Origin of the sequence: Methylobacterium sp. 2A (genome assembly GCF_009806555.1) — a bacterium.
In the GTDB taxonomy this organism is placed as follows: domain Bacteria; phylum Pseudomonadota; class Alphaproteobacteria; order Rhizobiales; family Beijerinckiaceae; genus Methylobacterium.
In genome coordinates this window covers 1-55,335 of record NZ_VUOK01000045.1, presented here as the reverse complement: position 1 = coordinate 55,335, position 55,335 = coordinate 1, and the positions used below count along the sequence as shown (strand labels likewise).

Sequence of the window (55,335 nt, the reverse complement as noted above, 5' to 3'; positions counted from 1 at the left end):
CGCGCTCACCACGACCGAGACGCGCGGGCGCTGCCCGCCATGACGCGGGGCGAGCGTCGCCTCAAGGAAGCGCACCAGCTCGCACAGCATGACCTGGGTGGGCAGTCCGCGGTCGTCGTCGTTGCCGAGCTTGCCGAGCATCCTCTTCGACGTGACCCAATCCAGCGGGCGGACGGCCAACTCCGACTGCACCCGGACGAACAGCAGGGCACCGCTGGCCGACCGCATCTCCTCCATGAGCTCGGCCGACACCTCGCCCTGTGCGGCAGCACTGAGCCAGAGCTCCCCCGAGATGTCCGGGATGACGATGTTCGTCTCCTCTCCGCCCTTCACGGTCGCGACGGCGACCTCGAAGTCGCGCCGGTCGTCCGCGTGTTCCGAGCGCGGCGCGAAGCTGCCGGAGTTCAGGTGGTCGGTGACGTCAAGGACGAAGCGGATGTCCTCGGGCTGTCGGGCGGCGTGGAGGCGTCCGCCTCCGGCGTCCAGGGCCGGCCAGACGCGCCCGACGTAGTTGGTCTTCCCGGAGTCGGGCCCCCCGAGCAGGACGATCGAGTTGCTCATCGCCGCCCCCTGTACCCGATGTAGGAGCGCACGCCCACGACCGGCTCGGAGGTCGGCCAGACGTCGACAGGCGGCAGGTCGCTGGCCGTGGTGGCCGCAATCAGCCGATCCAGCCCGAAGCCCGGCCTCGCCCTTTCGTCGTCTTCGGAGAACGGAGCGACCGGCACGATCGTCGCCGTCATGTGGCGCTTCGCGAGCTCCGCCTCCAGTCGGGTGATCACCGAGGGGGATGGTTCGCCGGCGTCGCGATGCGTGACGACGAGCACCAGTCTCGGTATCGGTCCGTCGAACAGCGCACCGAGCCGACCCGCGAGTTGGCCGACCCGCGAGATGATCCCCTGTCGACGCTCCTTGTTCTCCAGGGCGCGTCCGTCCAGCACTACCCAGATCGCCTCCGCTGCCTTCATGAACTCGAAGCGGTCGGTGCGGGAGGTGGCGACGAGGTCCGTCGTCCATTCGCCCGGGAGGTCCGGCAACGCGAGATCGACACGCCGGCCGTCGGAATCGCGGACCAGTCGCAGGTGGAGGAAACCGGGCCGCCTATCGTCCGCCATCTCGGTATGGACGGTCATCTGCTCGGGCGGGTTGCCCTCGTCCCAGTCGCGCGCTCCCCGTGCGATCTCTTCAAAGGCCATGAGGCTCTTGCTGTCGGTAAAACTCCAACCGGCGAGCTGGGCGTTCGCGACGAGGAGGTACAGGCTTACCAGGCACGCGGTCTTGCCCGATTCCGGGTCGCCCAGAATCCCGACCACCGTCACATAGCGCGAGCCCATGATCGCGGACACCGCGTCCGGCCCGAGCGTCCGGCTCGACGGGAACGACGCCGTCCCCTCCGGCCGTTCGAGCACGGGAGCCCCGATGTTCGACAGGCTTTCCGATGCGGACGGGTCGGTGGCTACGCCCGCTTCGACGGCTCCAGGTGCTGGACGTCGGCCGAGGCGATGCTCACAGGTCGCCGGATCCTTCTCCAGCGCGCAGGCACCGGTCTCCCCGACCGTGCAGCCCTCGAAAGTGCACGCATCGCTCACAGCTTAACGAGCCCACGGCACATGTGACAAAGGCCGGCCTCAAGCAGGGCCTGCGCCGCCCACTCAGACGCCTTCCGCTTCCGCTCCGCCCCCGCTACCTCGGTTTGCCCGGTGGCGAGGGCGTTGAGCAGCGGGAACACTGAAGGATGGTGAGCGGCAGGGCCGGCGTCAAACGACGCGACGAGCTTGGTCCGGTCATCGCCAATGATCTTCGTCAAGTCCTTGAGGTCGAGCTCCGGGTCCTTGTCGACGGAGCGGAGCACCAGCTCGTAGTGCAGGTCAGCCGGCAGCCGGCGGAGATGCACCGCTGCCTCGATCGCCAGCGCGACGAGGCGCAAGGGTTCGTCCATCGCGCTCGCCGCGCGATTGAGGAGCCGGCTTCGGTTCAATTGCACCCACCAGAGGAAGTCGATCTCCTCTCGGTCGAGCGCGGCGTTGCGCCGGAGAGCCTCGATCGTCGCGGCGGCCGCCTTCTTGAAGTTCGTGGTGGGCTTGGCGCCTTCCGCGATTGTCACGTTGAGTTCGCCTAAGTCAGGGACGTTAATGCGTTCCCGAGCTTTCTCGGCGGACGCCTGGCTGCGTTCCCGCGCCTCAGTGAGTACCTCGCGGCGCAGCTTCTCACGCTTCTCTTCCGCGAGCTGCGGCTGGAACGAAAGGGCCGCCCAAAGGGCGTTCGAGAAGACGTCAGCGGTGGTCCAGCCGTGAATGCCCGGGGTGCCGCGAAGGATCGAAAGGACCGCCATGCCCGCGCAGATGCCTACGTCGAGCGGCTTCTCCTCGTACAGGTACGCGGAAGCGTGCTTTTGTAGCGTCCCCTGCACCTCTGTGCCGAGATCCTGGTGTGGCCTGCCGTCCCCACCCAGCGCGTCCGCAACCATCCCGGCCTTGGCCAGGATTGCGCCCGAGTCGTTGACCTTGATCCAGGCAGCGGACAGCTCGCCGATGGTTGCCCGACGTGCGTCGACGTCCTCGTTCGACGGCGTGAGCGTCGAGATCCTCATGTGCACCGGAAGGTTGTCCATCACGCGTCCTTCTTCTCTCGTTCACCTATGAGCCTGTCGATCATCGCGACCGTTTCGGGAAGCTTGCCCTGGCGGACGAGCCAGTCGAACAGCCTGCGTTCCAGGCCCTGGGTCATCCGCTCGTCCGATTCCCTCGGCAGGGCTTCGAGGTCGACGAGTATGCGTAGCCGCTCGCTCTCGTAGAGATCGCGGAAGAACCGCAACAGGGCGAGTTCGTAGCCTTCGGCGTCCGGCGGCATCGGCACTGTCTCCCCCGAGCCGGTCTCCGCCTGTTTGGTGGGTACCAGCTCGACAACCGGCTCGCCCTCGACGCCGTCGCCGTCGGGTTGCGCGGGAGCCGCCGGGACCGGGCCTTGCTTCCTGAAGTTCGGAGAGCCTAGCGTGAAGCGCGGGTCGCTGCCCCCGAGCCGCTTGTTGTCGGCCTCGAAACACGTCCGTTCGGGGCTCCAGGCACGGGGATGCATCGTGACGACTAGGCTGTCCGTGCCCTCGTCCCAATCGAACTCGATGACGTTGTAGGTGTGAGTGTAGGTCTCGTCCGACCGGAAGGGGACCGCGGCACCGGACGCGAGCATCATGACGTCGCAGCCGTCCTCAACGCTGTCGATGCCCACCTTCGGGTCGTGTTCGTGACCGGTGATGAAGACGCGCGCGCGGCTGCGCACGTAGCGCCGGAAGTCCTCGGCGTCCTTGTACCAATGCAGCGGATGGTGCGCGAGGACCACATTCTCCTCGCCGTCGTTCCGCGGGATCGAGAACTGGCGTTGGCCGATAACCAGCTCCGGGGGGTCGTCGCGCTCCTTGCCATGGCAGAGAAGCGACGAGTTCAGCCGCACGATCCTGATCCAGCGGTCCGGCCCCACCTCGAAGCGAAGGTCCGTCGCGTACTTCGCCTCCTCGTCGAGTCCGCAATCGTATCCGATGCTAAACCGGCTGTAGTTCTCGAAGCGGGCGAAAAGCGTTGCGCGGTCGTTCGCGTTAGACATGACCTCCTCGTATTCCGCCGCGCCTCCCGCTCTGATGAAGTCCAGGAGCTGACGCCCGCCTCTGGAGAGCTTGTCGCGGTCGACGTCGTGGTTCCCCGGGATCATCCGGACTCGATGGCTCGGGCAACCAATCGCTCCGGCAAGGCTATCGAGCCACTTGCCTGCCTGGGCATATTCCTCTGCCTTGCCGGCGTATGCGATGTCGCCCGTGACGAGGATGCCGTGTGCGGACCGTGACGGCAGGGCCGTCACGACCGCCGCCGCGTCGGCGACGAGCTCCCTCTTCACGTCGTCGTGGATGTGGACGATGTGGTCGCGCTCCTGTCCAAAGTGGATGTCGGAGACGTGGACGAAGACTACCGGCATCAATCCCTCGATCCGCACTCGGCCTGGTTGCAACGGCCTTAGCGCACCGAGTGAGTAATTTCACTCGCGAGCGGGTATAACTAGACCGTCATAGCGTGAGCGAAGACCGCGTCGAGCGCCGATGTCGGCTCGCCGGCACGCTCTTCTGACCTCGTGCCTGTACCGCTTGCCTGCTCACGCCCGCTGTCGGGTAGGCACCTGGCGTCCGCTCCTGGCGCAAAGGAGAAGATCTACTTTGTCTAAACCTGCCAACTGAGGGCTGGTTAAGCGGTTTACTCCTACGTCTCGGCTTTGAAGCGCTGTGCCATGCGCTTGCGCACCGGCTAGGAACTCGACGATCAGACGAAGGTCTCGCGCCTCATTTTGGCCATCGCGTTCCTGACGATTCGCCGCGAAGCTGAGTAATCTAGCGTCCGGACCCATAACGGTGGCGCGGACGGCTCGGGTGTGATTCACGGCTCCGGCGGGAGGGGCCGATGGACCATTTCTGGCTGACGGACGAGCAGTTCGCGAAGATCGCACCGCTTCTTCCAAACGACACACGGGGCAAGGAGCGCGTGGACGACAGGCGCGTGATCAGCGGCATCGTCCACGTGCTGAAATCTGGAGGGCGCTGGACGGACGCGCCACGCGATCTCTACGGGCCGAAGAAGACCCTCTACAATCGCTTCGTGCGCTGGGCGGCCAAGGGGGTCTGGGTCGAGCTGTTCGAGACGCTGGCCCGAGCTGGCGGGCCGCCCTCTCAGGTGCTGATCGACTCCACCGCCGTGAAGGCCCACCGCTGCGCCGCAGGGGGCAAGGGGGGGAGCAGAGCCAAGCCATCGGTCGCTCGCGGGGCGGGCGCACGACCAAGATCCACGCCCTCACCGACCGCTTCTGCCGTCCGCTCGCGTTCCTGCTGACCGGTGGACAGGCCGCCGACTGCAAGGCAGGCGCGCTGCTGCTCGAACGCTTGCCCGCCTGCCGCATCGTGCTGGCGGACAAGGGCTACGACAGCGACGCCATTCGGCGGCAGATCGAGGCGGCTGGGGCCGCACCCAACATCCCGCCCAAGATCAACCGCCGCTGGAAGCCGTGCTTCTCCCCCGTGCTCTATCGCGGGCGCAACGCCATCGAGCGCATGTTCGGCCGCCTCAAGGACTTCCGCCGCATCGCCACCCGCTACGACCGTTTGGCGACCAACTATCTCGCCGCCGTCTGCCTCGCCGCCACCGTCAGCTACTGGTTATGAGTCCGGACGGTAGGACGTTGATCGATAACCGGTGCGGCGGTCACGGCGTTCTAGCGATCATGGATTATTATGACGCGTCCTCGATGCCGGTCGTGAAGCCCGCCTGACCCCGTGTAACGCAAATCCTGAAATATGCCGGATGCTATAACCGGGTGCTAAAGCGCGTCCAGATAGCAGTAATCCGGGAAGTATAGCCTAGGGTATGCGCAGGGCGCACAGGTGGCGCACACCGTACGCACACGGGCGCACGTCAGCCCGCGGGGCACATGCCGGGCCGGGGAACGCGCCGGAACAGGACGCCGAAGCGCGCCATGTCGCCGTTCGAAAGGACCTCCAGGTCGAGCGGGTACGCCCCCCCGTGGTCGGTCACGGAGTTCGTGAAGCAGGTCGCCCTGAGCTTGCCCTGGACGAGCCGCGCGTCGTGGCAATCCATGCCGTCGATGCCGATGTCGCGCGGGCCAGGGCCGACGAAGATCGGCCCGTAGCCCTCCCCTCCGACCGGGCAGAACATTCCGGGTGCGGGGAGCGGGCCAGAGGAGGCGATGGCGGCGGCGAGGGCGAGGATACGCATGATAGTCACTCCACTTGAGGGGCTAGGCACCAGGCGGTGCCGTCCGGTTCGAGCCAGACGGCGGCCGCGCTGCTGATGGGGGTGCCATCTGCGAGCCGGAATCCCGGCTGGCTGAGGCGGTAGCAGAAGCGGACGGCGCCGCCCGGCCGGGGAACGCCGACGAGGGGGAGGCCCCGAGCCACCGCGTGGACGTCCCGGGCGCCGGTCCGCAGGCAGCGCAGGCGGGCCGCCTCGGAGGCCCGGAGCGTCACGCCGACCAGGGCGACGGACTGGGCGTGCCCGACGACTCGGCCGGCGACGCGGATGCTCCAGAGCCGACGGGTCAGGTTGCGGTAGGCCTCAACGCCGCTTGCGATCGGCGTGGGCATCGCACAGCGTCCGGATCCACCCACCGGTCCGGATGGACCCAGGCGCGCCGCAGACCTCGCAGACCGCCCCGGACACCCATTCCGCGGTCGCGATCGTCTCCAGCATGCTCTGGGGCGTGCTACCCCGGACGTACCAGCGCAGGGTCCCGAACTTCTCCTTGACCTGGCATGTCCGGTGGCCTTCCGGAACGCCGCCCTCCAAGATCGACTCTGCCGCGGCGGCGAGCAGCCAGTGCCATCCCGAGCCCGTTTCCAGGGTCTCGGTGAACACCGCGGGGTAGTCCGCGTGCAGCTGAAGGTAGCTCTCGGCCGGGACCTCGCGCGGCTGCTGGCTGCCCTGCCAGCGCAGGGCCATCATGCGGCTGACGAGCTCGGCGACATGGGCCCTGTCCGGGGCCCCTGCGTGGCCAGTGCGGGGCCGCGACAGCCGGGGGATGTCCCACCGGACGCGGGGGCCGGCCCCGGTCGTGTCGATCGCGGCGACGGTGATTCCGGCGGCGCCTTCGCCCAGGGCCTGCGTAAGGTATCCCATCGCCTCGGCGTGGATCGCGGTGTTCATGACGGTCTCCATCGCTGAGGGGGTCACTGCCGGGGGCCGGCTTCGCGGGCATCGAGGACGGCCTCGACGAGGCGGCGCAGGGCGCGCAGGCTGCCGCCATTGGCCCAGTTCGCTTCGAGGGCCTCCCATTCCCACCACTCGAACGGCGGCACCCATTGCTCGTCGAGGCCGCGGTCGAGGCGGACATCCGTGAGGATCGAGGCCGCCAGCGGGCGCAGGTGCTCAGGCTCCGGGTCTGGCATCCGCAGGATGAGGCAGCGATCGAGAAGCGGGCGCGGGACAGTATCTAACGTATTCGCCGTGAGGATCCATTGGATGTGTGAGATATTCACGTCAGCCTGTAGGTAGATGTCCTTGTATCGGGCGGCGGTCTCTACGCCGATTTGATTGATCAGGGCATCGGCCGCGTTGCCGTTCTGTCGAGACGTAGCCATCTTGTCGACTTCGTCCATTACAATGAGAGGGTTCGCGATCCCGGTCCGGATCAGCTCGCGCACGGGGGCGCTGAACCCTCCGCTCGACCAGCCCCGCGCCACCCCCGAGACGGTCATGGCGTCCATGGATCCGCCCATCGAGTAGAGCGACGGATCGAGGCGCAGGACCTGGCCGTAGCGGCGGGCGAGGCGCGTCTTCCCGGACCCGGGCTCCCCGACGAGGAGCACGGGCGGATTCTTGACGGCATCCTGGCCAGCCAGGGGCCGGAGCAGCCGGTCGATGATTGCGTGCCCGTGGGGACAGTCCGCCACGAGCTCGGCCCTGGCAGCCGCCAGGTCCTCCGGCGGCATGGCCAAGATGAGCTCCCGGTTAATGATCGACACGGCTTGCTTGATGGGATCGTTCTCGTTCTTGCCGACCTTCTGGACATGGCTGACATCGCCGACCAGGATCACCTTCCGAGGGTTGCGCGCGTCCCCATCGCCCGCGTACGTCTGCCCATCCTCGGGCGCCTTGGGCTCGGGCTCGGCGTTCCGGGCGACCTCGGCGCGGTCCTCCTGGACCAGCTGCGCGAGCACCGACAGGTCGTCGACCGGAGCTTCCGGCGGGGCCGGGGGCTCGTCGAGCACGTCCTGGACGAGGCCGAGGACGTGGACGAATCCACGGACGAGAGGGCCGCTCGACTCGATCTGCACGTGGCGGGATTCGGGAAGGTAGACGCCCGTGTCCACGTCGTCCTCGTCGAACCGGTCGAGCGCCGCGGCGGTGGCCAGGTAGTCGATCGCGGACCGGGCGAGCCCCCATGTGATGACGTCGACGTAGCCGCTGATGGGTCTGTGGCCGAAATGCTCGACGCACAGCATCGCGCAGCGGCGGTTCGCCTCCGCGCTGCCGATCGCCGCGAGCCAGATCGCGCACCGGTCGTGCAGGTCCTCCAGCAGGCGCATCGTCTCCGACAGCACTCTGGGGCCGCTCTTGTCGCTGTCCCACATGGACATCACGGCGCCGATCTCGTCCTGGAGCCACCGGATCGCCCCGGTCGTAGGCTTGCCCAGCACGCCCTGGATCCCCAGCGCGACCTTCGGCGGCATCTTGTGGGGGCTGTCGTCCTCGTTGAGCGGCCCGAGGACGGCTCGGGCGTCGGCGTAGACGTCGCCGCCGACCATTTCGGCCCCGGACAGGACCTCCAGCGTCGAGGGGATCGTTCCCTCGGACGGCCAGCGCCCCTTCTCGAACAGCTCGCGGTGCTTGCGCACGGCTTCTCGCGCGCGGGGATGGGACTCGGACATGGGGGATGCTCACTGAAACGGGGACGCGCGGTCGCCGAGCGGAAAGCTCAGGCGGCGGAGGGGGCGCGTTTCGGTTTCAGGAGCGTGCTCATGGGGAGGATTCTGCCCGAGGAGGAATCCGCCCGCAACGGGCGGCTGTAGTCTTGGTTGAGAAATCCCTGGGCGATGGGTGGCTGTTACTTTTGGGTGATCAGACCCGGGGTTCGTCACCCAAAAGTAACAGGCGTCCCAATACAAAGGAGGACCCGGTTTCCCGAGGCTTCCCTTGGTATAGCCGCCTGTTCGGCGGGACTGGTGTAGGCCTTGCCGCCGCATACGCGGTGGAGGGCGTGTAATCCTCGCGACGATGCGAGGCCGGACGTTTCCCGCATGGGCCGGGATAATCCGGGTGTCATCCCCTCCGGAGAGAGGAACGGGTCTCAGGGTCGCCCCGAGCAAGAGGGGGGCAGCCAGGTTAATCCTCGACGGGCGAGGGGTTGTGCACGACCCGAACATGGACCGCCCTGGCGGGCTTGGCGAGCAGGCCAGCGTCCGGGCGTGTCGGAACAGCATGTTCTGTGGCCGTTCTGCCTCTGTGCGAATCCGCGGGGAGTGGGAACCTGTGTGCGGCCCGCGGCGACGAGCCGGGATCACTCAGGTCCCGGACGGTCAGAGGGGCACGTCACTCCTTCTCTAGCCGTGTGGGAGGGGCATCAGCACCGGGGGATGCCGGTGAGGGTTTTGACGGTCCCCGCAGTGTCGTCCGGCAGCGACCGCCGCATTGAAGGCCATGACCGGGGCGCTCCGGTCATGGCCGACCATTCGAGGCAAGCCCCATGAAAATCGAGCAGGTCGCTGAGCTAGCGCACAAGGTCGCCGCTCTGTCCCAGGCCGAGCGGGATTTCTTCGACGGGATGCTTGCCGACGAGCTGGCGGCCGCTGCCGACGCGGAGCGGGTCGCCAAGCTGCGGGGGATGCCCGACGTCGACGCCGTCCAGTCCGCCATCGCCTGGGCGTCGGAGACCGTCGATCTCGACGCCATCCCGGGGCGGATGCTCCAGGGGCTGAAGGACGCCGGATTCGAGAGGCGCGAGCGATGACCATCGAGCCCACTGAGTTCGACCTGGTCGCCCTGGCGCGCCGGGGCCTGCAGGCGCTGCTCGACCAAGCGTTCTCGGAGATCCAGTACGCCCGCAAGTACGCGACTGTCGACGTCGCCACGCGGGCGCCAACGCCCGAGTCGGCCGAGGCGATGAAGGCGGCCTTCGAGGCGCACCGGGTCGCCAAGGAGCGGCTGGATCGCTTCGAGCTGCTGCACCCGGATCCGAAGTGGCTGTGGGAGGCCGCGATCGTCTACCGCGACGACCGTCCCGACGTTGTGCTGACCCGGCCCGGCGGGGTCACGCAGGACGAGGCGATCGCCGTCTATCAGGCGAACGCCGGCGTGATCGATCGGTCCGAGGGCGTGGTCGGCACGTTCCGGGTCCGGGCGCCCAAGACATGAGCCGCCCAGCCGCCACGGCGCCGGCCGCGATCCGCGAGGCTGTCTCCCGCTACCTGCCGGGCGAGCCCGTCGAGCCGGCGTTCGCCCGCATGTTGGCCGCCTACGCGCGCTGCGAGCGGGGCTGCCTCGATCGGATCGAGGGCAACCCCGAGTGCCGGGATCTCTGCAGGCGGGCGGCCCGGGCGATGAGGAGGCAGGGATGACGATCCTCGAAGCGATGAAGGCCATGCGGAATGGCGCGACCACGCGGTGCCCGGAGTGCTGCACGGGGACGCTCTACCAGATCGTCGCCGGCAGCCTCATCGAGATCGTGCCGGGGTCGGACGCCTGGCACCGCGCCGGAGACATCATCGACGACCCGACGCTCGGGCAGGCCTGGGTCGAGAGCGACAGCTGGGAGATCGTGCAGTGACCCGCCCCGCCCCCTCGGCCGCCCTACTCGCGCGGCTCGCCAAGCGCTTCACTGGATCCCCCGGGCACGCCGCCTGGGTCGCTCGGCAGGCTGGCCCGGATCGCGGCCTCGACGGCGGCCGCGGCGACGTCGGCCCCCCGGCCGTGATGGACGAGCTCGCGGACCAGAGCGCGCCCGGTCAGCGGGTCGGCTACGATGACCGTGGACCGCTCCGTCCCGACGAGCACGCTCACGCTGAGCTCGACGCGGGTGCCGCTGCCGGGGCCGTCCTCGAAGGGGTAGCAGTCCTCGATGCCGATCAGGACGCCCGGCTTTCGGGGCTCCAGGCCGGCGAGGACGCGGATCGACTCGGGGGGGTACTCGTCGTCGGGCATGCCGGTCTCCGTGGCGAGGGCCTCCGCCCTGGCGCGGGCCCACAGATTCGGGTCGGTGAGGTGGTGCCCCCGCTCGCGCAGGAGGCGGATCAGCGTGTGCTCGCGGTTAGGCATTCAGGGCTCTTCCCCGCGGGCGGCCCGGGCCAGGGCATCTCCGCCGAGGAGGTAGCCAGCGAGCCAGCGATATACGTCCGCCTCCGTCTCAGCCTCGGAGCAGAGCGCTATCGCGAAATCGCCGCCCTGGCCGGTCCGTCTGAGGATCCGCACGGCGAGCGCGGCGGCCGCGTCGAGGCGGTCCGCCTGTTGCTCGAACTCCGCCTCGGCGGCGAGGGCGGCCCCGGCGTATCGCAGCGCCGCGACGCAGCGGTCCCGGCTGACCTCCGGGTACTCGTCGAGGAATCCGTCCAGGGAGACGTGCCACTTACTCCCCAGCAGGCCGAACAGCAGCTGCGCCTCCTCGCGCGTCAGCAGTCCAGCCTCAGCGACGAGGACGGCCCCCCGCTCCAGGGCGGCGATGCAGTCGTCCCGGTCCAGCGTGGGGAAGCTCTCGTCCACGATGGTGTCCAGGTCGTCCGCGACCAGGTTCACGAACAGGGTCTCGACGTTGACGCGGGTGCCCCGGAAGCAGGCGGCGCCTCCCATAACGCCGGGGCGGCGCACGATGACCGCATCGCGCGGGGAGGCGCGCTCGACAGTCGAGGACCGCCCCCGGAGCGCGTCCAGGCGCTTGGCGGCGGATCGCAAATCGTCTGTCCAATCGTCTGGCATGCCCCGGATTCTGAGTCCGTTCCGCCGCCCAGACAAGCACGCATGAATACGGGGGTCCCGGCCGTGTGGTCGGCCTACAACTGAGGGAGTGGACCATGCCGCACTGGAACCGCCGCGAGCGTCCGGACTACCGGCACCTGAAGGACGCCACGCCCGAGTCCGCCCTGGTGACCGCCATCCGGTCCCCGACGTACGGGGAGGCCCGCGACTACCGGCTGCTCGCCGGGTTCCAGGCCCGCCTGACGGCCATGTGGGGCGACCGGGAGGTCCTGGCGATCGACGAGCTCGTGCCCGCCCACGAAGAGGTGCGGGCCCGGGATGCGGGGTTCTTCGGCCACGGCCGCGACTGGCGGGGGGCGTTCCTCCACGATGCCATCGGAAACCTGGTGGGGTGGGGCCTGCGCCTGGCGATCCTGGTCGAGGAGGGCACGCCCGAGGCCCAGGCCTTCAGGATGGCCCGCCGGGATCCCCTTTTCGAGCGCATGGGCAACGGCCAGTACCGCCGGCTCGACGCCGAGGGCATCCGCGAGAAGAGCGCCCGGGGCGCCGGGCGGCGCGAGGCAGCCCGGATCCGGCACGCCGAGCGGGTCGCGCACCTCATCGCCTCCCACGTCGGCCGCCTATGCGAGAAGGGGGCCGCGATCCCGGACGTCTGGTTCACCCGGTTCCCCGACGAGTTCGGTCGCCTCAAGGGCTTGGCCGAGCTCGTCTCCGACTCCCGGGGCACGTTCGTCGAGGCCCACCGCGGGATGCACCTCGCTGACCAGAAGGCCTGGCTGAAGGCGGTCGAGGACTACAACCAGCGGCACCCGATGAAAGCGCCCCCGCGGGATCCGGCCCCGGTGCCGGCCGAGGATCTCGACGCGCTCGACGGGCTCTGAAACGTTTTTAAGGCAAAGTCCGGAATTGCCTTAAAAAGGTTCCTAGGCAACATGCGCCGAAAGAGCCCCTACCTCACTTCGGCCGCTTGCAATCCCTGAGAACGAGAGGAACGGTATTAACAGAGTTCGCAGCGGAGATTTGGAAGGAGAACTGCTGAACGTCGCCTACCCAGTTCATCAGGGCGATCATCTCTGGCGTCGCGCCTACCTTCCCTTTTGCCCTACGGTCTATCGCCGGGTTGGCTATGTCATCGAGCTTCAGGCCTTCGCCGGCGAAGGACTGCTTGGTCAGGTCCGGGATCGAGAAGATCAAAAATCCAAGCTTCGGGTTCTTGAAGTAGCTGACTAGACCGTTGAGGGTCCGCCCTGCGCCGTCGATGAACCTCGCGGGAAAATTGCTGGCCTGCCGCAAAGACTGCGGAATGACATCGTCCACGTCCATTATGGTAAGGAACTTCGATCCTTCGTCGCACATGAGCGAACCGGCATAGCGCCGCTCTCGCTTGTTGAATTCGAACCGGATGACGGTCCGGCCGTCCACGTCTTCGACGTTAAACGTGGTCTCGCCGCTCTGCCCGCTGATGACCCGCATGCGTTTGGCCAGGGCGACCGGCAGCCGGTAGACCCCGTTCTCGAAGGGGGCTGACGCGGCCGCCCGCAGTACGGCTTGGTCGATCCCCATTCGCTGGATGTACGCGGAGATGATGCTGCTGATGACCTGAGCGTCGTCACCCGAGATGGCCTTCCCGTCCACCCCGAAGCGGTGGAGGCCGAAAAAGTCGCGATCGCCGTAATCGCGCGTGACCCCTCCCAGGAACGCGTATGCGCAGGCAGAGGCGCAGGTCGCGCTATCATACGAGAAGATGTTCGTGATGCCCTCCAGCGGAATGGATCGCCCGACCATCGTGTTCATGCCAGCCTTGCGGATCATCTCACCGAGCCGCAGGCCCGCCATAAGGTTCCCCCCTAGCGAATGGAGGTGGAGATCCTTGGAGTAGCTGGCTTCGTCGCTCTTGAGGAACCGCTCAAACTCGGCCGGCGTGTCCTCTGTGATCGTCCCTGTCGCTTGGACATGGATCATCATCATGCTGACCTGCACGGCCTCGAACCGCATCGGCTTCGTCTCATCCAGTGGCAGCTTGGTGCGCTCGGACAGCTTGGTGCAGGTCTCGTTCAAGCCCTTGAGCTGACCCGCCGGGCATCCTTCCTCGGCGAGCGCCGATCCCGGTGCCAGCACCAACAGGATGAGGAGGAGGTAGCGGGTTAGAGCCGACATGGGACTGTCCACGGTGAGTTCCATTTGGGATCGACCCCACCGCCCTGTCCGAATCGCCGCGCCGGTGGGACACTCGCCCCGAGCGCCGGCAGCTGACTCGGTGATAGCGCCGCGCTGAAAACGCGGAGAGGGACGTTCAACTCGTTCCCGGGGCACCACCACCGCCCGAAACGTATCGCATGTGAGGCGCTAAGCGCCTTACGGTCTAACCTGCGATACGTTTGCGTCCAGGCTTTCAACCGGCGCCGGCAAGGACAGGGTGCCCGATCCTGTGGATTCGCGCGGCGGCCGTGGTACGCGGTGCCCAGGAATCTGTGGTACTTTTGCGGTACTTCGTGGATCGTAGATGCCGCCGGGCCGTTGTAATCGCTGCGCTTTTCGCGGCGATGCATAGGTGGCGGAGACGGAGGGATTCGAACCCTCGATACCCATTTCTGGGTATGCTCATTTAGCAAACGAGTGCCTTCAGCCGCTCGGCCACGTCTCCGGCGTTCTGGCTCTAGAAGGTCGGCCCGGGCGGGTCAACCCGGTCCTGACGAACCGCCGCCAAGCGGCGGCGCTCGACGTGCTTGGCGATGCGCAGATGCCGCGAGATCGCGTAGTTCATCGCCGTCAGGAAACCGTAAGTGCCCCGCACGAAATGGCGGCGGCCGAGATAGGCCTTCAGGAAATTGCCCGGCAGCTCGACGAAGACCCGCCAGTCCGGAATCACCACCCCGCGCGCCTCCAGGTCGTCCGCCTGCTGGTCCGAGTAGCGGTTGAGCTTGTCGAGTTGATCGCCGAGCGAGCGCACCGAGAAATGGTGGATCACGCCCTTGAGCCGCCCCGCCGTCACCCCCGGTTCCAGCGCCACGCGGTCGTGGACCGGCGAGGCGGCGTAGCGGCCCCGGTCCTTCCGGTAGAGCCGCACCGGCGTCAGCGTGTAGGCCAGCGGGTGCGGACGCGCCTCGCCGGGAAAGATCTCGGCGATGCCGATCCGCCAGGCCGGACGCCGCGGCTCGCCCTGTGCGAACAGGGCGCGGATCTCCCGGGCGAGCGTGTCCGGCACCACCTCGTCGGCGTCGAGGTTCAGGAGCCAGACATGGCGGCACTGCTCTTCGGCAAAGCGCTTCTGCGGCCCGTAGCCCGGCCAGGGATTGTGGATCACCCGTGCGCCGAGCGCTTCGGCCAGCGCCTGCGTGCCGTCGGTCGAGCCCGAATCGACCACCACGAGGTCGTCGGTCAGGGCGCGCACCGCCCGGATCGTCGCGCCGATCCGGTCCGCCTCGTTGTGGGCGATGACGAAGATCGACAGGGGGAGGGGGCCGGCGCCGCCTGTCGGTGTGACGCTCACGCCAGCCAATCCGGCACCCGGTCGAGGGCGACGAGCGCCTCGACCTCGACGCGCGGACGCACGATCGCGGCCCGATCGCCCCGCACCAGAACCTCCGGCACCAGCGGCCGGGTGTTGTAGGTGCAGGCCTGGACCGCCCCGTAGGCGCCCGCGCTCATCACGGCGATCAGGTCGCCGGCCTTCACCTCCGGCATCTCCCGGTTGAGGGCGAGATAGTCGCCGCTCTCGCAGACCGGGCCGACCACGTCGACGACGTGCCACGGCGTGTCGGGCCCCGGCTCCGCGACCGGGCGCAGGCCGTGATAGGCCTCGTACAGGGTCGGGCGGATCAGGTCGTTCATCGCCCCGTCGACGATCACGAAGGTGCGGCCTTCGCTGTGCTTCACGTACAGAACCCGGGTCACCAGGATTCCCGCATTGCCGGCGATCATCCGGCCGATCTCGAAGACCGGCCGCAGGCCGAGCGGCGCGAAATGCGGCCGCAGGGTCGCGGCGAGCGCCGCCGGATCGGGGGGCGGGGCGTTGTCGTCGCGGTAGGGGATGCCGAGGCCGCCGCCGAAATCGATGTGGCGCAGCGGATGGCCCGCCGCCATCAGGTCCCGGGCGAGACCGGCGAGCAGCCGCGCCGCGTCCGCGAAGGGCGCGAGATCGGTGATCTGGCTGCCGATATGCATGTCGACGCCGTGCACCGCGAGGCCCGGCAGCGCGGCCGCCGCTCGGTAGACCGCCGGCGCCCGGGTGATCGGGATGCCGAACTTGTTCTCGTACTTGCCGGTGGAGATCTTGGCGTGGGTGCCGGCATCGACGTCCGGATTCACCCGGATCGAGACCGGCGCCGTGACGCCGAGGGCCGTGGCGGTCGCGGAGAGCGCCGCGAGTTCCGGCTCGCTCTCCACGTTGAAGCAGAAGATGCCGGCCTTGAGCGCGGCCTCCATCTCGGCCCGGGTCTTGCCGACGCCGGAGAAGACGATCTTGCCGGGATCGACCCCGGCCGCCAGCGCCCGGTGCAACTCGCCCCCCGAGACGATATCCATCCCGGCGCCCCGGGCCGCGAGGGTGCGCAGCACCGCCTGGTTCGAGTTCGCCTTCATGGCGAAGCAGACCAGCGCGTCGTCCCCCGCGAAGGCCTCGGCGAAGACGCGGTAATGTCGCTCCAGCGTGGCGGTGCTGTAGCAGTAGAACGGCGTGCCGACTTCCGCGGCGAGGTCCGTCAGGTCGACGTCCTCGGCGTGCAGCCGGCCGTCGCGGTAGTGGAAATGGTGCATCTCGGCCGTGTCTCGTCTGGCGCCGGGGCGGAGGTGTTTCCCGTGAAACATCCGGACTCGGACAGCGGTACGAAGCCCCGGCCCCCGCCCTCTACAGCAGCGGATCCAGAATGAAAGGGTCCTTCGGAACGCGGTAACCCCGCCGCGCGCCGCGGCTCGTCTGCACCGGCGCTTCGGTGCCGCCCGGCGGCACCGCCGCCGTCGACAGCTCGTCCCCGGCGCGGACCGACGCGGGATCCGGCTCCGGCGCGCCGCCGCCGAGGCCCACCGAGACCGGCAGGGTCCGGCGGCCGTTCACCGTGTCCGAACCGGCCTGCGCGGCGTTGGCCGGCGCGGGCGCGGAGGTCTGCGGCGGTTCCAGGGCGCCGCGCCGTCCGCAGCCGGCGAGCGCGAGGGCGGCGAGGCCGGATGCGGCGAAGAGTTTCAGGGCGGGGTTCGACAACATCGCACGAGGGTCCGGCGGGCTCGGCACCGGCGCGTGGGGCGCCGGCGGGAGCCCGACCTTAGCGGTTGGCGGCCGCCGGCGCGAGCGCGCGGCCGCAACAGCCTCGGGGCGCGCGCCGGCCTCAGCCGCGGCGTTCCCGGCCGCCCTGGGCGCCCTGCCGGTCCTTGGTCGGGGCGTCCTGCTGCTGCTCGGCCTCGTAGGCGTCGATCGCACGGCGGCAGTTCTCGCTGAGCTTCTTCCAGTTCCTCTGGAAGCAGGCATCAGTGGCCGGATCGTCGGGCGCCAGACTACCGCAATAGGTCAGGTAATCGCCGGTGCAGTACTTCTTCAGGGTCTCGTTGCCGCGCTTCGACTGCTGCGCCGCTGCCGGCAGCGTCAGGGCAGTGGCCGCCGCGACGGCGAGGATGATTGGCTTCAGGCGCATGGGTATCCGTACCATCTGTCGGAAATGGAGACGTGCAGAAGGCGTCCGCGCTGCGATGGGGCCTTTGCATGGTCGAAACAAGGCGCGCGACGCAGGTTTCCGCCCCGCGGGCCCGGTGGGACAGCCCGAGACCGGGTCAGACGCGCTCCGGCTGGGCGGCCGGATAGGCGGCCCGGGGCAGGCGGCCCTGGCTCGTCACGGCGTCGGCCACCTCCGCGATTCGCCGGCGCAGATCCGCGTTCTCCCGCTCGATGCCGGCCTGACGATCCGATTGGCGATCCGCGAGCGTCAGGGCCAGGGCCTCCTCGGCCGCCTTCAGGCTCGCGCGCAGGTCGTCGCGCTCGGCCGCCACGGCATCCGGCTCGGCCGCGTGTCGCGCCGTCTGCCGCAGGCCCAGCAGCGTGTCGAGGAGGTCGGCATGGGCCTCCTCGAGCGCGTGAAGCGTGGCGAGGCTCGCGGTGCCGTCGTCGCGGGCGAGAACGAGCTCGGTCTCGAGTTCCCGGGTCTTGGCCTGGACCTGAGCGATCTCGGCGTCCCGGGCCGCGACGTCGCGGGCGAGGGCTGCCACCCGCATCGTGCCGGCGCCGAGCGCGGCCATCTCGGCCTGGCGCTTGGCCTCCGCGGTCTCGGCCTTGCGCTCCAGGCGGCGCTGCTGGACCGCGAATTGCGCGCGCAGGAAATCGCGCTCGGCGGCGATCTCGGCCGGCGACAGGGGCAGGCGCGCCTCGGCCCGCCGCCGGGCCAGCCGGGCGGCGCGGGCGTTGAGGGCCGGCAGCAGCAGCAGGCCGCACAGGCTCGCCGCCAGGAAGCCCAGCGCGAAGATCATCACCGCTTCGATCACGAGGGAACAACCCGCGCATCCGGCCGGACGACCCGGCCCGTCTCCACTCTAGCCCAGGTTGATCCGAAGGGTGAAATCCGATCGTCGCGCCGATGCATCAGAACGGGTTCCAGGTCGGCTCACGGGTGAATTTCAGATACCCGACATTGATGCCGAGCCGCGCGCCGACGCCGCTGCGGATCGGCACCACGATGATCCGGTCGTTGACCACCGCGGTCATGCCGAAGCCGCCCACGAGATAGGCCGAGCCGTCGACGCCGGCGAAGCGGCGATACAGGTCGCGCACGTTCGGCAGGTTGTAGACGAGCATCATGGTGCGCGCCCCGTCGCCGCCCACGTCGAAGCCGAGCGACGGCCCCTGCCAGTAGATGCGCCGCTGGCCGGCATTGCGGGTGTAGAGGGTCCCCTCGCCGTAGCGGACGCCCGCCACCACGGCGCCGCCGCCCTCCTGGCCGAGGATGTAGCCGTTCGGCTCGCCCCAGCGCCGGCCCGCCTCCTCGACGGTCAGCGCGAGGCCGCGGGAGACCGAGCCGAAGAACCGGTGGCCCGATTCCACGATCTCGCCGGGGCGGAAGGTCTCGGGCGTGTCGCCATCCTCGCCCCGCGCCAGGGCTTTGCCCGGGATGCCGAAGGGGGCGCCGAGCGCCAGGGCGAGGCCCGCGCGCAGCAGGCGGCGCCGGTCGGGGCCGCGATCGTCTCGTGCCGTCATCGTTGTCTCCTCGCCCGGTTCGATTAACGGTTCGTGCGATGGATCTGTGTCGCTCTCGTCCCGCCCGGCCGGCACCGGCGGCGGCCCGGGGGATCATCCCGCCTGATCCGCGATCCCGCGGGTGTCCGGTCGGATGAGTCGGATCAGCTTCCGGGGGAATTCGCAAGATGTGGTTAACGCGTCCTGACCCCGCACCCCGCGCGCCGCGCCGGCTGGGGCGGGCGCGCGCGATCGCCGTCTGCGCCGCCCTGGTGCTGGCCGGGCCGGCGGCGGGCGAGTCGCTGGGGGCGCCGATCGCATTGCTGACGCTCAACGGCTTCGATCCGGTCAGCTACTTCCTGGAGGGCGGCCCGGTCGCCGGGACGGGCCGGTTTGAGCTGACCTGGGGTGGACGGGTCTGGCGCTTCGCCAGCAATGCCAACCGCGAAGTCTTCCGGGACGACCCCACCGTCTACGCGCCCCGGCTCGGGGGCTACGACGCCGCCGGAATCCTCGACGGCCGGCTGGTGGATGCCGATCCCCTGGTCTTCGCGGTGATCGGCAACCGCCTCTACCTGTTCCGGGACGCGGGGCGCCGTGCCCGGTTCCTGGCCGATCCCGGCCTCGCCGGCCGGGCGGAGGCCGCCTGGCCGGGCCTGCGCGACCAGCCCGACGCGGCGCCTACGACGCCGCGCTGAGCGTCGGCCGGCCGGCGCTCGTGCCGCAGGCGGCGGGCAGGGCGAGGCGCGGGGCCAGGGATGGATCGCCGAGCGCCGCGAACGGCCCGTTGCGATAGTCTGATCCGTGCTGTCCGTAGCGGATCGGGCCGCCCCCCGGCACCACCACGCAGCCCCCGGCGGCCGCCACGATGTGGTCGCCTGCCGCCGTGTCCCATTCCATGGTCGGGCCGCAGCGGATGTAGAGATCGGCCTCGCCGGCCGCGATCAGCCCGAACTTGAGGGCGGAGCCGAAATGGCGCGTCTCCGTCACCGGGAGGGCGGCGAGGCAGGTCTCGGTCTCGGCATCGCCGTGCCGGCGGCTGCCGAGCGCCACGAGGCCGGCCGCCGGCGCGGCCCGCGCGTGGACCGGACGCCCGGCGCCGGGGCGGCCCGCGGTCACCGAAGCTTCGACGGCCTTCGTGCCCGCCCACCAGACCCGGTCGAGACCCGGTGCCGCCAGGGCCGCCGCCACCGGGCGCTCGCCCGCCACCAGGGCGATGTTGACCGAATAATCCGGCGTGCCGGCCAGGAAGTCGCGGGTCCCGTCCAGGGGATCGACCAGGAAGAAGGTCCCGGCCGGCACCGCCAGGGCGCCCCGCGCCGCGGACGCGCGCTCCTCGGCCACGACCGCGATGCCGGGGAATTGCGCGGCCAGGGCGGCGACGATGAAATCCTCGGCCTCGACATCGGCAGCGCTCGACGGGGTGCCGTCCGGCTTCAGGGCGTGGGGGCAGGGACCCCGGTGATAGCGGCGCAGGATCTCGCCCGCCGCGCAGGCGATCTCGGCGAGCGCCGCGGCAATCCGCTCGCGCTCAGGCGTCGAGATCGTCGCCGTGCCCGTCATGGTCCCTCCCAAGACCTCATTGAATGCCCGAGCGGACGCGCGATGTCGACGGTTCACCGTACGAATCGGCCATCGATCCGCAATCTGGCGTTCAATCCCCGGCGCGTCTGCGGTCTCGGTGCTGCTGCCGACACCCGCGCTGCGGCGGCTGGCTCTTCCGCGCGGAACGCAGCTCAAGGGCTGGCCGCCCGCCGCGAGGACCGCCGGATCCGCGCCAGCAGGGCCTGGCTCCGGCGCCGGTGGCGGTGCAGCTCCGCCGCGAGGCTGCGCGCGTCCGGCAGGCCCACCGCCTTGGCGATCTGCCGGGCCGCCGTCCCGGACGGCTCCGCGGCGGGATCGGCCATCACCAGCCGTTGCCACTGATAGACCGCGTCGAGGAACCCGTAGGTCTCGGCGAGGGCCTCTGCTGTCTCGGGTGGCAGCAGGCCGCGCGCCGCCGCCCCGCGGAACACGGCCTCCGCGCTGAGCCCGATGCAGTCCGGCCAGTCATGCGCGTGGCTCAGCACGATGGCCTGGGCCAGGAAGTCGAGGTCGAACAGGGCGCCGGGGGCGAGCTTCAGGTCGTAGGGGCCGGCATCGCCGCGTTCCTGCGCGACCAGGGTGCGCATCGCCCCCGCCTCGGCGCAGACTTGGGCGGGTTCGCGCGGTTGGGACAGAATCGCGGCGATCTCGGCCATGACGGCCGCACCGAGGGTGGCGTCGCCCGCCACGATCCGGGCCCGGGCCAGCGCCATATGCTCCCACAGCTCCGCCGCCTCGCGGTGATAGGTGGTGAAGCCGGTCAACTGCACGGCGGGCGGGCTGTGGCTGCCGTAGGGCCGCAGGCGCAGATCGACCGCGTAGAGCCGGCCACGCCGCGTCGCCGTGGTGAGCGCCGCGGTGAGGCGCTGCGCGAGGCGGTTGTACGCCACCACCGCGTCGAGGTGGCGCGGGCCGTCGCTGGTGCGGTCCTCGGGATCGAAATCGTACAGGAACACGAGATCGAGATCGGATTCGGCGCTGAGCTGGCGCGATCCGAGCCGGCCGAGCGCCAGGACGCAGCACCGCCCCTTCGGCACGGCGCCGTGATCCTGCGCGAAGCGGCGCGCCTCCGCCTCCAGGCTGAGCGCCACCGTCGCATCGGCGATGGACGCGTAGGCCTCCCCGGCCTGCCGGGGCGTCAGGATGCCCGAGAGCAGGCGCGCGCCGGTCACGAAATTCATCTGCCGGGTGGCGTCCCGGCAGCGATCCAGGAACTCCTCGTGGCTCGCCGGCTGGCCGACCAAAGCCCGGTACTGGGCGCGCACCGCGTCCGGATCCGGATCCGGCGTGACGAAATCCGGGTCGAGCACGGTGTCGAGGACGTGCGGGCTCAGGCCCACCGTATCGGCGAGGCGCGGCGCCGTGCCGAGGATGTCGGCGAACAGCACGCGCAGGCGCTCGTGCGCGCGCAGGATGGCCAGGAGTTCCGCCACCGCCGGCATCCGCGCGAAGGCCCGGTCGAGGGCGAGCAAGGCCGCGTCCGGATCGGCGGTGCCGCCGAGGGCCCGCAGAAGCGCCGGCAGCATCTCGGCGAGGATCTCCCGGGCTCGGGCCGTGCGCAGGGCCGGGCGGCGGCCGCGATGCCAGCCCTGCACGGTCTCCCAGGCGCGCTCCGGCTCGCGGAAGCCGAAGGCCGCGAGCCGCGCCAGGGTCTCGGGCTCGGGCGCCTCGCCTTCGCCGAACACGAGGCCGGCCTCGGCGGCGGGATCCTCCGCCTCGAACAGCAGGGCGTAATGGGCCTGGACCCGGCCGGCCTGATGCAGGAACGCCGCCTCGAAGGCCGCGAGATCCGGGAAGCCCGCGAACAGGGCGAGCCCGGTCAGCGCCTCGGTGCCGGTCGGCAGGCGCTGGGTCTGCTCGTCGCGGACCATCTGGATCCGGTGCTCCAGGGTGCGCAGGAAGCCGTAGGCCTCGGTCAGCTCGTCCCGGGCCTGTGCGTCGATCCAGCCCGCCGCCGCGAGGCCGTCGAGCATCGCCACGGTGGAGCGGCCCCTTAAGGAGGGCTTGCGGCCGCCGAAGACGAGCTGCTGCGTCTGGACGAAGAACTCGATCTCCCGGATGCCGCCGCGGCCGATCTTGATGTCGTGGCCGGCGACCGCGATGGTCTCGTGGCCGCGGACCATGTGGATCTGCCGCTTGAGGGCGTGGATCTCGGCAATGGCCGGGAAATCGAAGTGCCGCCGCCAGATGAACGGCGCGAGTTCGGCCAGGAACGCCTCGCCCGCCGGGATGTCGCCCGCGACCGGCCGGGCCTTGATGAAGGCGGCGCGCTCCCAGTTCTGGCCCAGCGTCTGGTAATAGTCGAAGGCGAAGCCCGTCGAGAGGGCGACCGCGGTCGAGCCCGGATCCGGCCGCAACCGGTAGTCGATGCGGTGGACGTAGCCCTCCGCGCTCCGGTCGGACAGGAGCTTCACCAGCCCCTGTGCCAGCTTGACGAAGAACGGTTTTGGATCGCCGCCGGTCGCGGAGGCCGCGGCTTCGTTCTCGTAGAAGATCACGAGATCGATGTCGCTGGAATAGTTCAGCTCGCCGCCGCCGAGCTTGCCCAGTCCCAGGACGATCAGCCCCGATCCGGCCTGCGGCGCGTCCGGATCCGGCGGCCGGAAGCGCCCGGCCGCCATCCCCTGCCGCAGCAGCGCCTCGGTCGCCGCGCTCACCGAGGCGTCGGCGAAATCGGTCAGCGCCCGGGTGACGGCCGCGACGTCCCAGCAGCCGCCGAGATCGGCGAGGGCCACGAGGAGCGCGTGCGCCTCCCGGTTGGCGCGCAGCCGCCGTCCGATTTCCGCGAGGTCGGGATTCGTCCCGCCGGCCGCGCCGGCCGCGCCGGCCGCACGCTGGCGGGCGATGATGGCCCGGCTTGCCGCCTCCGGCGGCTGTTCCAGCAGGGCGACGAGGCGCTCCGGCGCCCGCCGGCAGGCCTGCCAGAGGAAGGGGGAATGGTCGGCGAGACCCAGGAGCAGGTCACGGCAGGCGGGCGTCAGGAAGCCCGGCGGAAGGGCGGCCGCGATCTCGGCGAGCCGGGCCTCCGCGGTGTTCTGGTCCGCGACGCGGAGGCGGGGGTGGAGCGTGTCGCGCAGGGTGGCGGGCTGCATGGCGGGCTGCATGGCGCGGGTCAGGGCGTTCCGGATCCGCCGCGGCCGAACCCGCGGACCACGGGGCTAACCCGGAGGCCGACATCGCGTTTCATGCCGTGTCCCGTTCCGCGCCTCATGCCGCATCCTCCCGGGTGCGGCCTCGAATCGCGGGGCCGAGTCGAGGCCGCGATCACCGTTCCGTCAATCCCGGTAACGCTTTTCAAAGGCCGGCGTGGCGTCTATCCGTGCGGACCGGCCGTCGCCCCCGGTCCGGCCCGCCGCGCGCGCGGATTCCTTAGTGGGCGACGTGTACGCCGGATGCGGCGGCCGACGAACGGCCGCCAGTCGGGGCCCCGGCCCGCAGACGCCCGAACCAGATCCGCCCGGAGCGCACCATGTCGTCCCCGAACTCGCCGACCCTGACCCTCGACGGCCTCGACCTCGCGGCCCTGCTCTGTTCCCGCGTCTGCCACGATGTGATCAGCCCCGTCGGCGCGATCGTGAACGGCCTCGAAGTCCTGGAGGACGACCAGGACGAATCGATGCGCACCTTCGCGCTGGAGCTGATCGGCAAGAGCGCCCGGCAGGCCTCGGCGCGGCTGAAATTCGCCCGCATCGCCTTCGGGGCCGCGGGATCGGCCGGCGCCTCGATCGACCTCGCCGATGCCGAGGGCGTGGCCAAGGGGATGTTCTCCGACGACAAGACCAAGCTGACCTGGAGCGCCCCGCAGGCGCTGTTTCCCAAGAACAAGGTCAAGCTGCTCCTCAACCTCGTGATGATCGCCACGACCGCGATCCCCCGGGGCGGCGCGATCGACGTCGTCGTCTCCGGCGACGGCGAGGCGCCGCGCTTCGTGCTGAAGTCCAAGGGCTCGCATGCCCGCATCCCCCCGCACGTGGAGGAGCTGATGGCCGGCAGCCCCGAGAGCGGCACGGTCGACGCCCACGGCATCCTGCCGTTCTACGCCGGCCTCGTCGCGCGGGCGGCCGCCATGGATGTTCGATTCGCCATCCAGGAAGATGAGGTGACGATCACGGCCGCGCCGACAGTGATCGAAGCATCCGATGAGGCCTCCGGTGAGGGTTCCGATACCGCGTTGGCATGAAATTATGAAAAACTCTCGCGCGGGGCAGGAACTGAAACGCTTCCCTAACCGCGCCGGAGTAAGTACGGTGCGCGAGACCTTCTTCCGGTAACGAGTAGCGCCTATGGACGACCTGCTTCGCGAGTTCCTGACTGAGAGCGGCGAGCATCTCGACACGGTCGATGCAGAGCTCGTCCGGTTCGAGCAGGATCCGAATAACGAGACGATCCTACGGAACATCTTCCGGCTGGTCCACACGATCAAAGGAACGTGTGGATTTCTCGGACTTCCGCGTCTCGAAGCCTTGGCGCATGCGGCCGAGACATTGATGGGCCGGTTCCGGGACGGATTGCCCGCGACCTCCGCCTCGGTGACGCTGATCCTGCTGACCCTGGATCGGCTGAAGGAGATCCTGGCCGATCTGGAGGCCACCGGCACCGAGCCGGCGGGGTCGGACGACGACCTCATCTCCGCCCTGGAGCGCATGGCCGAGGGCGCGCCCGAGGCGTCGGAGCCGGCGGCTCCCCCGCCGCCGCCCGAGCCGGTGCTGCCCGAGCCGGTGGCCCGCGAATTGAAGCCCGGCGAGGTCTCGCTCGACGAGCTGGAGGCCGCGTTCCTGGCGGCGCCAGGGCCGGACGAATCGGATTTCGCGGCGCCTCTGCCCGCCGCACCCGAGCCTGCGCCTGTCTCCGCGCCCAAGGTGAGCGAGATCAAGGCGAGTGCGCCCAAGGCCGAGCCGGCGCCGGTCGAGGCGACCGAGGCCGAGCCCGTGCGCGCCGAGAAGGCCGAGGCCGGCCCTGAGGGCGAGACGGCGGCCGCCTCCAAGAACCAGACGATCCGGGTGAGCGTCGACACGCTCGAGCACCTGATGACGATGGTCTCGGAGCTGGTGCTGACGCGCAACCAGCTCCTCGAGATCGCCCGCCGGCACGAGGATTCGAGCTACAAGGTCCCGCTGCAGCGCCTGTCCCATGTCACGGCCGAGCTGCAGGACGGCGTGATGAAGACGCGCATGCAGCCGATCGGCAATGCGTGGCAGAAGCTGCCGCGGGTCGTGCGCGACCTCTCGGCGGAACTCGGCAAGCAGATCGACCTCGTGATGGTCGGCGCCGAGACCGAGCTCGACCGGCAGGTCCTCGAGGTCATCAAGGACCCGCTGACCCACATGGTCCGCAACTCGGCCGATCACGGCCTCGAATCGACCGCCGAGCGGGTGGCGGCGGGCAAGCCCGCCCGCGGCACGATCCGGCTCGCCGCCTATCACGAGGGCGGCACGATCACGATCGAGATCGCCGACGACGGCAAGGGTCTCAACCTCGCGGCGATCCGCAAGAAGGCGGTGGAGCGGGGCCTCGCCTCCCAGGCCGATGTCGACCGGATGACCGACGCGCAGGTCGCCAAGTTCATCTTCGATGCGGGCTTCTCCACGGCGGCGGCGGTGACCTCGGTCTCGGGCCGCGGCGTCGGCATGGACGTGGTCAAGACCAATATCGAGACCATCGGCGGCCTGATCGACATCGCCACCACGGCGGGCCGCGGCACCACCTTCACCATCAAGATCCCGCTGACGCTCGCCATCGTGGCGGCTTTGATCGTGCGGGCCGGCGAGCATCGCTTCGCCCTGCCGCAGGTGGCCGTGCTGGAGCTGGTGCGGGTCGATGCGGGCGCGCAGCGGGTCGAGCGGATCAACGGCGCGCCGGTGCTGCGCCTGCGCGAGCGCCTGCTGCCGATCGTGTCGCTGACCGGGCTGCTCGGGCAGGCCGAGGCCGGCACCGAGACGGAGCAGGCCGGCTTCGTGGTGGTCGCCCAGGTCGGGCGGGAGCGCTTCGGCATCCTCGTCGACGAGGTCTTCCACACGGAGGAGATCGTCGTGAAGCCGATGTCGGTGAAGCTGCGGCACATCCCGATGTTTGCCGGCAATACGATTCTCGGAGACGGCGCCGTGGTGCTGATCGTCGATCCGAACGGCGTCGCCCGCCAGGTGGCGCAGGGCGTCCAGGGCAGCGGCGGCCACGCCGATGCCGACGACGATGCGGCGAACGAGGTGGCCGATTCCAAGACGACGCTCCTGGTGTTCAAGGGCGGCCAGGGCAGCTTCAAGGCGGTGCCGCTGTCGCTGGTCACGCGCCTCGAAGAGATCGAGTGCGCCAAGGTCGAGTGGCTGGGCGGCCGGGCGCTGATCCAGTACCGCGGGCGCCTGATGCCCCTGGTGCCGGCCGATCCGGCGATTACCATCAAGTCGGAGGGGACCCAGGCCCTGGTGGTGTTCTCGGACGGCGACCGCGCCATGGGGCTGGTGGTCGACGAGATCGTCGACATCGTCGAGGAGCGCCTCGACATCGAGATCGCGGCCGACCGCTCGGACCTGATCGGCTCGGCGGTGCTGCGGGGCCGGGCGACCGACATCATCAACATCGCCCATTTCCTGCCGCTGGCCTACGACGACTGGGCGCGCGGCCTGAAGCGGCCCGAGCAGCTCTCCACGATCCTGCTGGTCGACGATTCGGCCTTCTTCCGTGACATGCTGACCCCGGTGCTGAAGGCGGCGGGCTACAACGTGGTCACGGCGGCGAGTGCGGAGGCGGCGCTCAACACCCTGCAATCCGATCCGGAGATCGAGGTGGTGGTCACCGATCTCGAAATGCCGGGCCGCAGCGGCTTCGACCTCGTGGCGGCGATGCGCCGGGCCGAGCCGCGGCTCGCCGCACTCCCGGTGATCGGCCTCACCGGGGCGATCGGCGCCGATGCGGTGGAGCGGGCCCGCTCCCTGGCGATCGCCGATCTCGTGGCGAAGTTCGATCGGGCCGGCCTGATCGCCGCGCTGGCCGAGCTCGGCGCCGAGACGGTCTCGAAGGCGGCCTGATCCCCGCGCCACGCGCCCCCGTCGACCGAAACGATCGAGACGATCATCCGGAGAGTTCCGATGCAGGCAGCCAATGCCAACGCCACCGGCGCCCAAGCGAAGGGCGCCACCACCAACGGCGTCGAGACCGGCGCCACCGACGACTTCGTGACGGTCTTCGTCGGCGAGACCCTGTTCGGGCTGGCGATCGAGCGGGTCCACGACGTGTTCGTGCCGTCGGGTGTCACGCCGGTGCCGCTCGCGCCGGCCGAGATCGTCGGCCTGCTGAACCTGCGCGGCCGCGTGGTCACCGCCATGAGCCTGCGTCGCCGCTTGGGCCTGCCCGACGCGCCGGACGAGGCGGACGGCTCGAAGGCCAATCCGAAGATGGCGATCGGCCTCGAACAGGCGGGCGAGACCTTCGCCCTCGTGGTCGACGGCGTCGGCGAGGTGCTGAAGCTCGGCGCCGACAGCCGGGAGGCGGTGCCGATCAACCTCGATCCGCGCTTCCGCAACCTCGCCACCTGCGTCCACCGGCTCGACGGGCGCCTCCTGGTGATCCTCGACGTGGACGCGCTCCTCGGCTTCACGCCCGCCGGCGCCAAGGCGGCTTGAGGAGAAGGCCATGAAGGCGCCGCACGAGACCAACTGCCTGGTCGTGGACGATTCCGCGGTGATCCGGAAGGTCGCCCGCCGGATCATCGAGGATCTCGGCATGAACGTCAGCGAGGCCGAGGACGGCAACGCCGCCCTCGAAGCCTGCGCGGCGAACATGCCGGACGCGATCCTGCTCGACTGGAACATGCCGAATATGGACGGCTACGCCTTCCTCCAGGCCCTGCGCCGGAGCGAGGGCGGCGAGGTGCCGAAGGTCCTGTTCTGCACCACCGAGAACGATATCGGCGCGATCGCCCGCGCCCTGCGGGCGGGGGCGGACGAGTACATCATGAAGCCGTTCGACCGCGACATCCTGACGGCCAAGCTCGAGCAGGTCGGGCTCGTCGCCGACGCGGCCTGACTTTTTCGCGCCGCGCGCACCCCTTTCCTGCTTCTGCGACCCCGTACCCGAGGCACGCATCATGGCCCTGAGCCCCGCGGTCGCACCGCCACGCAGCCCGTCTACCCAGAGTACCTCCGGGGCCGCCGCCGCGATCCGGGTTCTGGTGGCCGATGATTCCGCCGTGGTTCGCGGCCTCGTGGCCCGCTGGATCGGCGAGGCCGGGTTCACGCTCGTCGGCACGGCGTCCAACGGGCGCATCGCCGTCGAGATGATCGCCAAGCACGACCCGGACGTGGTCCTGCTCGATATCGAGATGCCGGAACTCGACGGCACCACCGCGCTACCGCGCATGCTCGCCATGAGCCCGAGCGTGCAGGTCGTCATGATGTCGACGCTGACCACCCGCAACGCCGACATCTCGCTGAAATGCCTCGCCCTCGGGGCGGTGGATTACATCGCCAAGCCCGAGAGCAGCCGCGGCGTCACCACCTCGGAAATGTTCCGGGCGGAATTGATCGAGCGTGTGCGCGTGTTCGGCGCGGCCCGGGCGCGGACCCGGCGCCCGGCCTCCGCCCCCGTGCCGACGGCCCAGCCGGTGCCCGCCGTGGCCGCACCGGCGGCCCCGCGCCCGGCGACGCCCTTCACCCTGCGGCCGAAGGTCCGGAGCCGCACCACGCCCCGCGCCCTGCTGATCGGCTCCTCCACGGGCGGCCCGCGGGCAGTGGGCGAGATGCTGGAGGGGATCGGCGCGGCGGCGCTCCGCCGGCTCCCGGTGCTGATCGTCCAGCACATGCCGCCGATCTTCACCGCGGTGTTCGCCGAGCACCTCACCACCCGGACCGGGATCAAGGCCGCCGAGGGCAAGCCCGACGAGCGGATCGAGGCCGGCCGCATCTACGTGGCCCCGGGCGGCCGCCACATGGGCCTCGCCGCGGGCCCGAACGGGCCCATCATCAAGCTCACCGACGGGCCGCCGGTGAATTTCTGCCGGCCCGCGGTCGACGTGCTGTTCAAGGATGCGGCGGTCGTGTTCGGGGCCGCCACCGCCACCGTGATCCTCACCGGCATGGGCTCGGACGGCACCAACGGCGCCCGGGCGCTCACGGACGCGGGCGGTCCGGTGCTCGCCCAGGACGAGGCCACCAGCACGGTCTGGGGGATGCCGGGCAGCGTCGCCCGGGCCGGCTTGGCCGAGGCGGTGCTGCCCCTGTCCGAACTCGCGACGGCGCTGCGCGCCATGATCACGGGTCAGCCGGCATGACCGAGCTCGAATTCGAATTCCTGCGCGGCTTCCTCAAGCAGCGCTCCGGCCTCGCGCTGACCGCCGAGAAGCGCTACCTCGTGGAGAGCCGGCTGACCCCGATCTGCCGCCGCTACGGGCTCGGGAGCCTCGCCGAGCTGATCGGCGCGCTCAAGCTCGGCCGGAACGGCGCGATGGAGCGGGACGTGGTCGAGGCGATGACCACGAACGAGACCTTCTTCTTCCGCGACCGGATCCCGTTCGACCTGTTCCGCGACACGCTGCTGCCGGAGGCGCTGATGCGCAACGCCAGCCGGCGCCGGCTTCGGATCTGGTGCGCGGCCTCCTCCACGGGTCAGGAGCCGTACTCGCTCGCCATGCTGCTGCAGGAAGCGGCGCCCCGGATGCCCGGCTGGCAGGTCGAGATCGTGGCGACCGACATCTCGACCGAGGTGATCGAGAAGGCCAAGGCCGGGCTCTACAGCCATTTCGAGGTCCAGCGCGGCCTGCCGGTGCAGTGGCTGATCAAGTACTTCACCCAGGTCGGCGAGCAGTGGCAGATCGCCCAGAGCCTGCGCAACATGGTGGATTACCGCCAGCTCAACCTGCTGCACAGCTTCACGGCGCTCGGCCAGTTCGACATCATCTACTGCCGCAACGTGCTGATCTATTTCGATGCGCCGACGAAGTCGGACGTGCTGGCCCGGCTCGCCGCCCAGCTCGCGCCGGAGGGTGCGCTGCTCCTGGGCGCGGCCGAGACGGTGATCGGGCTGACCGATCGGCTCATGCCCCATCCGAAGCATCGCGGCCTCTACACGCATGCCGGGCCGGCGGCGCGTCCGGGCGAGCCGGCGATGCCGCTGCGGGTCGCGGCCAGCGTCTGATCCCCTCCCGGGCGAGCCGTCGATCGGAGGCGCCGTCGCGCGGCCTCCGGTTTGGCCCCGCGACGCTCCGACGGCAGGTGCGCGAAGACGCGCGGAGGCGCCCGCTCTCCCGCCGTCCGGAATTCGGTTCGGCGCCTCGCATTGCGACGGCCCGGGAAACGCGGCCTTAAGAACCGCGTGGGTAATTTGCACACGGACCCGCCGCCGGGCGTTTCCGGCAGTCCCGTGCCCCGAGCGTTTCCATGAGTAGCATCAGTTCCACCACGGCGTCGCAGCTCTACGCGCCGCGATGGTCGACCCAGGACAGTCCGCAGACGCGGATGGCCGACACGATCAGCAGCGAGCTGTCGGCCGGCACCCTCAGCAGCACCGACGCCACCGCCCTGACGAGCGCCCTGTCGTCGATCGATTCGAGCCTGTCGGCGGACCGCACGGGCGCGAGCGGCGGCACCCAGGCCAAGCTCGACCCGTCCTCCATGAAGGACCGGGTCGACAGCCTGATCGCCGATCAGGTGAGCAGCGGCAGCCTGACCAGCGACCAGGCCACCGAACTGAAGACCCTGTTCGCCAGCCACGGCCAGAGCACCCAGGCCGCCGACGCGGAGGACGGCGTCTCCGGCGCCGGCGGCCCGCCCCCGGGCCCCCCGCCCGGCCCGCCGCCGTCTGATGCCGCCTCCGACAGCAGCACGTCCGGTTCGTCGAGCAGCGCCGATACGGCGTCGGCGAGCGACCTGCTGGCCAGCTTCCTCCAGCAGCTCCAGAGCAGCCAGTCCTCAAGCGCCGGCTACGGGGCGAGCGGCACCAGCACCGGCACCAACATCTCGGCGCTGCTGGTCGACTTCCGGAGCTGACACGATCGCGTCCGGGCGATGCGCCCATCGTCCGGCGCATCGCCCGCCTGCGCCCGGCGGGGTCGACCCGGGCCCCTCGCCGCGGCATCGTCCGCCTGCATTCGCTGGGCCGGAAACGGCCGGGAGACTCGGCATGGCGGCAGAGACGGCGGGACACGGGCCCGGTTTACCCAAGGTGGCGTTCATCGGGACGGGCGGGACGATCGCATCCCTCGGCTGCGACACCCTCGACATCCTCGACTACGGCGCCACCGACCGGCGCCTCGACGCCACCGGCCTCCTGGAGGCGGTCCCGGAACTGGCGGGCGTGGCCGCAATGGTGCCGGTCCCGTTCCGGGCGGTGCCGAGCCCGGCGATCGGCTTTGCCGAGTGGCGCGACCTCGTCGGCCTGTGTGCGCGACTCGCGGTGGAGCATCCGGACCTCGCCGGCATCGTCATCGGACACGGCACCGCCACCCTGGAGGAGACCGCCTACGCGCTGAACCTCACCCTGACGGTGGATCTGCCGGTGGTGCTGGTCGGCTCGCAGCGACCCCTGAGCGCGCTGTCCACCGACGCCAAGCTCAACCTCGTGGCGGCGGTGCGCACCGCGGCGGCGCCCGAATCCCGCGGGCGCGGCGTCCTCGTGGTGCTCAACGACGAGATCCAGGCGGCCCGCGAGGTGACCAAGACCTCGGTGGCCCGGCTCCAGACGTTCCGGACACCGGATTTCGGGGTGCTCGGCCATGTCGACGGCGCTCATGTCCGGTACTACCGCCGCTCCGAGCGGGCTCACGCGCCGGGCACACCCTTCGACATCCAGGACCTGTCCGCGCTGCCGCGGGTCGACATCGCCTACGGCTACGCCGATGCCGACGGCACCGCCGTGCGGGCGTTCCAGGCCGCGGGGGCGCGGGGCCTGGTCTCGGCGGGGCTCGCCCCCGGCATGGTCCCGCCCGGCGAGGCCGAGGCCCTGGAGGCGGCGGCCGCCGCCGGGATCGTGGTGGTGATGTCGACCCGGGCCGGGAGCGGCGTGGTCCCGCTCACCACCCGCCTGCGCGACCGCGGCATCCTCAGCGCCGACAACCTGACCCCGCAGAAGGCCCGGATCCTCCTCGCCCTGGCGCTGACCGTCACGGCGGAGCCGGAGGCGGTGGCGCGCCTGTTCGCGACCTATTGAGGCTGTGCCGCGTCCGATGCCGCTGATCGACCCCGCCCGCTCGCTGCTCCTCGTCATCGACGTTCAGGTCCGGCTGATGCCGGCCATCGCCGGGGGCGCCGACGTGATCGCCAACACGGGCCGCCTCACCACGGCCGCGCGGCTCCTCGACGTACCGGTGCTGGTCACCGAGCAGAATGCCGGCGGCCTCGGGCCGACCGTGCCGGAGCTTGCCCCCGAGCCCGGGGCGGCCTTTCCGAAGATGAGTTTCGGCGCCACGCGGGCGCCGGGCTTCCTCGACCGCCTGCCGGACGGGCGCGACTGCGTGGTGGCCGGCTGCGAGGCGCATATCTGCGTGCTGCAGACGGTGCTCGGACTGCTGGAAGCGGGGCGGCGCGTCACCGTGGTCGCCGACGCGGTGGGCTCCCGGAAGATCGAGAACCGGGATGCGGGACTCGCCCGGATGGCGGCCCACGGCGCCGAGATCGTCACCACCGAGATGGTGGTGTTCGAATGGCTCGGCACGGCCCGGCACCCGCGCTTCCGCGAGGTCGTCCGGCTGATCAAGTGAGGCTTCGTTCCGAACGGGGATTCCAAAGGGCTCAGCCCTTTGGTGGGGTGTCGGGGTGAAACCCCGACGAACGGCTCTCCCCCCCCCCGCAGGGGGTGGAAGAGCCGTGTCGCAGGGCTCTGCCCTGCACCCGCGAAAGGTCTCGACCTTTCGAAACCAGGACCGGACCGAGCCTTGATCAGCCGCCGTCGAGGGCCGCCCGGGTCTGCGCGTCGGGGCCGATATCGTCGGTCCCCTCCATGCCCAGCACCTCGATCAGCCGGACGCGCGCGCGGCTGACCCGGCTCTTGATCGTGCCGACCGCGACGCCGCAGATCGCCGCCGCCTCCTCGTAGGTGAAGCTCTGGGCGCCGACCAGGACCAGCGCCTCACGCTGGGCGGCCGGGAGCTGGTTCAGGGCGCTCTGGAACTGCGCCATCTCCATCCGGACCTCCTGCTCGGGCAGGCTGGTCAGCTTCCCGGCATGGACCCCGTCGGCGTCCTCGACCTCGCGCTTGCGCTTGCGCTGCTCCGAGTAGAACAGGTTGCGCAGGATCGTGAACAGCCACGCGGTCAGGTTGGTCCCCCGGCGGAAGCTCGCGGCGTTGATCCAGGCCCGGACCAGGGTGTCCTGCACGAGGTCGTCCGATCGGTCGAGATCGTAGGTCAGCGAGAACGCGAAGGCCCGCAGCGCCGGGATCGCCCCCAGCAGGAGATCGCGCATCTCGGGATCGGTGCCCGCCGGAGCCGGTCCGGATCCGCTCCCCGCGGGGGCGGCTTGGAGCATCAGGGTCATGGCTGGGCCTCCGTGTCGGCGAGGGCGTCGAGGAGCGTCAGGAGCCGGTCCGGGACCGGGAGGGCCAGGACGTCCGCGTCGTGCAGGCGCAGGCCGCGCCCGATCCGCTCCCGGACCGCCGCATCGATCACGCGACGTGGCGCGCGGGGCCGCCGTGCCGCCGGGAACGGGACGACCGTGTCGGCCGCATCCGCCTGCGAGATGCGGGCGACCGCCCGCTCGTCCGTGCTCCCCGTCATGGTTGCGCCTCGTGCCGAGCGCGATGCCCCGCGGGGTCTTGCGATCCGCCGCCCCGATCCGATGCCCGGCCGTGGCTGAGATGCGCCTCATCGCCATCCGGCGGCGCTGTTAGGCCTTACGGATTTAATCGGTTCTGAATTGGGCATTCAGCCAATTTTAATCTTGAAATGGCCCAGCTTGTCTCTGTTTTTTCAAAATATGTCTTCGGTTACAATCCAGAAATACTTATCTATAGCTTGGCCGTGGCAAATATCAGTCGCGCCACCTGAACGGCGGATGAGCGGGGCGAACGATCCCGATTTCACGCCTCTCCCGACCTCGCAGAGGGGAGGGCGCGCGCGTGGTTTGCCGCCCAGCTCTTCCGGCGATCCGGAGCGCCGCCAACCGTCAGCGGACATCCGGCCGGGGATCCGGGACGAAACCGTCGCGGTTCGGCATCCGCACCGCCGCCAGGGCATGAGCGTCGAGCACGGCCTCGTCCGGCACGAGTCCGTTCAGGTTCAGGATGTAGGCCGAGACCGCGTAGACCTCGTCGGCGCTGAGCGATTCCGGGGCGTTCATCGGCATGGCCCGGCGGATGTAGTCGAACAGGGTCGGCGCGTAGGGCCAGAAGCTGCCGACCGTCTTGAGCGGCTTGGCCGAGGCCAGGCTGCCCTGGCCGCCGACCAGCGGATCGCCGACTCCACCCTCGCCGCGGGCGCCGTGGCAGGACGCGCATTGCGCCTCGAACACCGCGCGGCCCTGGGCGACGCTGCCGCTGCCCGGGGGCAGCTTCCGGCCCTCGCGGTCGATGTCGATGTTCCAGGCGGCGATCTCGGCCTCGGTCGCCGTCCGGCCGATGCCGTAGCGCTCCGCGGCGCGCGCCGCGCCGGCGAGGCCGAGCAGGACGAGGGCGGCCGCGAGTGCGCGGGCGTCACGCGTAGCCATTGCTCACCTCGCCGCTCTCCGCGATGCGCCAGGGCACGGTCGCGTTGTTGTGGTAGAAGGACTTGAGCCCGCGCACGGCGGTCAGATCCGAAAAGCTCGGCTGCACGTAGCCGGTCTCGTCGATCGCCCGGCTCATGAGGGTGGTCGGCTGGCCGTCCCAGGTCCAGGGCAGGCGGAAACGCGTCAGCGCCCGGGTCAGGACCGGCTCCTGCAGGGCGGCGTCCTGCCAGGTCTTCCCCCCGTCGGTCGTGACCTGAACGCCCCGGATCTTGCCGCGCCCGCTCCAGGCGATGCCGGTGATCTCGTGGAAGCCTTGGGCGATCCGCTGGGTGCCGGAGGGCCGCGTGATGATCGACTTCGCCTCCATCACGAAGGTGAATTGCCGGGCCGTGCCGTCCGGCATCAGGTCGGTGTACTTCGACGTCTCCTCGCGGGAATAGGCCGGCTCCGCCGTCACGTTGAGGCGGCGCAGCCACTTCACGTTCATGTTGCCCTCGAAGCCGGGCAGGATCACCCGCAGCGGGTAGCCCTGCTGCGGGCGCAGCCGCTCGCCGTTCTGGCTGTAGACCAGCAGCGCGTCATCCAGGCATTTCGCGATCGGGATGCTGCGGGTGAGGGCGGCGGCATCGGCGCCCTCGGCCACGACCCATCGCGCCTCCGGCTTGAGCCCGGCTTCGCGCAGAACCGTCGCGAGGCGCACGCCGGTCCACTCGGCGCAGCTGACGAGGCCGACGAGGTCCGAGGCCGTCCTGCCCTTGATCGCCTCGAAGCCCGGATTCCCTGAGCATTCGAGGAAGTAGATGTGCGATTCCGACGGGAAGCGGCGGATGTCGTCCATCGTCAGGATCAGCGGCGTCTCGACGAGCCCGTGGATCATCAGCCGGTGCCGGGCGGGGTCGATGTCCGGGATGCCGCCGTGGTGGCGCTCGTAGAACAGGCCGTTCGGCGTCAGGATGCCGTCGAGATCCTGGAGCGGCGTGCGGCTCGACGCGGAGGTGTACTGCTTGAGGCCCTTGGGCACGTTGCGGATCACGTCCGCCTCGAAGCGCGAGGGCGTGCCGTAGGTCTGGCTGCCGACATCGGCGCCGGGCGCCTTCATCCACGCCGGGATGGCGGGGGGCGCCGCCTCCTCCGCCCGGGCGCGTCCGCCCACCAGGGCCGCCGCCGCGGCTGCGCCCTGGACGAGGAAGCGCCGCCGGGCCGGCGGATCGTCGGGATCGCGCGTCATCGCTCTTCGCTCCAGTCAGTCGGGCTCCCCGGGGGAGGATACCGGGTCGGCCAGCCGGCGCCTACCGGATCGCGAGCCCGGAGATGAGGCAGAGGCTCACCGCGACGAGGACGGCGAGCGAGGCGGTGACCGCCAGGGTGACGCGGCCGCCGACCCGGGCCAGCACGCGCACATCGACGCCGAGGCCGAGCGCCGCCATGGACAGGATCGTCAGCACGCCCGCGAGCCGGGTCAGCGGCGTCACGGCGGCGTCCGGCACGAGGCCCAGCGAGCGCAGGGTGGCGAGCGCCAGGAAGCCGAGGATGAACCACGGCACCAGCTTGGTCAGCCCCGGCCGGGCCGGCGCGGGGCGGGCCGCGCCCGGGTCCGCCTGCGGCAGCCGGGGGGCGATCAGCGAGAACGCCACCACCACGGGGCCGAGCATCAGCACGCGCACGAGCTTCACCAGGGTGCCGACCTGGGTCGAGAGCAGGCTCACCGGCACGGTGGCGGCCAGCACCTGCGGCACGGCGTAGACGGTGAGGCCGGCCAGCACGCCGTACTGGTTGTCGCTCAGGCCCGCGAGCGGCACGAACAGCGGCAGGCCGAGCACCATCAGCACGCCGAGCACGGCCGTGAACGCGATGGCGGCGGCGATGTCCTTCGGCTCGGCGCCGATGACGGGGGCCACGGCCGCGATGGCCGAATTGCCGCAGATGGCGTTGCCGCACGCCACCAGGATCGCCATCCGGGCCGGCAGGCCGAGCGCCCGGCAGATCGCGATGCTCGCCGCGATGCCGATCACCACGGTGCCGACGATGCCGGCGAGCAGCGCCGGGCCGGAGGCGAGGATCGCCCCGAGGCTCAGCGAGGCGCCGAGCAGCACCACGGCGACTTCGAGGAGCTGCTTGGCCGAGAAGGCGATGCCGGTGCGGAAGCGCGCATCCGGCGTCCAGGCGGTGCGCACCGCGATGCCGATCAGGATCGCGAGCACCAGGGCCTCGACATAGGGATGGCCGGTGGCGCGCTCCTCCAGGGCCTGGGCGGCCATCGCCACGGCGGTGATCGCCGCGCACAGGCCGATGCCGGGCAGGAGCGCGGTGCCGAGGCCGGTCCTGGCCGCCGGCTGCGATGCGGCCGCGCCGGAGGGGGTTTTCGAGGAGGCGTCAGCGCTCATGACGGTCGCTTCCGGAAGCCGACGCCCCGGGGCGTCCCGCACCTGTCTGCCCTTCGCCTGACCATTCCATCGCGTGACGACGCCGAGCCCCACCTGCGGGCAGAGCGTCGAAGGTTGTATCCAGCACCGCTCCCTCTACCCGCTTACGTCGGCCCGCCGAACGGGGCAATACGCATGACAGGGCCCGGATCTCGGCCAAGCGCGCGTCGCCCGCGCCCTTGCCGGCCTGTCCCTGCGCCCGGCAGGGCGCAGGGACAGGCCGTCCGGCTCCGCGCCGACCAGCGCCCGGGCGACGCGCCTCGCCGCGACCGCGGCGGGTGAGGGCCCGTGCGGCCAGGTCCCCGGCCTCCGGCAGGGTCGGGGCCGGCATCGCCTCAGCCTCCCGACAGGTGGCGGCGCACGGCCCGGGCCGTGACGGAGGAGACGCGCACGTTCGATTCCCGGGTCACCCCGGCGATGTGCGGCGTCAGGATCAGGTTCGGCACATCCGCGAAGACGGCACCGGCCTGCGCGTCGAGGGGCTCGCGGTCGAACACGTCGAGGGCTGCGCCGCCGAGATGGCCGGTGCGCAGGGCGGACGCCACCGCGGCCTCGTCCACGATCCCGCCCCTCGCGGCGTTGATCAGGATCGCGCCCTTCGGCATCCGGGCGAGGGCGGCGGCATCGATCAGGTTGCGGGTCTGGCCGGTGAGCGGGACGTGCAGGGAGAGCACGTCGCTCCCGGCGATCAGCGCGTCGCGCTCGAGGCTGCGGACCGGGCCGTGATCCGGCATCCAGGCGGGGTCGTCGGGGGCGACGAACGGATCGTGGGCGGCGATCTCCATGCCCAGAGCCGCGGCCCGGCGGGCGGTCTCGCGGGCGATCGACCCGAACCCGAGGAGGCCGAGACGCTTGCCGCCGATCTCGCGGCCCATCAGGGCGTTGCGCGGCCACGTGCCGGCGGCGACGCGCGCCGTCGCCCCGTAGGCGCCGCGCAGCAGCAGCAGCGCGGTGGCCAGGACGTACTCGGCCACGGCGCCGTCATTGGCGCCGGTCGCCGGGTAGACCGCGATGCCACGATCCCGGCAGGCCGCCACGTCGATGTTGTCGAGCCCGACCCCGAGGCGGCCCACCACCTTCAGAGTCCGGGCGGCGTCCAGCAGGGGGCCGCGCACCTGGGTCCGGTTGCGCACGATCAGGGCGTCGGCCCCGGCCAGCGCCGCCGCCAGTCCGTCCGGCCGGTCGACGAGGCCGGGATCGTACAGGGTGTCGAAGCCGGCAAGCTCCTCGGCGATCGCCGCCTCGTCCATGAATTCGCTGATGACGACCCTGGGCATGGTCTCTCCTCGTTTCTCCTTTGGTCCGGCGCCTGTCGCATGGGCGCCGGACCGACGCGTCAGGCGTTACGGTACAGCTTCGTCGTCACGAATTCCCGGTTGTCGAGGGATTCGGCCGCTGGCGGTACGTGCCACCATGGCGATCAGCGCGTCGCGCGCCTGCGGGATCGTCATCGCGCGGCCGAGCACATCCGAGACGTCGGCGTCGATCGGTTCGCCCAGGGTGCGCACGGCGCCGGGGCCGGTGATCTCGATCACCGGGCCGATCGGGTTGCCCTGACCGGTCGGGAAGGTATGGACTATGAGCCCGCCGCCATCTGGGTCACGCACGCGGCCGCCATCGAGCACGGCTCTCAGCCTTCGTCGCAACGCGCTCTCTTGCGCCGAACGGGATTCCACTTCGGCGGAGAGCGCTCCAAGGCCTCGCGATCGAGAGCGCGCTCCTGGGTCGCGCATCCGCAGCGCCGGGAACGTCTTGGTGCCGGTGGAGAGAGCCAAACGGCTTTGTAGGGTGTCCTAACGTGTTGAGTTATAACGGTTCGCCTCAATGCTCAAGAGGCCTTGGTACACCAAAAGTTACACCTGAAAGCCTAGCCCTATTGTACCCCCAAGGCGTGTCGGTCGCCACGGATGTCAGGTTCCTGGAAGATGCTTGGGCTGCTTGGCGCTTGCCATAGTAGCTTGAGTGATCTGCATTTGAGCCTCTGCGGCATGGGCGCCTTGTTCCGGCGTGTCGCTTCGCGGTACTCGCTCAGGTGATTCGGCCGACTGGCCTGAGACACAGGGGCGCGCTTTGAAGACGGTTCACACCATCGGTTACGAGGGGACCCGCCTTGAGGCTTTCATTCAGACACTCTTGATGAATGACATTGACCACCTCATCGATGTTCGCGACAGGCCCATCTCCAGGAAGCCGGGGTTCTCAAAGAATGGCCTTCGAGCCGCGCTGGCTGAGGCAGGAATCGCCTACACCCATCTGCAATCACTAGGTGACCCAAAGCCGGGACGTGATGCCATGCGCCAGGGCCGATACCAGGACTTCCTTCGCATTTACACGGAGCACCTAGAAAGCGGCTCTGCGCAACTTGGCCTCAGTGAGGCTGTCGAGATTGCTGGGCGCTCAAACTCGGCCCTGATGTGTTTCGAGAAGGACCATAAGACCTGCCACCGAACCCTTGTGGCTGACCGTATGGCAACGCTAGAACCGTTCGCCGCAATCCACCTTCAGGTTGCGATGCCGGTCCAGGGTAGTGCCGATGCCTCAGCAGCAGGAGTTAGCGCGGGCGGGTGAGTCGCAGGCTGTCGTACTTGTTAAAGCTCTCCCTCAAGCCGGGGGCACCCATGGTGAAACAGTCTGTGTCGCGGCCATCACTGAGTACGGTCAGTGGCTGAGGCTCTACCCGGTTACGTTCCGGCAGCTTGAACAGGCCAGACAGTTCGGTCGGTGGGACCGCATTCGGTTCAAGTGGCGCCTGCCTGATAGAGCCAAGGATCGGCGCATTGAGTCTAGAAGCGTCGACCCCCTGAGCATCGAGATAACAGGCAAGCTCAAGGACCGAGAGAAGGAAGGCTTCCTGGGAAACGCCATCGTTTCGAGCACTAAGAGGGAGTACGAGGAGGGCCGCAGTCTCGCCCTCATACGTCCAGAGAACCCGGTGTTTTTCTGGAAACGCCGCTCCCAGGATGACCTTGAAAAGGTGCGACAAGACTATCAGCGCCTTCAGTCCACCTCAGACCTATTCGGTGGTCAGCAGGTTGTCCCCCGAGAGCCCGCGCCATACGATTTCTACTACAGATACAGGGATGATGACGGTGAACATGAGCCACGCTGTCACGATTGGGAAATAGAAGCAACGTTCCTCAAGCGTAGGCGTGAACTTGGGGAGCAAGGCGCCCTCGACTGGATGATGTCCAAGTTCGGTCAGGAATACCCAACCAAAGGCATGGTTTTGGCTATGGGCACCCACTCTCAGCGCAACTGGCAATGGATGATTATAGGTGTGGTGCGCCTTGATCCCATCAGGCAAGCTGCTCTGTTCTAAAGTCTGGAATAGCGGCTACGCCCACCATCTCAACAAGGTGCTCAGGACGGCCCCGGAGTTCCATTGGGGGTGTCTGGCTCACATAGCGCCCCGGTCTCGCGAGAAGGCTCAGGGCGGGTCCTAGGTTTCCCCCGGCTCCCGGAGTCCCAGGGGTGTCGGCGTTTGGTGGTGCCCCCGTTTCGCTGGGAGGCTCATCCGGCCGCTCAGATTTGGGTAGCCTATCGGATCAATGTTTTAGCTCAGGATTGGCCCCTCAGCGGCCCTGGAGCATCATTCCGACCCTATAGGCGAGCGTGTACCCCTTGGGGGTCAGGTCATAGGCAATCTGCCTACGGCTCTCCGGGTGCGGGTGAGACGCCACAAGGTGTAGTGGGGCCGTCCGAGTCCTGGCTGACTCCCCAATTTCCATCAGGGTCCGTGAGGCAACCGGCTGGATCGTCCCTATCATCGCGGCGTAGTCCGTAGGCCCCTGGCCTGGCCTCAGAGCCACAGCCAAGAAGGCATCGATGTAGGAGGCCGGTAGGTTCGGCTCCAGGTTCCTGAAGGCTCCTATCGCGTCCTTGAGGCGTCCCAGGGACTTCAATGGCAGCCCGTCGTTTCCGATAATCTCGCCACCCATATGGTCTCCTGTGGGATCTGAATTGGCTTGTATCAGTCGCAAGAAAAGGCCCCGGAGGGCCTAAGTCTCTCAAGAATCACATGTGGACTTCAACGTCCTCAAGATGTTCCATTACCGCTTCGCCATCATCATCGGGCGTTGTGTGAAGGAAATGTCCGTCCCATTTGCCCGCAGGGGCACTCAGAAGCTTCTCTAAGCCTAGCGATGTCAGTGGGGCAAAGGCGCAGAGGTCTTTGCGCTCTCCCGGATGACGATTGCAGCCGGGCGCGTAGTAAGCCACATCATAGTGAAGTGTATGAAACAAAGCCCGTCCCCCCACCGCTATCTGTGTTCCTGCGGCTACGCTTCGGTCTGTCTCACGGAATGCCTCATTTTGCAAGTCGTATTTTGCCGCGTGATTGCTAAACAACATGCGAGCCGCCATCGGATACCAATTGGCATGTGGGGTTCGAGGACTGATAGTCCTATGACCCCGCCCGGCTCCACAGCGAACACTGCACGGTAAGGACGAACAACAACGACAGGCTTTACCGGGAATTTGAAAGTGGGGGCCTGGGGGCGCTTTCAGAACTAGAAGCGGAAAAGGGACCCTACTGAAGGGGACCCAAGGTCCACCCCCCGATCCCCCGATCCCCCTTGCCCAAGCTCTCAGCCTCCCCGGGCTCTCAGCCTCACCAGCGGACAGGAGTGACCAGCGATGACCACGGGCGCTGCAAAAGGACCGATGGCTTCAGGCAATCCGGGGCTGACATCGGGGACATTAGGCCCATGCCCGAGAGTTCGGGGTTGGACCTCAGGCTTCCTTGGCGGTGAGCACGCGATGGACTGAGGCCTTGCCGATGCCGAGCCTGGTGGCGATTACACCCATGCTGAGACCCTGAGCCGCCATGGCCTTGATGTCTTCGGCCTTGGCCCGTGCGGTGGGCTTACGGCCCTTGTAGGCTCCCTCAGCCTTGGCCTTGGCGATACCTTCTCTCTGACGCTCCAGCATCATCTCACGCTCAAACTGAGCCACGCCACCCAGGACGTTGAGCATCAGCTTCCCGGTGGGGGTCGAGGTGTCCACTCCCAGGTTGACGATGCGGAGAGCCGCGCCCTTGGCCTCTAGCTTTGCGATAATGTCTCCCATGTGGGTCACTGAGCGTGCGAGCCTGTCGAGCTTCGTCACAACAAGGGTGTCCCCAGCCCTCACGAAGTCCAGAGCAGCCTCAAGCTCCTTACGCTGGCCCACAGAGGACACTCGCTCCGAATGGATGCGCTCGCACCCGAGTGCCTTCAAGTCTCTCACCTGGGCATCAAGGCCAGCTTCCTGTTCCAAGGTGGAGGTACGGGCGTAGCCAATGAGCATCGGGAGGGCTCCGGGATCAGGATCGTTCCGTTGAAATCCTGGACATAGTGAGCGGAGCCGTTCCGTTTGTCAAACCCATTCTTGTGGAACGATGCCGGAGGTGGACCGGAACGTTCCGCTGGAGCTTGCCCTATTGGAACGGCGAGCGAAGGCCTTAAGAGGGCCTATGCATTTCATATCGACCCTGATTCCTTGGTGGTGGAAGAGATGAAGCTGATAGATTTCGAGGAGTGGTTTGCTGTAAGAACTGGTCACGAAGACGATGATCACTGGCCTTCTCGCCTATCTTTCAGCGCTGAAGAAGGAATTGCCATCAACGCAGTTCGGTTTCTTGACGATCCCGCTGAGATCGGTGGTGCGACTTTCAATGCAGATACGCTGACCGGATGGCTGGACTATCAACGGCCTACTACGGTCGTAAGACCACGGTTAAAAAGCTCAGGAGGATTCGCGTTCGGTCCGAACACTCCCGCAATGAGGGTATCCTGTACTGCGGTGGCAGAGGCTATCATCAAGAACGTCTTTTTGACTGCCATCGAAGAACCGATATTCGCCGGTCTAGCAGTCGAGCACCCTGCCGTACATGCGTGGCTGAATCCCGGTCTCGTAAATCATGAATGGGTGCGAGTGGAAGGCGTCAATCATCCCAATTTGACAGTCCAGGTTCTGCCGCCGAGACAGCGTGCGCTAATTCTCTCGGATGGCACGCGAGTGACTATAAGCACTGCCACTAGAGCGCCACGAGGAGATGCTCTCTCGATATCCGACTACTCAGTCTTGGAAATGGACTTCCCGGCGCCTGTCAATTACGATGCAATCACAAGAATGGCTTGGCGTATATCAACTCTATTCGAGTTCATGATCGACTCTAGAGTGGAATCGCCTGTCATTCAGATGCCGACGACACACACAACGACTTGGAACGGAGAGCAAACACCCATCGTCGCTGAGCTTTGGTATAGGCCTTCGGAATCTAGACGTTCTAAGAGGTCTACCCCCGATGATTACGAAAGGCTTACAACGGAAGGTAGTGTATCGGTTACACTGGAAGCGCTGCTGGAGCGTATGATTGGCGGAAGCGATGAGCTGATACACTTCGCGGGCACGATCCAAAGTTCAGGAAACTTCGAGCAAACGATACACCATGGGTATGGCGAGCTTCTTGGAGGTCTTGAGGAGTTCGACAGGCAGCATTTTGGGCAGGACAGGGACCCCAATTTTAGAGTCAACATGCGTCGCTTAGCAGCTATTGTTCGAGAGCACGGATCAGAGGATGACCAACGGCTCTTCGAACGAGTTCGCGGATCAGCTTCCAACGGCTATTCATTGGCGCGGCGTCTTGAGAGGCTTTTCGAGCCCTGGCATGAGGATGGTTTTCGAGGCGAGCCGAACCTGGGTCGCATCCGTGATCTTCGCAACATCATTCCACATGGTCGGGGGTTGGAGTTATCAAGTGATGCAGCGCAAGACATGGTAGCATACACCACGCTTCTTTCTGCGGTCGGGCGTTATCATGTTCTTCGCGCCCTTGGATGTACTGGAGATGAGGTTGCTAATGCTTTCATGCGCCTACCGCACAAGTACGGGTTTCTGGTTCCTGATCGGTTTGTTCCTGAACGTCCCGGAGCTGGTGAAGCTGTGCCAGACCGCGAATGATCGAGCTCTAGACGGTCACACCTGTTGCATGTTTTGAGTGGAGCAACGCGACGGGGACCCGGGGGAAGCAAAGCGCTCTCCCCGGTCATGCTGCCGCCTCCTACAATCGCCTAGGAGGGCCGCTGAGCGGCTTGGCTGTTACTGAGCAGCACGCCTATCAAAGAACTCCAAGAAGCTCCCCTTGGGCTTCCCTGCGGATTTCACAGGGTCTCTCCCGGTCGGGGCTGTTCCGGTGTTCACCACAGGTGCAGCAGGAGGGTTCGCAAAGTTGCCCCAGCCCTTCTCAATGAGGGCATCAGCATCCCTGGCCTGCTTCATCCTGTCATCGTAGCGAGACTTGTAGAAGCCCTCAGGGTCGTAGTCCCTGTACCGAGTGAAGAGAGCCTGGTTGTACCGCTGCTTCTCGTCGTAGGTGCTGGTAAACTCCTTGCTGAGGTCTCGGAATAGGGACGCAACAGCCTTGTTGTCGTACTTGGCGTTCCCGGGCAGCAGGGCTTCAAGGGCCCGCGTAGCGTCACCCTCAGTCTGGACACCCTTGGCCTCCAGGAGCTTGGCGTCCCGCATCCTCATCAGATGGGACATCAGGCCAGCAGCGTTCCGGGTGCCTTCGTCGGAATCGTTGGTGAACGTGGCGAAGTCATTGCCAATGCGGCTCAGGGCTGAGAGGTTAACCTTCCCGTCCATCAGGAGCCGGGTATACTTCCGGGTGCCCTCCGCAGCGTTCCAGGCAGCCTCAGAGGCGTCGTTGTTGCCCTGGATGAGCTTCACAGCGGTGTCGCTGATGGGCTTGGCGTCAGGTGCGTGGATCTGCTTGACGGAGACGTTGCCCTTGCTGTCGTAGGTGTACGCACGGCCGGTCCTAGAGTCGATCTGGGTGTTGATGCCAGGGTCCTCATTGATCTTCTGTAGCGCCCTCATGCCAGCCAGGAGGGACTTGGCACCATCAGGGTTGTCTCGAGCCATCAGCGCCGCACCAGCGCCTGTCAGGGCATCCCCAAGGTTCCACCCCGCCTGCGGTTGACCGAATAGGGCACCAGGGCCACCGGACATGAAGGCATCCCAGCCCTCCTTCGGGGGAGCCTGTTGGGGCATCTGGAAGGATGCGTCCTGAGCACCCTCTGCCGGAAGGTCCGCAGGGTTGCCCTTAGCGAGGGCACCAGGGTTCACGCCACCATCAGCGCCGCTGAGGAGACGGAAGGCCTCTTGGGTGGCACTGAGACGGCCAGAGTAGTTGTGGGCGTTCTGGACCCCGTTCTGGGAGCCTGCGGGCCTCAGGGAGCGGATGACCGCTTCGTTGGCCTCACGGTCGTTCCTAGCGGCCTTCAGAGCATCGCCATATGGCTTCTCACCTCCGTACTTACCATCCATCTCGTTGTACCAGTGGTTCGCTTGGACATCAGGGTCCGTCCAAGCCTTGCCCATGGCTCCAGCGGTGTTCTGGAGATTCTGGAAGCGGTCTTTTCGCCACTGGAAGCCGCCATGGGCGGACCCATTGTCACCAAGAGCATCCATGCGTAGGCCACTCTCCTGCGCAGCGTTGCCAATCGAGGCAGCAATAGCCATCGCAGGGTATCCCCGCTGCTGACCAACCCTGATAAGAGCCTGGGAGAAGGGGTTCTTCAGATCGACGTTCCAATTAGTCATTCATACTTTCCATAGGTTATCGCTCGCGAGACCCGAAGCGGCCTCACGTTCTGCTCGTTGAGTCGTGGTTTGGTTTAGGCCTGAGAAGCTTCGGCTCTACGTGCAGCCCTTGCGCGCTTCTTAGCGGCTTTCTCTCGCATCTCGCCTGCGCTGAGTATCTGGCGGGTAGCCAGCGTTTTAAGCCTGGAGTTGAAGGGGCTCTCCATGATCTGGAGAGTAGCCAGCCAGGCCCGGTCAGCGTAGATGCCTGATGGGAACTCAGTGCCTGGCTTCAGCGGTCTGAATTGCATCTCAGCGTTTGCCTTGACTACCTGCCAGGCTTCTTCGGCCCACTCCTGGCTCATCCCGGCGGGGAGTTCTAGGGTGGCCTCAGGATCGGCACTCGGCCCAAGCATCTCCTCAAGTCGAGCTACTTCCTTCTGGAAGTCTCGGTAGTTCGGAATGAACTCCTTAAGGGCCATGCGAGGCTTGGTTTTGAGCTTCAGCTTCTTGTTCGTCTTCGTTGTTTCGGTCTTGGTCATGCGTAACAATGAATGGGTTGGTTGTGTATAGCCCGTAGGATGGGCTGTAGTGGCTCAGGAACGGGTTTGGTTTTCACAGGCAGGGTGACATCCAGAATGAACTTGGAGGCCGCCTGTAGGGCCTCCTGAGCGATTGCGGCGTTGCTCTGTGCGACGAATACGCCATCATGGCTTGGAAGAGCCACAACACCCAAGGACATGAGGTGGTCTAGCGCCTCAAGGAGGATGTCACTTTCAAGCTTCATCAATCGATAGCCCATCGGGACTTCGAGAGGTGCCGGGGGATCAATGATGGGCACCAAGGCAGGATGCTTGGCCTTCAGTGCGGCGCGGAGGCTCGCTGGGGTGGCTCCCGTAGGCAGGCCTTCCAGAGGCTTTCCGTACTTCCGACCGGCCCTGCCACCATTCAGGAGGGACGATAGGCCCTTCTTTACGGCCCCTCGGTGATCCTTGTTGGTGTGATCGTAGCCGTTCAGGAGCCCGGTCAGGTCGTAGGGGTCACCTGGGGGCCACTCCTTTCTCAGCAACAGGTAAGAGAGCCGGGGGTGCATGGCCTCGAAGTCGAGGTCTGCGATGGGTTCACCTTGAATCAGGAGGTTGCCCCTGCGGTCCTTCTCCAGGTTTTGCCAGAAGCCACCGCTGAGACGGCCGACTTGATCGAAGCGTGCTGCCTGGTCGTTCAGGACCACAAAGCGCCGGCTCAAGGTCCGGTCATGAATGGTGTCCACAATATCGAGACCATCGGGGATGAACCCCAGATCCGCGCCAGCCAGGAAGCTGTTTAGGCGAGACATCTCCAGTCGGATGCGCTCAGTCTCAGGGGTGTCCTGGAACTCGATGTTCCTCCTGGTTGGCTCCTGGCCGGGACCGTGGACCACCTTCCGTCTGAGCATGACAAGCGGGTTGTGCTTGTCGAGCCGGAAGCATCCCAGGTCCACGTCCAAGCCAGACACCAAAGCCGTGAGACGGCTGGTAGGTAGAATGGTGGTTGAGCCCTTGCCCTTGGCTCCCAAGGCCTGAGTGAGGAACCCGGCGGCCTCTAGCAAGTCCACCGTCTGCACGAAGGTGTTCCGGGGGATTGCTGGATTATCGTAGGGCTTACGGTCCCTGAGGCGCCGAGAAATGACCGTCGGGCGGCCTTCGGGATGTTTGAGAAGGCTGTAGGCCAGGTTAGACACCAACACATCCAGCGCCAGCCTGAAGGACTGAGCATCCTTGGTCTTCCGCTTCCGGCTCCGTGTCTCGATCCAAGTCACTTCATCAATGACAGCTTCCAGCACAGAACTCAGGGGACCAGGGCGAGCTAGGCGGTACTGATGGAGCCAACAGACTTTATCCTCATCGTTTACACCAACATCGTCATCCTCAGTGTCCTGGGTCATCTTTTGTCCTCATTGGTATCCTCTCTCGTGTGTATCCATCATAGTTCATCTCTCTAAGTGGTCCTTGGTCTGAAGGGTGACCTCCGGACTACCATAAGGGGACGTCATAAGGAAAAACCCCAGGAGCACAGGCGGCTCCCAGGGTCTGACGTGGCGTGATCTTTTTGATCGATGACGGGATCAGCGAGAGAACGGACGGCCTCCGGGTCCACTGCGGGGTGGCTTCGGGAGGTGCCTGCTGGCGGATCTGGGAGTGCCTTATTTCTCTAGAGGGCCACTTTTGCGGGTCTTAGATTGAGCTAACCGCCTGAGCTATATCAGTAACCATGCCTATGAAATCAGCCCATCCGGCGAGGTCGTCTTCTTAGGACTTTGAACCCACGAAGAGACACAAGGCATTGGTGTCTCGCGGAGAACTATGGAACGGATCAAGTTTGAACTGGAGGAAGGTCCCTCTAAGAACAGATCCGACCTGTGGCGTTAGCCCCCCAAGTTCTCTAGAGGGGGGCCGTTGTGACCCGAAGTTGCCACCAAGCCACTGAGCGAGCACGAGAACCAAGCTATCGGCTAACCCGGGGCTGCCCATCGAGGGGCGGGACGGAAGATCGGTGGTCCTCTGGAGGGGGCACGTTGCGGTCCTAAGGCAGCCTCAAGCCACTGAGCATCCAGCGGAACCAAGCTATTCCGCGAGACCCCGGGCGGCCCTAGAGTGCCCCTGGAATGCTCTAGGAAGCCCCAGGACGGCCGTGAGTGGTCTCGGGGCAGCCAGAGTGGACGCTTGAGGCTGAGGGGCGTCTCGAAATCTCGTGGCGTAGCTTTAGGGCGAATTGAGCTATAGAATTCGGTGGGAGCGGCGAGAGGAGTGGCAGAGTCTGCAACATAAGCTCTGCGCGTCACTCGCGCTTCCCATGCCTTTCCGCTGCCTCTCTGAGAAACTCTACAATCCGCTTCTGGAAGGCATAGTATGGCTGGCGTGACTTTGATGGGTTGAGAGCAAGCAGTGCCGCTGTCAATTCTCCGGCATTGGCCAAAGCCTTGAGTATGCGCGGTCCCTCGCGATCTCCATGTAGGCCCGCGTTGAACTCTTCTACTAACCGATCCACTTCCTTACCAAGCACCTCCACCCGCTCTGGGTAGGCTCTCGAATTCTCGCTGATGTAGGCCCAAATACGATTTCGATATTCTGACTTTCCGACCCTTCTGCCGTTCAGCTTTCCGTCTCGTGCAGGAAACAGCACATCGGCTAGCTTCTCCAGATAACGTCGCCCAGATAGGGCAGCTTGCGCTACGTCTTCCGCATTCTCGGCCCTTTCGAGCGCGACTACGGCGGCGCCAAGTACAGTGAAAAGCTGCGGATTGAGGTCTTCCAGTACCATTACAAGTTCTGACGCGGCATCTTCTCCGCCTTCAATGAGCCCCTGTATCACATCCCGAAAGATAGCAATGCGCTGGAAGTGCTCCAAAGTATCGTAATCATCAAAGATAGTTCCATGTCCTCCGCGATCTTCCCACGCCACGTCCGAGAAGCCCAGCTTGCTCATTGCTTCAATTTCATAGTCGTCTCGGGAGTCTTCTTCTCCCATCGAGTAAAACACTCGACATGTAGAGCCTTCGACGCGATAAAGCGGAATCATCGAGTTTCGAAAAAGCGCAAGGTGAGGCCCATGAGCATAGTTCACTTCTAATACTCCGAGATAACTGCTATCCTCACTCAAGGCTGCATGTAATTCTTGGGCCAGCTTAACGGTCATGTTTTCGAAAGTTAACGCATAGACAGTCCCAACACCTAATACGTCTCCCAGACGATCTTCGTGATACAATGCCCGTGTTCCTGAAGAATAGACCTTCATCATCAGGCTTTCAAATTGCTCCTGATTTCGATATTTGCCATAGGTCAGCACATCCCCGACCGATATTTTCATGTGCCGGCCTGAAGCTTGTATCAAGCCCAATCCAAAAACGAAGTCGCGTATAGGGTCGCCGTAACTGCCTCCGAACTTAGGGTCATCCGAATTGAATAGCAGGGCGGCATTCATGAAAACCTCGTGTAGAAGGTTTCGGCGGGGACACTTATGCCTAGTTTGGCGAAATTCAGAGTAGGCTGTCTCTAATTTCAGAGGGCTGAGCCTTGATCCTGACTATTCATCGGTGGGAGGTTATCAGGTGCCAGAAGCGGCGTCGCGTATCGTTTCGATCAATCGGCCTGAGGGGCCACCTTCAACATATGCTCCCGAAGCTGCTCAAGCGTGTAACCTTCGCCGTAGCCCTGACCGACCGACCGCTCTCCCCAGCCACCTAGGATCTCTTGGATCTCCTTCGGTACCTTCGCGTGTCTCAAGCGGTCCCTCATGGCGTGCCTGAATGAGTGCGATGTCTTCTCATTCTTCAGGAGGGTCTTGAGCCACTTGTTGATGGTGGCGCTCGCATGGGTGGCCTTGATCTCACCGTCTCGGGCGTACTGCGGGAACAGCCACATAGAAGGGGTCATATCTCGCTTCCGAGGGGCCGCCAGGGCTCGTTGTGCCGCCCACAGGGCCTCACCTACCAGAGGAACCTTGCGCTCGCTGTTGGGCGTCTTAAGCGTCCTGCCGAGCTTCGGGTGTGGCTGAATGATGATGTGCGGCACAGGGCCGTCTAGGACCACATCGGATCTGAGTAGACCAACGATCTCCCCAAGGCGCGCGCCCGTGTCCGACTGAAGGGCGACGATATGCCGAATGGTGTCGTCTTTTGCCCGGCAGGCCTTCGAGACTGTCAGAAGCTCATCGGCGGTGTAGGGTGCGCGTTCCTTGATGTCCTGACGCTCTTCGGCGATCTGTATGCTCTCGAACGGGTTATTACGGCCGTGGATGTCGAACTCCCTAAGGCCACGGTTGTAGACTGCTACCAATGTGTTGAGGTTTCGCCTGACGGTTAAGGTCTTGTTACCCCGCGACTGCATCGCTTCCACAAGCTTATGGGCGTGATCTCTGCGACAGTCGGCTAACGAGAGGTCCCCAACGGTCGTGTAGACTTGAGCAAACACCCGCTCCGCATCCGCCTTGAATTTGGCCTTCCGCCCCCTGGGATGAAGCTTAAGGTAGATTTCTAGGGCATCACTCAGGCGTGGCTCAGGGATCGTCTCACCCTCCTTGAGGAGCCGAACGGCCTCACGTTCTGCGGGAGTCCAGAGGTCTTCTACGTCCATCCGGTCGCTGTAAGGGCCGTGGCGTGCATCCACGTAGGCTTGCCCGTACCGCCGCTGGAAGTAGCCATCCAAGGTCTCGGTTGGGTCCTCCCACATTTCAAGCTTACGGCCCAACATGCCAGGGGTGAGGTTGAGCGCCACCAGAAGCAGCTTGGCTGCCTCACGGACATCCGAGGTGGGACCACCTGTCTCCTCCCCACCCTTCAGCGTGGCCCAGAGGATGTCATCTGCCTTTGCCATCTTGGCAGCCGCCACGGCCGCAACCTTCGGGTCACGGGTCTTGAGGCTCCTGCGGATCTGGGGCTTGCCGCCATGGTGGGGTTGGGCGTGCTTTGGGATGCGGCGGATATACCAGAGCGAGCCATCGCCCTTGAAGTCATGCACGTAGCGGGTCGTCACCACCAGCCACCCCAGATCGAGGAACTTCCGAGCCATGGGTACACCCAGAGTTACACCTGGGACGACCCTGAGAGGCCCTTAAGCTCCTCTACCTTCGACACAAAATCAAGATGACCTGGTGCCGGTGGAGAGGATCGAACTCCCGACCTTCGGTTTACAAAACCGCTGCACTACCGCTGTGCTACACCGGCGGGCGCTCTGAAACCGTTGAGGACATTGGCGGTTTCGGGGCGTCGGACGTGGGTTTGACTACGTTTGAGGCTGCTTCGTCAAGGCACACGGTCCGGCACAGTCCGTTCAGGCTCCCCGTCTCGCGTGTGCGATCAACGGACTCCCGGCTCCGTGGGGGTTCGCGCGGGCGGAACGGACGGATATCGTCAGCGCCGGTGACCCGTGCCGCCTCATCGGTTCAGGTGTCCGCGAAGACCACGCCGAACCGGGCGCCGGTGCGCCGGACAACCCTGCAGCGGCGCGACATCTGGTCGATCGCCGTGAGCAGTGTGAAGGTCTCGGGTACGGCGTCCTCGTCGCCGGCCTCCAGCAGCGCGCCGGTATCCGACATGTTCCAGACGAGGCAGCGCAGCCGCCTGCCCGTATCGGCGACCACGATATGCCCTGCGCTGAAGCAGTCCGTCCTGCCCGAGAGACGCTGTTCGCCCGCCATGTCCGACCTCGAAGAGTTCCGGCCTGGACAGATAGACGACGCGGCCTTCTTCCGCATGAAGGCCGTGCCGGAGGCTTCGCGTTGCTGGCGCCATGCTTACCGCCGCGACAACGCGGCAGCACAACTTGGCCGCTTCGGGCCGGTGGGCCGCGGCGGGCCATGGCGCCGGTCCCAGGCCGGACTCAGGGTTGAGCCTCACCCGCATCCTCGCCGCCGGTGGCGCCGATTGCAGGCCCCGGCCGGTAGGCATCGAGCGTCGCGTAGGCCTCCGTGTCGGTGAGACCCAGCCGCTCCATGTCGGTCAGCAGCGCCAGGATATCCGGGTCGACCGGCTCGCCAGCCTCCCTGCGCTCGATCAGGGTGTTGACCAGTTCCAGACCAGCGATCGACGTCGCGCTGGGTTCGTTCGGATCGGGGAAGGCCATGGCTGGTCTCTCGCGGGATGGTCCCCGGACCTAGGTCGCCCCGCGGCGTTCGGCCATGGGCCGCTCGCATGATGGCCCCGGACGAGCACCGCCGGCCGGCCCTGCCGTCGCCGCGCGAGGGCCGTGCGGGCCTGAGCTCAGCGCGCGCGTCCGCTCTCGAGGAGCAGAAGGCGCGTGAGTTCGGCCTGCCGGGAGACGCCGGTCTTGCGGAAGACCGCGCGCAGCTGGGAGCGGGCGGTGTCGATCGTGATGCCGTAGCGTTCGGCGGTTTCCTTCAGGCTCGCCGTGCCGTCGAGGGCCGACGCGAGCCGGGCCTCGGCGGCCGTGAGCCCATAGGTCTTCATCAGCGCGCCCTGGATGTCGGCGGGCGTCCGGGCCGTCTCGCACCGCCGCAGCACCAGCAATGCGAGCTTGAGCGGCAACACGAGCAGGCCGAAGCGTCCGGCGCTCAGGAATTTCGGATCGACCGGCATCGTGCAGGCCGCGAACGCCCCCCAGGGCGTCGGGACCGCCGGGGCCGCCGAGAACGGACCCACCAACGCCCCCGGTGCGCAGGCAGCGGCCACCGCGTCACGGATGCAGAGGCGCAGATCCGGATCGCGCACATCCAGGACGTTCAGTCTGCCACACCGCACGACCTTGCCGTCCCGCAGGAGATTCTCCGCCGCTTCGTTCGCCCCATAGATCCGCATGTCCTGCGCGATCAGAAGCGCCGGTTCGACGAGGGCGTCGAGGAGGGAGCCACCGAGGCGCCCCGGTCCCGCATGGCGGCTGGCATCGAGCGTCCGGCGGATGCGGGGACCGAGAATCCTCAGAAGAGGCTCATAGACGGCGTTGGCGGATTCGGCGCGGCGCAGGTCGTAATGCAGGGCGATGAAGCCGAGCCGGCCATCGCTCTCGGCGAACCGCATGCCGCTCGACGCGTCGGCGCCCCCGGCCCGGGACAGCCAGTCCGTGTAGAATTCCGTCTTGGTGAATTCCGAAGCGGGTAGAAGTCTCTCGCTGAAGATGGGCTGCATCGCCGGCGCCGACAGCATCACCGGCATCCAGGGATTGATGGCGTTGTAGTATTCGGCATAGCGCTCCACGACGCCGTCCGGCCAGCCGGACGACGTCAGTGGCACCGCGCTCCGGCCGAGAACGTCGACCACCTGGATCCCGGTCTTGCCCCCCGGCACGGCGGCCGCGAAGGCTGTCATGACGTCTTCCCACGCCTCGGGCTCGAACGCCGCCCGATCGATCAGCGCTCCGATGTCGTTCGCGAGCGCGACGATCTTTCGACTGTAATCAAGCACCGGGTCCACCCCTGAATACCGGTCTGACGCGCGTCAAATCGGTGTAGGCATACTGCCGGTGCCGAAGTCTGTTTTCAAGACAACACCAAACTCGGAGGCGGGAGGTCCGTTGTCCGACACAGCAGGGCGCGGCGGAATCGCGCGTCGATCACGGCCGCGTGATGCCACGCGCGGCCGTGCAGGCCGCCGCACGGCTTTTGCCCGTGTCGTGATGCGCGCGGAACCGATGTCTGTTTCGGCGGAGAGCGCTCCAGCGCCCGCATATCGGACCTTCGATAGGTGGACCTTCGCGGGCTCGGCGGCGGTCAGGCGGCGAGCGCGCGCTTCACCGTGGCCCGCAGATCCGCCAGCGAGAAGGGTTTTGTCAGCACGTCGGTGACGATCGCGTCGAGCCCGCGCGCCCGCTCGCGCTGGTCCGCGAAGCCGGTCATCAGCAGGATGGTCAGGTCCGGAAAGTCGCGCTTGGCGGCCAGCGCCAGGGCGATGCCGTCCATGAGCGGCATGCGGATGTCGGTGAGCATCAGGTCGAAGGCGCCATCGGCCTCGTTGAGGCGGTCCAGCCCGTCACTTCCATCGTTGGCGGTGACGACCGCGTGCCCGTCGATCTCGAGCCCCCGCTTGAGGAAGCCCCGGACAGTCTCTTCGTCATCCACCAGGAGGATGCGCGCCATGTGGTCCCGTAAACGTCCTCGACCCCGAGCGCCGCCGTGATCACGGTAAGGCCCTCGATAGACGACAGACGCAGACCGATCCGTCGCGTGTCAAGATGGCATCGCCGAATACAGGCATATCGCCGGCGGCTGCGGCGAAAATGCCGCGTTGCCGGGGGCTGCTACGGATCGAACAGATCGGGATCGCCGCTGCCGTAATCGACCACCCCGACGAAGGGCAACTGCCGGAAGGCGTGGGCGGCATCCATCCCGTAGCCGACGACGAACACGTCGGGGCAGATGAAGCCGACGAAATCCGCGTCGATGGTCACGGCGCGCTTGCCGGGCTTCTCCAGCAGCACCGCGGTGAGCACCCGCCGGGCGCCGCGCGCCATCAGCAGGTCCTTGGCGAAGACGACGGTCCGACCCGATTCGAGGATGTCGTCGACGAGCAGCACGTCGCGCCCGCGCACTTCGCTCTGGACGTCCCGCAGGATCTCGACCTGGCCGCTGGAGACCGTCGCGGTGCGGTAGCTCGACAGATGGACGAACTCGACCTGCGGCGCGAGCCCGACCCGGTGCAGCGCCCGCAGCAGGTCGGCGGCGAACATGAAGCTGCCCTTGAGCACGGCCACGACCAGGAGGTTTTCGGGCCGCGCGGCCAGGATTTCCTGGGCGAGTTCGTCATTGCGCTTGGCGATGGCCGCCTCATCGAAGAGGGTTCGCACGCGCCGTTCAGGGATGCTCATCTCACATGTCCCGGAAGCCCGGTCGCGGGACGGGGGCCGCCGCCGCGCTCAGGAGCGGTCTTAGCGCCCTCGGGGAGCGGGGGGAACCACGGATGCGCATGCGTGGCGCCGCAGCGTCATCCAAGGGACGAGCCCCGGACGCAAAAGGGGCCGGCGATCCCAGGGGAATCGCTTCAGCTTTTTGTTGCTGATTTTGGGGTCTGTCGGATGAGGGCCTCGAGGTAGTCTGGGTTGAGA

General features: G+C 67.5%; 54 protein-coding genes, 3 tRNA genes and 1 pseudogene (1 of these 58 only partly in view). 19 read left to right on the top strand and 39 right to left on the bottom strand.

What is annotated here, in order from left to right; all coding sequences use genetic code 11:
* The 4 genes in view from FVE89_RS20250 to FVE89_RS20235 are tightly spaced (each overlapping or abutting the next) and all read right to left on the bottom strand, a layout consistent with a single transcriptional unit that may run on beyond the window.
* On the bottom strand, positions 1–561 hold the 5' portion of the coding sequence (locus tag FVE89_RS20250; protein ID WP_043074377.1) for a hypothetical protein. Its footprint begins 285 nt before the window's first position; only the first 561 of its 846 coding nucleotides appear in the window; it begins with the start codon at positions 559–561; its stop codon lies off the left edge, out of view.
* A complete protein-coding gene (locus tag FVE89_RS20245) occupies positions 558–1,589 on the bottom strand; it encodes a hypothetical protein (protein ID WP_043074376.1) in 1,032 nt (343 codons plus the stop codon). The genes FVE89_RS20250 and FVE89_RS20245 overlap by 4 nt, the downstream gene beginning before the upstream one ends.
* Positions 1,586–2,611 carry a GTPase-associated system all-helical protein GASH gene (locus tag FVE89_RS20240; protein WP_043074375.1) on the bottom strand — a complete coding sequence of 342 codons (1,026 nt, stop codon included), beginning with the start codon at positions 2,609–2,611 and terminating at the stop codon, positions 1,586–1,588. The genes FVE89_RS20245 and FVE89_RS20240 overlap by 4 nt, the downstream gene beginning before the upstream one ends.
* Positions 2,611–3,963 carry a metallophosphoesterase gene (locus FVE89_RS20235; RefSeq protein WP_043074374.1) on the bottom strand — a complete coding sequence of 451 codons (1,353 nt, stop codon included), beginning with the start codon at positions 3,961–3,963 and terminating at the stop codon, positions 2,611–2,613. Before FVE89_RS20235 ends, FVE89_RS20240 begins: the two co-directional genes overlap by 1 nt.
* A gap of 476 nt (positions 3,964–4,439) precedes the next feature.
* On the opposite strand from FVE89_RS20235, the gene FVE89_RS20230 reads away from it, so the two are divergent.
* Positions 4,440–5,194 (top strand): IS5-like element ISMra5 family transposase gene (locus FVE89_RS20230; protein WP_089231105.1). Its coding sequence is split into 2 segments (ribosomal slippage): positions 4,440–4,761 and positions 4,761–5,194, totalling 756 coding nucleotides; the frame shifts between segments, so codons are not numbered across the junction.
* 250 nt (positions 5,195–5,444) lie between these two features.
* Here the strand turns inward: FVE89_RS20230 and FVE89_RS20225 are convergent.
* From FVE89_RS20225 to FVE89_RS20210, 4 genes are read right to left on the bottom strand one after another with little or no spacing between them, the layout of a single operon-like run.
* Positions 5,445–5,765, bottom strand: coding sequence for a hypothetical protein (locus FVE89_RS20225; RefSeq protein WP_143739239.1), 321 nt, complete (start codon positions 5,763–5,765; stop codon positions 5,445–5,447).
* A gap of 5 nt (positions 5,766–5,770) precedes the next feature.
* Positions 5,771–6,133 (bottom strand): hypothetical protein, encoded by a 363-nt coding sequence (locus FVE89_RS20220; RefSeq protein WP_059409618.1) that lies wholly within the window; start codon positions 6,131–6,133, stop codon positions 5,771–5,773.
* Positions 6,105–6,692, bottom strand: coding sequence for a hypothetical protein (locus FVE89_RS20215; protein WP_245337776.1), 588 nt, complete (start codon positions 6,690–6,692; stop codon positions 6,105–6,107). The genes FVE89_RS20220 and FVE89_RS20215 overlap by 29 nt, the downstream gene beginning before the upstream one ends.
* A 23-nt stretch (positions 6,693–6,715) precedes the next feature.
* Positions 6,716–8,416: an AAA family ATPase gene (locus tag FVE89_RS20210; RefSeq protein ID WP_059409620.1), complete on the bottom strand. Its 1,701-nt coding sequence runs from the start codon at positions 8,414–8,416 to the stop codon at positions 6,716–6,718.
* An 815-nt stretch (positions 8,417–9,231) separates the two neighbouring features.
* Between FVE89_RS20210 and FVE89_RS20205 the strand changes: the two genes are divergently transcribed.
* The 4 genes from FVE89_RS20205 to FVE89_RS20190 are packed head-to-tail and all read left to right on the top strand — an operon-like array spanning position 9,232 to position 10,311.
* Positions 9,232–9,495, top strand: a complete 264-nt coding sequence (locus FVE89_RS20205) for a hypothetical protein (protein WP_043074371.1) — start codon at positions 9,232–9,234, stop codon at positions 9,493–9,495.
* Positions 9,492–9,899, top strand: coding sequence for a hypothetical protein (locus tag FVE89_RS20200; protein WP_043074370.1), 408 nt, complete (start codon positions 9,492–9,494; stop codon positions 9,897–9,899). Before FVE89_RS20205 ends, FVE89_RS20200 begins: the two co-directional genes overlap by 4 nt.
* The gene (locus FVE89_RS20195) at positions 9,896–10,102 is read left to right on the top strand and encodes a hypothetical protein (RefSeq protein ID WP_043074369.1); all 207 of its coding nucleotides are present in this window, start codon (positions 9,896–9,898) and stop codon (positions 10,100–10,102) included. Before FVE89_RS20200 ends, FVE89_RS20195 begins: the two co-directional genes overlap by 4 nt.
* The gene (locus FVE89_RS20190) at positions 10,099–10,311 is read left to right on the top strand and encodes a hypothetical protein (RefSeq protein WP_043074368.1); all 213 of its coding nucleotides are present in this window, start codon (positions 10,099–10,101) and stop codon (positions 10,309–10,311) included. The genes FVE89_RS20195 and FVE89_RS20190 overlap by 4 nt, the downstream gene beginning before the upstream one ends.
* Positions 10,312–10,334: 23 nt before the next feature.
* Here FVE89_RS20190 and FVE89_RS20185 read toward each other — a convergent pair whose 3' ends face one another.
* Together FVE89_RS20185 and FVE89_RS20180 are read right to left on the bottom strand one after the other, a co-directional pair.
* On the bottom strand, positions 10,335–10,799 hold the full coding sequence (locus tag FVE89_RS20185; RefSeq protein WP_043074367.1) for a hypothetical protein: 465 nt from the start codon (positions 10,797–10,799) through the stop codon (positions 10,335–10,337).
* The gene (locus tag FVE89_RS20180) at positions 10,800–11,453 is read right to left on the bottom strand and encodes a DUF433 domain-containing protein (RefSeq protein WP_043074366.1); all 654 of its coding nucleotides are present in this window, start codon (positions 11,451–11,453) and stop codon (positions 10,800–10,802) included.
* 95 nt (positions 11,454–11,548) lie between these two features.
* On the opposite strand from FVE89_RS20180, the gene FVE89_RS20175 reads away from it, so the two are divergent.
* Entirely contained in the window at positions 11,549–12,334 is a 786-nt protein-coding gene (locus tag FVE89_RS20175) for a hypothetical protein (protein ID WP_059409621.1), read from the top strand.
* A 73-nt stretch (positions 12,335–12,407) separates the two neighbouring features.
* Here the strand turns inward: FVE89_RS20175 and FVE89_RS20170 are convergent, their stop codons facing one another.
* A complete protein-coding gene (locus FVE89_RS20170) occupies positions 12,408–13,634 on the bottom strand; it encodes a hypothetical protein (protein ID WP_043074364.1) in 1,227 nt (408 codons plus the stop codon).
* Positions 13,635–13,692: 58 nt separating this feature from the next.
* Between FVE89_RS20170 and FVE89_RS20165 the strand changes: the two genes are divergently transcribed.
* Positions 13,693–13,768: transfer RNA gene (locus FVE89_RS20165), tRNA-Phe, on the top strand.
* A 237-nt stretch (positions 13,769–14,005) separates the two neighbouring features.
* Here the strand turns inward: FVE89_RS20165 and FVE89_RS20160 are convergent.
* From FVE89_RS20160 to FVE89_RS20130, 7 genes are all read right to left on the bottom strand, one after another.
* Positions 14,006–14,097: transfer RNA gene (locus FVE89_RS20160), tRNA-Ser, on the bottom strand.
* Positions 14,098–14,109: 12 nt separating this feature from the next.
* A complete protein-coding gene (locus tag FVE89_RS20155) occupies positions 14,110–14,943 on the bottom strand; it encodes a glycosyltransferase family 2 protein (protein WP_160536104.1) in 834 nt (277 codons plus the stop codon).
* Entirely contained in the window at positions 14,940–16,208 is a 1,269-nt protein-coding gene (lysA, locus tag FVE89_RS20150; protein WP_160536102.1) for a diaminopimelate decarboxylase, read from the bottom strand. The genes FVE89_RS20155 and lysA overlap by 4 nt, the downstream gene beginning before the upstream one ends.
* 91 nt (positions 16,209–16,299) lie before the next feature.
* Positions 16,300–16,653, bottom strand: coding sequence for a lipoprotein (locus FVE89_RS20145; RefSeq protein ID WP_160536100.1), 354 nt, complete (start codon positions 16,651–16,653; stop codon positions 16,300–16,302).
* Between the two features lie 121 nt (positions 16,654–16,774).
* Positions 16,775–17,077, bottom strand: a complete 303-nt coding sequence (locus tag FVE89_RS20140; protein ID WP_160536099.1) for a 3',5'-cyclic-nucleotide phosphodiesterase — start codon at positions 17,075–17,077, stop codon at positions 16,775–16,777.
* A gap of 136 nt (positions 17,078–17,213) precedes the next feature.
* Positions 17,214–17,903 (bottom strand): hypothetical protein, encoded by a 690-nt coding sequence (locus tag FVE89_RS20135; protein WP_160536098.1) that lies wholly within the window; start codon positions 17,901–17,903, stop codon positions 17,214–17,216.
* A 112-nt stretch (positions 17,904–18,015) separates the two neighbouring features.
* The gene (locus FVE89_RS20130) at positions 18,016–18,627 is read right to left on the bottom strand and encodes a DUF1134 domain-containing protein (RefSeq protein WP_160536096.1); all 612 of its coding nucleotides are present in this window, start codon (positions 18,625–18,627) and stop codon (positions 18,016–18,018) included.
* A gap of 167 nt (positions 18,628–18,794) precedes the next feature.
* Between FVE89_RS20130 and FVE89_RS20125 the strand changes: the two genes are divergently transcribed.
* Positions 18,795–19,304 carry a YHS domain-containing (seleno)protein gene (locus FVE89_RS20125; protein WP_160536094.1) on the top strand — a complete coding sequence of 170 codons (510 nt, stop codon included), beginning with the start codon at positions 18,795–18,797 and terminating at the stop codon, positions 19,302–19,304.
* On the opposite strand, the gene FVE89_RS20120 is transcribed toward FVE89_RS20125, so the two are convergent.
* Entirely contained in the window at positions 19,288–20,169 is an 882-nt protein-coding gene (locus tag FVE89_RS20120; RefSeq protein ID WP_160536092.1) for a 3'(2'),5'-bisphosphate nucleotidase CysQ, read from the bottom strand. The two genes, FVE89_RS20125 and FVE89_RS20120, sit on opposite strands and share 17 nt — an antisense overlap.
* 173 nt (positions 20,170–20,342) lie before the next feature.
* Positions 20,343–23,294 (bottom strand): bifunctional [glutamine synthetase] adenylyltransferase/[glutamine synthetase]-adenylyl-L-tyrosine phosphorylase, encoded by a 2,952-nt coding sequence (locus FVE89_RS20115; protein WP_246731054.1) that lies wholly within the window; start codon positions 23,292–23,294, stop codon positions 20,343–20,345.
* A gap of 365 nt (positions 23,295–23,659) precedes the next feature.
* Between FVE89_RS20115 and FVE89_RS20110 the strand changes: the two genes are divergently transcribed.
* From FVE89_RS20110 to FVE89_RS20070, 9 genes are all read left to right on the top strand, one after another.
* A complete protein-coding gene (locus tag FVE89_RS20110; RefSeq protein WP_160536089.1) occupies positions 23,660–24,370 on the top strand; it encodes a histidine phosphotransferase family protein in 711 nt (236 codons plus the stop codon).
* Positions 24,371–24,473: 103 nt separating this feature from the next.
* On the top strand, positions 24,474–27,212 hold the full coding sequence (locus FVE89_RS20105; RefSeq protein ID WP_160536087.1) for a hybrid sensor histidine kinase/response regulator: 2,739 nt from the start codon (positions 24,474–24,476) through the stop codon (positions 27,210–27,212).
* 60 nt (positions 27,213–27,272) lie between these two features.
* Positions 27,273–27,806 (top strand): chemotaxis protein CheW, encoded by a 534-nt coding sequence (locus FVE89_RS20100; protein WP_160536086.1) that lies wholly within the window; start codon positions 27,273–27,275, stop codon positions 27,804–27,806.
* Between the two features lie 10 nt (positions 27,807–27,816).
* A complete protein-coding gene (locus FVE89_RS20095) occupies positions 27,817–28,209 on the top strand; it encodes a response regulator (RefSeq protein WP_160536084.1) in 393 nt (130 codons plus the stop codon).
* 61 nt (positions 28,210–28,270) lie between these two features.
* A complete protein-coding gene (gene cheB / locus FVE89_RS20090; RefSeq protein ID WP_160536082.1) occupies positions 28,271–29,452 on the top strand; it encodes a chemotaxis-specific protein-glutamate methyltransferase CheB in 1,182 nt (393 codons plus the stop codon).
* Positions 29,449–30,315: a protein-glutamate O-methyltransferase CheR gene (locus FVE89_RS20085; protein ID WP_160536080.1), complete on the top strand. Its 867-nt coding sequence runs from the start codon at positions 29,449–29,451 to the stop codon at positions 30,313–30,315. The genes cheB and FVE89_RS20085 overlap by 4 nt, the downstream gene beginning before the upstream one ends.
* Positions 30,316–30,557: 242 nt before the next feature.
* Positions 30,558–31,166 carry a hypothetical protein gene (locus FVE89_RS20080; RefSeq protein WP_160536078.1) on the top strand — a complete coding sequence of 203 codons (609 nt, stop codon included), beginning with the start codon at positions 30,558–30,560 and terminating at the stop codon, positions 31,164–31,166.
* 133 nt (positions 31,167–31,299) lie between these two features.
* Positions 31,300–32,325, top strand: a complete 1,026-nt coding sequence (locus FVE89_RS20075) for an asparaginase (protein WP_160536077.1) — start codon at positions 31,300–31,302, stop codon at positions 32,323–32,325.
* A 16-nt stretch (positions 32,326–32,341) separates the two neighbouring features.
* Complete coding sequence (locus tag FVE89_RS20070; RefSeq protein WP_160536076.1) at positions 32,342–32,875, top strand: isochorismatase family protein; 534 nt, start codon at positions 32,342–32,344, stop codon at positions 32,873–32,875.
* Positions 32,876–33,053: 178 nt separating this feature from the next.
* On the opposite strand, the gene FVE89_RS20065 is transcribed toward FVE89_RS20070, so the two are convergent.
* From FVE89_RS20065 to FVE89_RS20035, 7 genes and pseudogenes are all read right to left on the bottom strand, one after another.
* On the bottom strand, positions 33,054–33,650 hold the full coding sequence (locus tag FVE89_RS20065) for a sigma-70 family RNA polymerase sigma factor (protein ID WP_202130953.1): 597 nt from the start codon (positions 33,648–33,650) through the stop codon (positions 33,054–33,056).
* Positions 33,647–33,889, bottom strand: coding sequence for a NepR family anti-sigma factor (locus tag FVE89_RS20060; RefSeq protein WP_160536075.1), 243 nt, complete (start codon positions 33,887–33,889; stop codon positions 33,647–33,649). Before FVE89_RS20060 ends, FVE89_RS20065 begins: the two co-directional genes overlap by 4 nt.
* 388 nt (positions 33,890–34,277) lie before the next feature.
* On the bottom strand, positions 34,278–34,817 hold the full coding sequence (locus FVE89_RS20055) for a cytochrome c (RefSeq protein WP_160536074.1): 540 nt from the start codon (positions 34,815–34,817) through the stop codon (positions 34,278–34,280).
* Positions 34,804–36,045: a sulfite dehydrogenase gene (gene soxC / locus FVE89_RS20050; protein ID WP_160536073.1), complete on the bottom strand. Its 1,242-nt coding sequence runs from the start codon at positions 36,043–36,045 to the stop codon at positions 34,804–34,806. The genes FVE89_RS20055 and soxC overlap by 14 nt, the downstream gene beginning before the upstream one ends.
* A gap of 61 nt (positions 36,046–36,106) precedes the next feature.
* A complete protein-coding gene (locus tag FVE89_RS20045; RefSeq protein WP_160536072.1) occupies positions 36,107–37,201 on the bottom strand; it encodes a putative sulfate exporter family transporter in 1,095 nt (364 codons plus the stop codon).
* A 374-nt stretch (positions 37,202–37,575) separates the two neighbouring features.
* Entirely contained in the window at positions 37,576–38,517 is a 942-nt protein-coding gene (locus FVE89_RS20040; protein ID WP_160536071.1) for a hydroxyacid dehydrogenase, read from the bottom strand.
* 59 nt (positions 38,518–38,576) lie between these two features.
* A pseudogene (locus FVE89_RS20035) lies at positions 38,577–38,861 on the bottom strand (D-galactarate dehydratase); the annotation flags it as partial.
* Positions 38,862–39,773: 912 nt separating this feature from the next.
* Between FVE89_RS20035 and FVE89_RS20025 the strand changes: the two are divergent.
* On the top strand, positions 39,774–40,559 hold the full coding sequence (locus FVE89_RS20025) for a hypothetical protein (RefSeq protein WP_160536070.1): 786 nt from the start codon (positions 39,774–39,776) through the stop codon (positions 40,557–40,559).
* A 1,412-nt stretch (positions 40,560–41,971) separates the two neighbouring features.
* Here the strand turns inward: FVE89_RS20025 and FVE89_RS20020 are convergent.
* Positions 41,972–42,526, bottom strand: a complete 555-nt coding sequence (locus FVE89_RS20020; RefSeq protein WP_160536069.1) for a recombinase family protein — start codon at positions 42,524–42,526, stop codon at positions 41,972–41,974.
* 207 nt (positions 42,527–42,733) lie between these two features.
* Here FVE89_RS20020 and FVE89_RS20015 point away from each other — a divergent pair, with 207 nt between their 5' ends.
* Positions 42,734–44,182 (top strand): HEPN domain-containing protein, encoded by a 1,449-nt coding sequence (locus FVE89_RS20015; protein ID WP_246731059.1) that lies wholly within the window; start codon positions 42,734–42,736, stop codon positions 44,180–44,182.
* A 138-nt stretch (positions 44,183–44,320) separates the two neighbouring features.
* Here the strand turns inward: FVE89_RS20015 and FVE89_RS20010 are convergent, their stop codons facing one another.
* The 11 genes from FVE89_RS20010 to hpt all read right to left on the bottom strand — a co-directional run bounded on the left by FVE89_RS20010 (position 44,321) and on the right by hpt (position 55,098).
* Positions 44,321–45,826 (bottom strand): phage tail tip lysozyme, encoded by a 1,506-nt coding sequence (locus FVE89_RS20010; RefSeq protein ID WP_160536066.1) that lies wholly within the window; start codon positions 45,824–45,826, stop codon positions 44,321–44,323.
* A gap of 74 nt (positions 45,827–45,900) precedes the next feature.
* Positions 45,901–46,347, bottom strand: coding sequence for a hypothetical protein (locus tag FVE89_RS20005; protein ID WP_160536064.1), 447 nt, complete (start codon positions 46,345–46,347; stop codon positions 45,901–45,903).
* Positions 46,344–47,729, bottom strand: coding sequence for a hypothetical protein (locus FVE89_RS20000; RefSeq protein ID WP_160536062.1), 1,386 nt, complete (start codon positions 47,727–47,729; stop codon positions 46,344–46,346). Before FVE89_RS20000 ends, FVE89_RS20005 begins: the two co-directional genes overlap by 4 nt.
* Positions 47,730–48,622: 893 nt before the next feature.
* A complete protein-coding gene (locus FVE89_RS19995; protein WP_160536060.1) occupies positions 48,623–49,765 on the bottom strand; it encodes a hypothetical protein in 1,143 nt (380 codons plus the stop codon).
* A 158-nt stretch (positions 49,766–49,923) separates the two neighbouring features.
* The gene (locus FVE89_RS19990; protein ID WP_160536058.1) at positions 49,924–51,351 is read right to left on the bottom strand and encodes a tyrosine-type recombinase/integrase; all 1,428 of its coding nucleotides are present in this window, start codon (positions 51,349–51,351) and stop codon (positions 49,924–49,926) included.
* Positions 51,352–51,431: 80 nt separating this feature from the next.
* A tRNA-Thr gene (locus FVE89_RS19985) sits at positions 51,432–51,506 on the bottom strand.
* Positions 51,507–51,724: 218 nt separating this feature from the next.
* Positions 51,725–51,979, bottom strand: coding sequence for a PilZ domain-containing protein (locus tag FVE89_RS19980; protein ID WP_160536055.1), 255 nt, complete (start codon positions 51,977–51,979; stop codon positions 51,725–51,727).
* A gap of 182 nt (positions 51,980–52,161) precedes the next feature.
* Positions 52,162–52,404 (bottom strand): hypothetical protein, encoded by a 243-nt coding sequence (locus FVE89_RS19975; RefSeq protein WP_160536053.1) that lies wholly within the window; start codon positions 52,402–52,404, stop codon positions 52,162–52,164.
* Between the two features lie 137 nt (positions 52,405–52,541).
* Positions 52,542–53,699 (bottom strand): helix-turn-helix transcriptional regulator, encoded by a 1,158-nt coding sequence (locus FVE89_RS19970; RefSeq protein ID WP_160536051.1) that lies wholly within the window; start codon positions 53,697–53,699, stop codon positions 52,542–52,544.
* A gap of 305 nt (positions 53,700–54,004) precedes the next feature.
* On the bottom strand, positions 54,005–54,370 hold the full coding sequence (locus tag FVE89_RS19965) for a response regulator (RefSeq protein WP_160536049.1): 366 nt from the start codon (positions 54,368–54,370) through the stop codon (positions 54,005–54,007).
* Between the two features lie 161 nt (positions 54,371–54,531).
* A complete protein-coding gene (gene hpt / locus FVE89_RS19960) occupies positions 54,532–55,098 on the bottom strand; it encodes a hypoxanthine phosphoribosyltransferase (protein ID WP_160536047.1) in 567 nt (188 codons plus the stop codon).
* Positions 55,099–55,335 lie beyond the last annotated feature (237 nt).

Coding starts and splice junctions, on each gene's coding strand:
- FVE89_RS20105 (WP_160536087.1), top strand. CDS start 24,474: ATGGACGACCTGCTTCGCGAGTTCCTGACTGAGAGCGGCGAGCATCTC.
- FVE89_RS20075 (WP_160536077.1), top strand. CDS start 31,300: ATGGCGGCAGAGACGGCGGGACACGGGCCCGGTTTACCCAAGGTGGCG.
- FVE89_RS20135 (WP_160536098.1), bottom strand. CDS start 17,903: ATGATCTTCGCGCTGGGCTTCCTGGCGGCGAGCCTGTGCGGCCTGCTG.
- FVE89_RS20045 (WP_160536072.1), bottom strand. CDS start 37,201: ATGAGCGCTGACGCCTCCTCGAAAACCCCCTCCGGCGCGGCCGCATCG.
- lysA (WP_160536102.1), bottom strand. CDS start 16,208: ATGCACCATTTCCACTACCGCGACGGCCGGCTGCACGCCGAGGACGTC.
- FVE89_RS20115 (WP_246731054.1), bottom strand. CDS start 23,294: ATGCAGCCCGCCATGCAGCCCGCCACCCTGCGCGACACGCTCCACCCC.
- FVE89_RS20220 (WP_059409618.1), bottom strand. CDS start 6,133: ATGCCCACGCCGATCGCAAGCGGCGTTGAGGCCTACCGCAACCTGACC.
- FVE89_RS20025 (WP_160536070.1), top strand. CDS start 39,774: ATGCCTCAGCAGCAGGAGTTAGCGCGGGCGGGTGAGTCGCAGGCTGTC.
- soxC (WP_160536073.1), bottom strand. CDS start 36,045: ATGACGCGCGATCCCGACGATCCGCCGGCCCGGCGGCGCTTCCTCGTC.
- FVE89_RS20195 (WP_043074369.1), top strand. CDS start 9,896: ATGAGCCGCCCAGCCGCCACGGCGCCGGCCGCGATCCGCGAGGCTGTC.
- FVE89_RS20225 (WP_143739239.1), bottom strand. CDS start 5,765: ATGCGTATCCTCGCCCTCGCCGCCGCCATCGCCTCCTCTGGCCCGCTC.
- FVE89_RS20215 (WP_245337776.1), bottom strand. CDS start 6,692: ATGAACACCGCGATCCACGCCGAGGCGATGGGATACCTTACGCAGGCC.
- FVE89_RS20240 (WP_043074375.1), bottom strand. CDS start 2,611: ATGGACAACCTTCCGGTGCACATGAGGATCTCGACGCTCACGCCGTCG.
- FVE89_RS20100 (WP_160536086.1), top strand. CDS start 27,273: ATGCAGGCAGCCAATGCCAACGCCACCGGCGCCCAAGCGAAGGGCGCC.
- FVE89_RS20130 (WP_160536096.1), bottom strand. CDS start 18,627: ATGACGGCACGAGACGATCGCGGCCCCGACCGGCGCCGCCTGCTGCGC.
- FVE89_RS20085 (WP_160536080.1), top strand. CDS start 29,449: ATGACCGAGCTCGAATTCGAATTCCTGCGCGGCTTCCTCAAGCAGCGC.
- FVE89_RS19980 (WP_160536055.1), bottom strand. CDS start 51,979: ATGGCGGGCGAACAGCGTCTCTCGGGCAGGACGGACTGCTTCAGCGCA.
- FVE89_RS20110 (WP_160536089.1), top strand. CDS start 23,660: ATGTCGTCCCCGAACTCGCCGACCCTGACCCTCGACGGCCTCGACCTC.
- FVE89_RS20060 (WP_160536075.1), bottom strand. CDS start 33,889: ATGACGGGGAGCACGGACGAGCGGGCGGTCGCCCGCATCTCGCAGGCG.
- FVE89_RS20040 (WP_160536071.1), bottom strand. CDS start 38,517: ATGCCCAGGGTCGTCATCAGCGAATTCATGGACGAGGCGGCGATCGCC.
- FVE89_RS19965 (WP_160536049.1), bottom strand. CDS start 54,370: ATGGCGCGCATCCTCCTGGTGGATGACGAAGAGACTGTCCGGGGCTTC.
- FVE89_RS20125 (WP_160536094.1), top strand. CDS start 18,795: ATGTGGTTAACGCGTCCTGACCCCGCACCCCGCGCGCCGCGCCGGCTG.
- FVE89_RS20065 (WP_202130953.1), bottom strand. CDS start 33,650: ATGACCCTGATGCTCCAAGCCGCCCCCGCGGGGAGCGGATCCGGACCG.
- FVE89_RS20175 (WP_059409621.1), top strand. CDS start 11,549: ATGCCGCACTGGAACCGCCGCGAGCGTCCGGACTACCGGCACCTGAAG.
- FVE89_RS20170 (WP_043074364.1), bottom strand. CDS start 13,634: ATGGAACTCACCGTGGACAGTCCCATGTCGGCTCTAACCCGCTACCTC.
- FVE89_RS20120 (WP_160536092.1), bottom strand. CDS start 20,169: ATGACGGGCACGGCGACGATCTCGACGCCTGAGCGCGAGCGGATTGCC.
- FVE89_RS20145 (WP_160536100.1), bottom strand. CDS start 16,653: ATGTTGTCGAACCCCGCCCTGAAACTCTTCGCCGCATCCGGCCTCGCC.
- FVE89_RS20210 (WP_059409620.1), bottom strand. CDS start 8,416: ATGTCCGAGTCCCATCCCCGCGCGCGAGAAGCCGTGCGCAAGCACCGC.
- FVE89_RS20055 (WP_160536074.1), bottom strand. CDS start 34,817: ATGGCTACGCGTGACGCCCGCGCACTCGCGGCCGCCCTCGTCCTGCTC.
- FVE89_RS20015 (WP_246731059.1), top strand. CDS start 42,734: ATGAAGCTGATAGATTTCGAGGAGTGGTTTGCTGTAAGAACTGGTCAC.
- FVE89_RS20180 (WP_043074366.1), bottom strand. CDS start 11,453: ATGCCAGACGATTGGACAGACGATTTGCGATCCGCCGCCAAGCGCCTG.
- FVE89_RS20190 (WP_043074368.1), top strand. CDS start 10,099: ATGACGATCCTCGAAGCGATGAAGGCCATGCGGAATGGCGCGACCACG.
- FVE89_RS20235 (WP_043074374.1), bottom strand. CDS start 3,963: ATGCCGGTAGTCTTCGTCCACGTCTCCGACATCCACTTTGGACAGGAG.
- FVE89_RS20095 (WP_160536084.1), top strand. CDS start 27,817: ATGAAGGCGCCGCACGAGACCAACTGCCTGGTCGTGGACGATTCCGCG.
- FVE89_RS20185 (WP_043074367.1), bottom strand. CDS start 10,799: ATGCCTAACCGCGAGCACACGCTGATCCGCCTCCTGCGCGAGCGGGGG.
- hpt (WP_160536047.1), bottom strand. CDS start 55,098: ATGAGCATCCCTGAACGGCGCGTGCGAACCCTCTTCGATGAGGCGGCC.
- FVE89_RS20200 (WP_043074370.1), top strand. CDS start 9,492: ATGACCATCGAGCCCACTGAGTTCGACCTGGTCGCCCTGGCGCGCCGG.
- FVE89_RS20000 (WP_160536062.1), bottom strand. CDS start 47,729: ATGACCCAGGACACTGAGGATGACGATGTTGGTGTAAACGATGAGGAT.
- FVE89_RS19990 (WP_160536058.1), bottom strand. CDS start 51,351: ATGGCTCGGAAGTTCCTCGATCTGGGGTGGCTGGTGGTGACGACCCGC.
- FVE89_RS19975 (WP_160536053.1), bottom strand. CDS start 52,404: ATGGCCTTCCCCGATCCGAACGAACCCAGCGCGACGTCGATCGCTGGT.
- FVE89_RS20080 (WP_160536078.1), top strand. CDS start 30,558: ATGAGTAGCATCAGTTCCACCACGGCGTCGCAGCTCTACGCGCCGCGA.
- FVE89_RS19995 (WP_160536060.1), bottom strand. CDS start 49,765: ATGAATGCCGCCCTGCTATTCAATTCGGATGACCCTAAGTTCGGAGGC.
- FVE89_RS20010 (WP_160536066.1), bottom strand. CDS start 45,826: ATGACTAATTGGAACGTCGATCTGAAGAACCCCTTCTCCCAGGCTCTT.
- cheB (WP_160536082.1), top strand. CDS start 28,271: ATGGCCCTGAGCCCCGCGGTCGCACCGCCACGCAGCCCGTCTACCCAG.
- FVE89_RS20070 (WP_160536076.1), top strand. CDS start 32,342: ATGCCGCTGATCGACCCCGCCCGCTCGCTGCTCCTCGTCATCGACGTT.
- FVE89_RS20020 (WP_160536069.1), bottom strand. CDS start 42,526: ATGCTCATTGGCTACGCCCGTACCTCCACCTTGGAACAGGAAGCTGGC.
- FVE89_RS20205 (WP_043074371.1), top strand. CDS start 9,232: ATGAAAATCGAGCAGGTCGCTGAGCTAGCGCACAAGGTCGCCGCTCTG.
- FVE89_RS20005 (WP_160536064.1), bottom strand. CDS start 46,347: ATGACCAAGACCGAAACAACGAAGACGAACAAGAAGCTGAAGCTCAAA.
- FVE89_RS20140 (WP_160536099.1), bottom strand. CDS start 17,077: ATGCGCCTGAAGCCAATCATCCTCGCCGTCGCGGCGGCCACTGCCCTG.